This is a genomic window from Chlorogloeopsis fritschii PCC 6912 (assembly GCF_000317285.1).
Taxonomy (GTDB): Bacteria; Cyanobacteriota; Cyanobacteriia; order Cyanobacteriales; family Nostocaceae; genus Chlorogloeopsis; species Chlorogloeopsis fritschii.
The window spans coordinates 1-41998 of record NZ_AJLN01000113.1; the positions used below are offsets into that span (position 1 = coordinate 1).

A 41998-nucleotide genomic window follows, 5' to 3' on the forward strand; every position below is an offset into this window, starting at 1 on the left:
CGCGCTACTACAGCAAGTATTGCTAATCCCCCAAATAGGATATTTAGTTTCATAGGTTCTGCTCAATCCTTTGGTTCTGGTTATAGATTTCCCAGAAAGATTGCACAGCTTATAGCATTTAAATAAAGATTGTATAAATTGTATCAATTTCCTCCCAATGGAAGGTGGCAGCCCACAAACCCTCGTTACCAGGTTGAACCTAGTAACGAGAAATTTCCTTGTGCCTACTGCCCCACCGAACTTCAGAGCCTCCTTTGGAGGAGCTAAGTCGCAAAGCGACACGCTGCGCGGTAAGCGCAGCCATGTCTGCAGGGCTTTACGCTAACGCCGTGCGACGGTGAATCAGTCCTGAAGGCGGGTTTCCCACGCCCAGGGAACTGTGAACCCGGAGGGCGCTCTGAGTTCTCTGTGCCCTCTGCCATCTTACTAGCCTGCTTTCACCAAAACCGTATCACCTTCTAACTTTGCTGTGTAAGTCGGTAGAGGTTTATCCGCCGGGCCATTTACAACTTTGCCATCACTGTTAAACTTAGAACCATGACAAGGACAAACAAAAGAGCTTTGGTCTTGGTTCCATGACACCGTACAACCCCTGTGAGTGCAAGTAGGATTTAAGGCAGCCAATTTACTGGTGTCTTTTGGATCTCGGATTACCAATACCTTACCAGCAGCTAATTTTTCATTCAGAATTTGACCGTTTTTGTCTAACTCTGCTACTGTGCCAACTTCTTGAAAACCATCAGCACGGACAGGAGTTGTAGATTGCTGAGAATTAGTTTGTGAACAGGCAGTAATCATTCCAGGTAGAGAACTAGCTGCACTCCCCACACCTACCCAACTGATAAATTCACGACGATTCATAAGCTGCCTTGAAATAGATTTTACTTTTGGCGTAGTTACTTTATGATGGGGAGTTTCCCCCGCTTCTGTATCAATTTAACATAACTCTCCCAGTAAATTCCCTCTGTTCCATTTGTGATAGTTGTAAATTGCTTAGATTCCCGACTTCTTCAAGAAGTCGGGAATCTGCTAGCCAGCGATCGCTAAATCGGAGCGTGCTAAAACAACTTATTCTTTCTACTTAAAAATACATAAATATAAACATTTTGTGCTGAGACTCAACATTAGTATTAGAAAGCCTTAAAGTCCAAAGAGATTTTATCGCTGCTCAAAAGCTTTATAATTTAAAGTTATATTTTATACAGCGGTACCTGTCCGAAATTGCGATGACGAATCTTGTATGTATTGAGTATTGATGGATTAAATACCACTCCTTCGCAAAGGAGATTTTATGTCATTGCAATCTGGATTAGATGCCTTCAAAAAAGGAAACTATCAACAAGCCGTTGAATTGTTGGAGCAGTTCTGCCGCAATAGTGGCGATCGCAATTCCCCAGACTATCTTTCCGCACAGATGTGGCTGATGAAAGCCTATCAAGGCACTGGCGAAACCGAAAAAGCCAAGATTCTGTGTCAAAAGTTAATGATGAGCGAAAACTCAGAGGTTCGCAGTTGGGCAGAACAAGCCTATCAATCCTTTCGTCAACCTCCAGCAACCCAATCTAGTGCGATCCAAAAAGCCAGTCGTGCAGCCACTACTGGCGTGAAATTAGCAATGGGGGGTGTAGGTGGAAGTTTGGCATTGGCTTCTGGTGTCACCATGTCCTTGTTGTTTGGCATGGTATTAGTTTTAGGTTTGAGCTTAGTATTTATTTTTGGTAGTCAAGATCCACTTAGTGGGTTAGCGATCGCCATTAGTATCACCTTAATTTTCAATGTTGCAGCCTTTTTTCTGTCTCCATTCCTGATGGACTTAACCCAAAGCTGGCTTTACCAAACTCGCTGGGTGGATTTGACAGAAGTTGAAAATCTAAGTCCAGAGACAGCAAAAGTTATTCGACAAGTTTGTCAGCAGAAAAAATTAAAAACACCCCGTTTGGGAATCATTAACGACCAAAACCCTACAGCTTTCACTTATGGTTCATTGCCAAATAGTGCCCGGTTAGTAGTCAGTCAGGGACTTTTCACTTATTTAGATGATGATGAAGTTGCTACCGTCTACGCCCATGAATTAGGGCATATCGTCCATTGGGACTTTGCAGTCATGACAGTAGCTGCCACCTTAGTACAAATTTGCTACTTAGTTTACAGCACAGCCAGAAGGTTAGGGCGTGGCGGTGGCGACAGCAAAATCAAAGATGCAATGCAAACTGCTGCCTTAGTCGCCTACATTTTTTATATCGTTGGTACTTACTTGGTGTTGTATCTCTCCCGCACTAGAGAATACTTTGCCGATCACTTTGCCGCAGAAACTACAGGCAATCCCAATGGACTATCCCGCGCCTTAGTGAAGATTGCCTACGGAATTTTAGAAGAAGGTTCGCGGGCACAAGAACCTAGCCGTTTGATTGAAGGCACTCGCGCTTTGGGTATCTACGATCCAAAAGCTGCTGCTTCTACAGGAACCGCTTACCGCATCGCCTCTGATACACAAAAAATTGGTCGCGTCTTTTTGTGGGATATGTTTAACCCGTGGGGCTGGTGGATGGAATTAAATTCTACTCATCCCCTAACTGGAAAACGTGTCCGCGCCCTCAGCACCTATGCCGAACAGCTGGGCTTACCGAGTGAGTTTGATATGGGGCGAGTGATTGGCGAAGGCAAAAATCTGAATAAGAGTAAGCTTTATGGTAATTTCTTTTTAGATGTTGTGCTTTACGGTGCCGAAACGATTGGTTTCTTCGCTGGCTTAGTCATGGGCACGATTTTGTGGTCGAGTTCTCAAAATCCTGGTTTCGCGATCGGCGCACCATTAATTGGTGTAGGTTTAGGAATTCTGATCAAAGCCTTGGTGATGTTTCCCGACTACAAGCAAGCACCAGCAACTGACATTCTCACCTTGATGTCAGATCCCTATGCTAGTCCGTTGCGCGGACAACCTGCTAAATTGGAAGGTCAACTTATTGGTCGTGGTGATGCAGGTTACAAATTTGGTTCCGATCTCAAAATCCAAGATCGCAGTGGAATGCTTTATCTGCATTACGCCTCACGCTTTGGCCCTTTAGGCAATTTTCTGTTTGGCATGAAACGAGTGCAAAGCTTGATTGGTGAACAGGTTGGGGCTGTAGGTTGGTTCCGACGAGGCGTTGCCCCTTGGATGGATTTGATCCAACTCCAAAGTCAAAATGGCACTATTGTCAACAGCTATCATCGCTTCTGGTCATTTATCCTGGGTGGTGGATTAATTACCCTGGGACTTTTCATGACTATGTTTTTAGGCAGATAGCTACTAAAGTATTTCGGATTTAATGTCTAAGGAGGTGGTTGATAACTGCCTCCATTTTTATTTAGGCGAAAGTGTTAATGAGATTTTATTAAAAACTTATGTAAATCGATTCTAAAATTATATGAAAAAAACCACAAATAGCTGTATAGGAAGAAACATAATTATATAGATTTAAGCGAATCTTTTATAGCTTAAGGAGGGCCTGATGGTTACAGCAAGTAGACCAGAACAACAGGTAAAAATCGGTCCCACAAAGCTGCTGATCAATAATGAATGGGTGGAAAGTGTCAGCGGTAAAAGGTTTGAAACGATTAACCCTGCAACAGGCGAAGTAATTTGCGACGTAGCCGAAGCAGATGCCGCAGATGTAGATAAAGCAGTCGCAGCGGCTCGTCAAGCTTTCAATCGTGGCGAATGGCGTCAGATGTCGGCTAGTCGTCGGGGTGAGTTGCTCTACAAACTGGCGGATTTAATTGAGCACAATCTCGATGAATTAGCACGGTTGGAAACCCTAGATAACGGGAAACCACTGCATGATTCTCGTGGCGATATCGAGCTAGTTATTGCTTGCTACCGCTACTTTGCAGGTTGGGCTGACAAGGTGCACGGCAAGACAATTCCTATTAATGGCCCGTACTTCTGCTATACGCGCCATGAGCCAGTGGGTGTAGTCGGTCAAATTATTCCTTGGAACTTCCCGCTACTGATGCAAGCCTGGAAATTATCACCAGCACTGGCAACAGGCAATACAGTAGTGATGAAAACAGCCGAACAGACGCCATTATCAGCACTGCGGATTGGCGAGTTGATTATTGAGGCTGGATTTCCTCCCGGTGTAGTTAATATTCTTTCCGGTTATGGGCCGACTGCTGGAGCTGCGATCGCCCGCCACATGGATATTGACAAAGTTGCATTTACCGGTTCTACCGAGGTTGGGCATTTAATTATGGAAGCCGCCGCCAAGAGCAACCTCAAGCGCGTGACTCTCGAACTCGGTGGTAAGAGTCCCAATATCGTCTTTGCCGATGCCGATCTGGACAAAGCCATTGAAGGTGCCCATGATGCTCTGTTCTTCAACCAAGGACAGTGCTGTGTTGCTGGTTCACGGCTATTCGTCGAAGAAAGATGTTATGACGAGTTCGTCGCTAAGAGTGTAGAACGTGCCAAAAACCGCGTTGTCGGTGATCCTTTCGATCCTAAAACCGAACAAGGGCCGCAGGTAGATAAAGATCAGTTCGACAAGGTGATGGGCTACATCGAGGTAGGAATGCGCGAAGGTGCCCAAATGTTATGTGGTGGCAACCGAGTTGGCGATAAAGGTTTCTTTATTGAACCAACTGTATTTACCGATGTTCGCGACGACATGAAGATTGCCCAAGAGGAAATTTTCGGCCCCGTGATGAGCATCATTAAGTTCAAAGACGTTGACGAGGTGATTCAACGGGCAAATTCTACCATGTACGGTCTTGCCGCAGGTGTATGGACAAAGGATATTACCAAGGCACACGCGATCGCTAACAACGTTCGCGCCGGCACTGTCTGGGTAAATTGCTTCGATGTATTTGATGCTGCTGCACCCTTTGGTGGATTCAAGCAATCGGGAATAGGTCGTGAATTGGGCGAGTATGGCTTGCAGCAATATACAGAAGTCAAGACTGTCACAATTAAATTGTGATTGAGTTGGTAGTTAATAGTAACCGAGATTTTGCACCCTACGGGTACTCTATAAGAAGCCGCCCACCAGACTGACTCACCATTCTCATTAACAGTAAGGTGGAGAGAAGTCCTGCAGTGAGGCAGTGCGTTGCGGAGCCAGTGCGTTGCGGAGAGAAGTCTGAGCGGCGGCTTCCGCCGATGGTGCGAGCGGGGATAGCTGTGGTTGCTGTGCAACCACAGCGTCGGCTCTGCCCCCGCCGCACCTGCATGGCAATCAGAACTTCGGAGGGTTCCCCCCGTTGTAGCACCTGGCGTCGGGTTAAGAGCGTTGTAGCAACTGCCGAAAGGGTTTCCCACGCCCAGGGAACTTCGGAGCACTGTCCATAAAGTAAAGGGTTTGAGGAAAGTTAGGCAGTGCCCACCCTACAAAAATTGCTTAGATAGAGCTTCGGAAAGTTTGAGTCTTTGAGGCTGCGACGCATTCTTTTTGAAGGTATTGCTATCCAAAATTACGATTAGCTGTAGGATAAGTTAGAGAATCATCTGAGTATAACTAGGATGATCGTCTTTGTGCTGCTTACAAGTAAGCTTTTTCTAAAAGTTCAAGATGATGAAAAATGAGAAAAAGACTAAAAAGCAGCTGATTAGAGAATTAGCTGCTTTGCGTCAAAACTTTTCTAAGCTACAAAATTTATTTGTTCAGCAGCAGGCGATCGCATCGGCACTGCAACAGAAAATCCAACGGGAGCAACAATTTACAAATACCACTCAACAACAAAGTCAACTGTATGAAAAAACTCTAGCTCTCCTTCAAAAAGAGCAGGCTCTCAAGCAGGTAATTCAAAGTATCCGCAATTCTCTAGACTTAGAAACTATTTTTTCTACAGCAGTGCGTGAGATTGCTCGGCTTTTAGAAGCGGAACGAGCTCAGATTGTGCAGTATCTACCCAAACGACAACTGTGGTTAAATGTGATGGATTATTGCCAAACCCCCGAATTGCCAAGTGCTTTGGGGCTAGAAATTCCTGATGTTGGCAACGAGATTGCTGCCCGACTTAAGCGTTTGGAAGTTGTTCAAATAGAAGACTCTAGCTCTTGTGCAGATGAAATTAATCGCGGCTATGCCCAAACTTATCCTGGGGCGTGGTTGCTGGTACCATTGCACTTTAATTCTTCGGTTTGGGGTAGTCTCGGCTTAGTCAGAAACAAGCAATCATCTTCTTGGCAACCAGAGGAGGTGGAATTAACCTTGGCTGTCGCCGATCAAGTGGCGATCGCTATTCAGCAATCTACACTCTTGCTGCAATTACAAACCGAACTCACTGAACGCCAACAGATAGAAACAGTTCTGCAACAAAAGCAGCATTTTCTTCACAGAATTTTGGAAACCACGCCAGATATTATCTATGTTTATGATTTAGTAGAACAGCGCAATATTTATATAAATCGCCAAATCTGGGAGATTCTTGGCTACACTTCACATCAAATTCAATCAATGAGAGAAACTGTATTACAAAGTCTTATTCACCCGGATGATATGCCAAGAGTTACGGAACACTTCAAAGAGTTTCTCAGCCTCAAAGAGGGTGAAGTTATTGAAATAGAATACCGAATGAAACACGCTCATGGTGGGTGGCGTTGGTTAAATAGTCGAGAAACTGTATTTGTAAAAAATGCAGACGGTTTGCCAGTGCAAGTTTTAGGTGCAGCTAGTGATATTACTAAGCGCAAGCAGGCAGATGAAAAAATCCACGAACAAGCTGCTTTGCTTGATGTTGCTACAGATGCAATTATTGTTCAAGATTTGGAAACCAAAATTTTATTCTGGAACAAAAGTGCAGAGCGAATTTATGGTTGGAAAGCACAAGAAACTTTGGGCAAAAATGCTAATCAGCTATTGTACAAGCAAACATCACTGCAATTGAAAGAAGCTCTAGAGCAAGTTCACCTTGTAGGTGAATGGTATGGAGAATTATATCAACTAGACAAAGATGGCAAAGAAATAATCGTTGCCAGCCATTGGACGCTTGTGCGCGATCAACAAGGCACTCCAAAATCTATTCTTACTGTTAATACTAATATTACGCAAAAAAAACAGCTTGAAGCCCAGTTTCTTCGCACTCAAAGGTTGGATAGCTTAGGTACTCTCGCAAGTGGCATTGCTCACGACCTCAATAATATCCTGACTCCAATGCTAATGTCTGCTCAACTTTTGCAGATGAAAATATCTGATGAGCGACATCAACCACTACTGCAAACATTGACGAACAACACTCAGCGTGGTGCAGCCTTAGTTAAGCAAGTGTTATCTTTTGCTCGTGGCGTTGAAGGTAAGCGCACGATTTTACAAATTCAACATTTAATATTAGAAATTAAACAGTTTGCTCAACAAACTTTCCCCAAAAACATCGAATTTAAAGCAGAGATTGAACCAAATCTTTGGACTATTTTTGGAAATGCTACACAACTTCATCAGATGTTAATAAATCTGGTAATTAATGCTCGTGATGCTATGCCAAATGGAGGCCTTTTGAGTATTAAGGCTGAAAATTTCTATGTTGATGAAACCTATGCCCAAATGAATATTGATGCTTCTGTTGGGCCACATATTATTATTAATATTCAGGATACTGGCATTGGTATGTCTCCAGAAATACTGGATAGAATTTTTGAGCCTTTTTTTACAACTAAAGAAGTTGGACAAGGTACAGGATTGGGTCTTTCAACTGTGCTTGGAATTATTAAAAGTTATGGTGGTTTTATTAATGTTTCTAGCGCTGTTGGCAAAGGAACGCAATTTCAGGTTTTTTTAAAAGCAGTGCTGCAAAAACCAGTACAACCAACTGAAGATTTGGAATTACTTGCAGGCAATGGTGAATTAATTTTAGTGGTAGATGATGAAGCGGAAATTTTAGAGATTACTAAAACAACGCTCTTGAAATATAACTATAGGGTACTCACTGCTAGTAACGGAATTGAGGCGATAGAATTGTACGCTCAAAATCGAGGCGCAATTAGTGTAGTGTTGATGGATATGATGATGCCGATTATGGATGGTTTAACTACTATTCGTACTTTGCAAAAAATCAATCCACTTGTTAAAGTTATCCCTGCTAGCGGACTTTCAGAAAGCAAGCAGTTTTGCCAAGTATGCGGCTCGACAACATTTTTATCAAAACCATACACAATTCAGCAATTATTGCAAATCTTACATAATACTATTAATTAATAGTTTTTTATGATGCGATCGCTTTAATTGAAATGGATAATTTAAATCTTTAAATCTGAGTAAATATTTTACCTGTAAAATAATCTTTGGCTTATATAAAATTTAATAAATAGTGGAACCGAGCAACGAACAATATTTAATTATCAATGCCTTGGAATCTCTAGGTTTTCTTGAATATCAACTTTATGATAGAGATACAGGAAACTGGTATATAGAAACGTCAAGCGCTATTTTGCCCTCAGCAGTCATCATCCAGAGTGGTGAAATTTATCCTACAGAGTGGGTTCAAGACTATGACGAGAACTAATCATCTAAAACAACAGCAAGTGCGTCGGATGAGAGAACTAGCTAAAATATCACGACAGAGATACTTAGAAGCTGGAGGCGATCCGCATCGCTCGACAAATGGTAGTGAGTGGATGACTCCTGAGGAGAGACAAGAGTATCTGACTTTAGCACGTCAAGTTTATGATTCAGATGCTATTGCCAATTATCTCAATCAACATGGCAGTTGGCGCGATCGCATCAACACCACCAAATAAAAACTCCTGTTTACTCCTTCGGCTGCGGCACCCACAACCTTGAATGCTGGGGTTTCGCTACCAACTTTCGCCACAAACTCTCGTATCGCTTCACCATCTGTTCGACTGTAAAGTTACACTTTGCCACCTGTTGAGCGCGTTGCCCAAGGCGTAAGCGCAATTGTGGATCGTCTCGCAATCTCCGCAGTGCAGCAGCAAGCCCGTCAACATCATCCTTATTTACCAAGAAACCTGTTTCACCATCTGTTACTGCTTCCGCCACACTACCGACGCGAGTAGCAACCACAGGAAGCCCTGCAAGCATTGCTTCTACAATTGCTAGAGGAAAACCCTCGGAGCGAGAGGGCATTGCAAAGATGTCAAATTGTGGTAAATATGCACGGGGATTGTCTACCCAGCCAAGAAGAGAGAGGCGATCGCTTACTCCTAATTCAGTTGCTAATTGTTCCAACGCCCTACGTTCATCACCTTCACCCAAAATTACCACTCGTACTCCTTCTAGTTGTGCTACTGCTCGGATGAGTACATCATGCCCTTTCATTGCATCAAGTCTACCAACACTAGCAATAACTATTTCCTGCTCTTTGTTTGCAAACACCGGGGTTAGGGGAGCGAGGTTTTCTGTGTCTGGTACGCAATTGGGAATAGAAAGCACCGTACCTCTACCAAGAGCGTAAAAGTCTTCCATTCGCCTAGCACTTGCTTCGCCAACCGCGACATGAGCATCTACTCGTAATGATAGCATCCTCGTGCGCCACAGCTTGAGGGCATCGGTGGTGCGTAATGGTAGTTGATCCACTCGCACGATACGGGCATAAGGTAAAGTTAGGGCTGCAAAGGTGGCGATCGCACATTCCCAAGGAGTGCAAGTGTTGATGTGTACTACATCTGGATGCAAGCGATGCAGCACCTGAAGATGTGCCAATACTGTCCTAATTCCTGTTGCAGGTAATACCACTCGCTTTGCCTGGGTTCTCTGGTGTGCGATCGCATCTACTACCAATTGGCAAGTACCAACTACCGTCACATCAATCTCACTCGCCATATTTGTGACTAAGTGTGTAAGGCTAATTTCTGCGCCGCCAATCCCAGCAGAGTCAGTGTAGGCTACCACGTGCATAACTAGTCAAAAGTGAATAGAAAATAACTTCCACAAATCTATCTGAAGGTAAATTTGACCCTCAAGCGATCGTCAGTAAACTTTCAATGCAATGCCATTTTTTAGGCTCATAAATTCTTATGGTAGACATTTATATTATTGACTTATTTGTTCTTGGTTTGCTGTTATTATTTGTGACATTAGGATCGGGTTGGATTTCGCGTTTACCCCTTTCTTTTGCCATTATCTATCTAGTAGTTGGCATTATTTTAGGCCCTTATGGTTTTGGACTCATTCAATTACGCCGTGCTGGAGTATTCAATGCTGAAGTACTAGAACGTTTGACAGAATTTGTAGTAATAATTTCTGTTTTTAGTTGCGGCTTAAAAATTGTTCGCCCTCTGGGTTGGCGTTCTTGGAGCATTACAACGCGGCTAATAGTATTTTTGATGCCATTTTCCATTTTTGGTATAGCTGTTGTAGGCAAATTATTGTTAGGCATGAATTGGGGAGAGGCAATTTTATTGGGAGCGATTCTTGCTCCTACAGATCCAGTATTAGCTTCAGAAGTTCAACTAACTGATATAAATGATGAAGATGAGTTGCGTTTTGGTTTAACTTCAGAAGGTGGATTAAACGATGCTTTAGCGTTTCCCTTCGTTTATTTTGGGCTTTATGCTTTAAAAGATAATAACTGGAATAACTGGTTGAAAGATTGGGTAAGTATTGATTTAACTTGGGCTATTGTTGCTGGCATTGGCATGGGAATTATTGTAGCTAAAACAGTAGTATGGATTGAAAGAAAAATTCAAAAACGTCGTCGCCCTGATGAATTAATGGAAGATTTTATAGCCATTAGTACAATCTTATTAACTTACTCACTTACAGAAATGGTAAATGGCTATGGATTTCTTGCGGTATTTGTAGCTGGGTTAGTTGTGCAGAGAAGTTACAAAAATCCAGATCATACCTTGGCAAAATTGGAATTTATAGAGCGCATGGAAAAGCTACTAGAAATAGGGACAATTTTACTATTGGGTTCAATATTATTATTTCAGCCCATGTTTACTTATGCCTTCCAATCTTTATTAGTGATAGTGTTTTTGTTTATTATTATTCGACCTGTGGGAGCTTGGTTAAGTACAATTGGTAAACGTTCCCCATCTTCCCGCCGTCGTTATTTGCATCCATTTACCCGTGGATTGTTTGGTTGGTTTGGGATTCGTGGTGTAGGCTCTTTATATTATCTTGCCTATGCCTTTGGTAAAGGTTTAGATGGCAAAATTGCCGAAGAAATTTCTTGGATTACTTACACCACAGTTGTTGTTTCTGTAATTGTTCACGGTATTAGCTCCACTCCATTAATGAATTGGTATGAACGTTATATTGCCGAACGCAGAGATGCTCATCCACCTGCGACAATTAGTGAATTTGAGTAATTTTGCGCAATTGCATTAATAAGAGTTACACAGCAACCGGGTTTTGCAAAGTTTACGTAAAGTTTACGTTTGTATATAAACCCGGTTTTCTGACTACAAATGCGTCTACAAATGACTTACTTCCCTGTTACTTTATCAACCAATTCCCCTGCTTTTTCAATTAAATTTGGTTGAAGATTGTCTTCACTAGAAGCCTTCTCATACGCCTTTTGTGGGTTTTTAGAATCTTTAACTGCTTGTTCATAAGCCTGTTGTCTGTCTTCTTCTCGAATGCCAGCAGCTTCACTATAACCGTAAGCGCGTTCTATCTTTTCTTCTGGTGTTAATTGATTTACTTGAGATGTCACTGCAAAACTTTGCTGCTGAATGCTAAACAACAAAGCTAATATGCTAAAGCAAAGCATTAAAAATAAAATAATGACGCTCTGGATTAATGCTTTTCCGGATGTGATGAGAATTCGTTGCATAGAAATTTCTCCTTGCTGACTGGAGTAGAGATAGCTAACAATGCTAATTGCAACCCTCAGACGCATCCTACTTTTTCAGCTACAGTTATTCCTTCTATCAGAGGATACATTAAGTACGATATTAAATTCTTGAAATTGTGCGATCGCTCCCAAAACTAGAGAGCAATTGCCTGCCTAAACAGATAAATTTCCTGAAGGAGCGATATTGAGCTACAGGGCACCTAAACTTAGCAAATAAAGAAATAAGGGCATCTTTTTATAGATGCCCATTTTGCAGGAGAACACCCACAAGGGGTGAACCTACGCTTCCCAACTATCAGCAACAGTGACTAATTTGCGATTAGCCACACTCACAATCACAGACGTGATATAGTAATAATAATCACTAATAATTAGATTAACCACTGTATTAACACTTAAGGAAATCAGACTTGTCGAGGACAGTAAGTAAGTCAAAACGAATAACCTCCAAATACAGACTTCCAACTTTTCCAACAATTCAGAGGCCTTGCGAGGCAAAGAACTTAGCAAGTTTGCAATGGTTCATTACATTTGATCATCAGCGAGATTTAATACTTGTAGTAATTGATTACACCAGTGATTGCGCTTAAAAGTAGCCAAGAAATCGTATTTAACCGGAAATCGAAGAGAGTTACATCGGCTGTATTAAATAGTACCCATACTCCAAAGACTAGTAAATAGCTGAAAAAGATTAATTTATCTTCTTTTGCGAGATATTTTGAGCTTTGTAAAAGTTTAACTCCTCCCATAAAAATCCAGCCTAGCAAAGCACAAAATAAGAGAGTAGCTGGAATCCCAATCTCAGCACAAAGCATCAAAAACAGATTGTGGGGATGGCCTAACCAGACTTTTGTCTGAATTTCATAGAGTTGGGTAAAATTGCGTAAACCCCAACCAGTCCAAGGACGTTGCTGAGTCATAGATAAAGCAAACTGCCATTGGGTTTTGCGCAGTAGCCCTACAGGCCGATCCGGGTATAATTGGTCATTTAATCGCGCCCAAAAATAAGCAGGAACAATTTTGCGAAACCAAGCGGCAATAGATAAGGGAGCAAAAGCAGCTAAAAATACGCTTGTTACTAAACCAGTTACGCCAGCGACAACAATGTGCCAGCCTTGATAAAGCGCATAAGCTAGACAAGCAAAAAAAGCGATCGCCCATCCATTTCGAGAGTTAGTCAAAATCAAGGCTACGAAATTAGCAATCACCACGACGGTTAGGAAGAGCAAAGAAAGAGTAGGAGAAATTCTTCCCTGTGCCCTGTTCCCTATCTCCTGTCCCCTATTTTTCTTCCGTCTCCTAAATTGTTGATAAGCATCTAGCCACAACCCCAACCCCAGAACAAAAACTATTACCAAGTAAGCAGCTAGGATGTTTGCGTACATAAAAATGGAAGCCATTCGGTTGGGTGGGTTTCCTCCAGGTGCGATCGCCCATCCCAAAAAGCTTTCCCATTGCTGGGTAGTATACCAACTGCAAAATAATTGCCCCAAGCCAATTATTACTATTGGCACGGAGGTAATCACCAAAATCCAAGATAGTCGCCGTAGTTGTTCTGGTGTCTGGATTAAGGTACTAAAACCAGCAAAAAATAAAATGAAGGGTAAGAAATTAAATAAGCCAAGAATTGCTTCTTTTTTGTCAAAAGCAAAGACAGTAGAAATAATTAACAATACGCTGAAAAGCGCAAAACCTATATTTTGTGGGCGATAGATAATTGTACGATATTTTTGCAGCCATGTTAGTAGCATGGCTAAACCAAGAACCACGCCCCCAATCGATGGAGTGAATGGAAAGATGAGCAATCCTAACTGGGCACAATTCCAAGCAAATTGGAGCTTCGGATCGGGGTGTCGTAGAAAAGGTAATTTGTACTTTGTCATTTGTCCTTTGTCATTAGTCATTAGCCATTAGTGTTTTGTCTTTGCCTTTTGTAATGTTGTCAGTTTTTTTGTTTTACACTGACGACTGACGAACGACCAATGACTCATGACTAATTACCCATGACTCATGACTATATTTAGTTAAGCTGGTTCCCAACACTCAGCACGGGTAAGGCGAATTTGAGCGATGGCGAAGATAGTTGGTATGATCCGACCATAGTTGGTAGCGATCGCTCTCCAACCTAAATCAGCGAGAAACCAAGCCCACATCATCGGCCCTAAAAAGGTAAAAACACCGCGGACAAGTCCATAACGAGCTGCACTCACAGCCATACCCTGCCGCGCCATTTGCAAAGTGACATAGTTTTGAAACTGACTAACAGCTGCTACTCCTCCTTGGAGCGTAGCTTGTTTGGTAACTTGATAGGTTGCAAAGTGCATCGCAAATTGACGGGCAATTTGTTTAAGCAACAATGGCTGAATTATGGAGGTAACAGCAAGAGCGCTACCTCCTTTAACCAGCAATCCCAAAGGATCGCGCTGCAAAGACAGCGGCAGTGGTTCGCTCAATTGCGATTTCGCCAAGTGGCGCTGTACCTGTACAGTCAATTTTTGCTTTTCTTTTTCTGGTAATTTTTTCCAAACCCGCCCCAGCAGATGTAAAAATACTTCGGCTTCTAAATCAATCGTTGACAAATCGTGAGAATAGGTGATTTTTAAATACTTACACACTTGAATTAGCGCTTGTCGGTATGTAATTTGGTTTGTGCGCCCCCGCAATACAGTTACGCCATCGGCTGCTAAAAAGCGAAAACGCTGTTCTAAGGCGTCTAACCAGGCTTCGCGTCCTTGGCTCTGTATTTCTATAGGTTCAGGTGTTTGAACATAATCTAGGGGATTGAACTTACGGCTAAACAGAATTGCCGTTAAGTCCTGCAATTCATCTTCGGTTGCCAGTTCAAGTGCCGCCCTTAGTTCATCCAATTTTCCTTCCTCCCTTCCATCAGCTTTTTCTGTACCTTATTCTACTATTAGCTTTTAGTAGTCTTTTGTCTGCTATGTAGTTGTCGCTAGGTACTGGGAAGAAGAGGACAAGGGGAGAAGAGGTGAGTCGCTCACCTTATCCTCTTCCTTTGTGTCTTTCTTACCCTCATCGTTTCTAGTCTCTATTCCCCCTATTACATTTGCATTACAAACGGTATTACGCTTTTTGGATTACTGCTTTCGTTAAATATTTCTCATTAATAATTTTTATTACAATTAAGTCCTATTGTTATAAGTTGCAGAATTCTTTTCCAAGAAATTGTATTTATCTATACATATTTTCTAATTTCCAAAGTTCTACGGCTGCCCATTCAGCTTTTTCCCTATTGGTCTGGTATTTTTCTTATCATTTAAATAAGGTTTATTTTCATTGCTCAAAATTAAAAGAGATTTATTTTATTATTTTTTTAGATTTATAAATAATTGTATTATTGCTGACATTATTTACACAAGCTTATAATTAGATTTGTGTATTTTTCCGCCAAAATGTCAGGGAATTGAAATAATTAGCATTAGATACACAATAGACAGTTCTAACCAGTATGTATATGGTTGGTTTAAGTATTCGTTAGCTAACAGCTATGAAATTGTATTTAGAGAAGCTGATCCTAATTTATCACGTTTTCACTTGATATTAGAGTCAACTTTATAAAAAAGCAACGATTACTTAAATTATTTGCTAATTACTGGTTGTAATAAAAATTTGTCAATAACACCGTCGGAACGGTGACAAAAATTTGTTGGAGAACAAAGGAGTTAATAACTGATGAAAACAGTACTCAATTTAACGCAGCAATCAGTAATAGCAGAAATTGAAAGCGTTTTAGACACTTATCCTTATCATCCTTATCAACAAGCTTTTGCTATTGCTGAGTTACGCCAAGATCTGATTACTTACGTTTTTAGCCGTATTCCCTGTTTGTATAGTGCGATAGAGCCTGAACAAGCTTGCTGGTTGAACTACAAATTACCTCGCAGTCCTTTGGAACATCAAATACATCTACAGAATTTGATTCACCAAGGAATTTACTCAATCATGCAAGAGAAATCTGATTGGATTAGTCATTATCTTTGTGAAACAATTCAACCAGGTTGTGAACCATCTCACTGGTTTGGTTAACAGAATATCTGTGTTGAAAATAGGGGCACTTAGACTAGGGATTGTTTTCAAACTAGCCGTCACCCTATAGACGCGCAGCGGCTTTCCGTAAGGGTAGGGTGCGGTTACACAACAAAGCTTGAAAGCTCAAATGGAGCCAACGCGCGATCGCGTGTTGGCTGAGGAATAAAACTGCTCAATCACTGATTGAATTTCTTTATTCATAAATCTGTATTTATTTATCTATTTTTTCAAGAGCATCAGGCTTATGAGCAGCTTGTTTACCACTTTTGTCACTTTCTACTAGGTACTCAGGATGCTCCTGTGAGGCAGAAACGTGATGCCCTTTGATATCTGTAGGCGATGTTAGCTTCTTTTTGACTTCACCAGTTGTTTCACCTTGAGAAGTATGCCAACTAACGCGATCGCCTTTTTTGAATTCTTCAGTCATAGCTTGTGTGTCTTGAAAATTTGCTTTTTGTTAATTTTCTTGACAACAACATAGTAATTAATCAGTCTCTCGATAGAAAAATTTTTGACAATCCCTTTCAACCGCCTAGAGCACCTAGAGATTGATGAATGATTTAGCATCGTAAATCACCACATTATATTTAAGTCTTTAATCAACTCAGGAGATTCTTGTAAACCTTACCGTCTTTGACGATCGCAATGAAGTTCTTAGCTGGGTTTTCGATTAACTTGATGTTCTCCAGTGGATTGCCGTTCACCAGCAGCAAGTCAGCCAGCGCACCTTCTTCGACAACGCCCAACTTTCCGGGATAGGGATTGCGGGGGCCAGACAACGCTAGCAATTCAGCATTTGTACTCGTTGCCATCCTCAGCACCTCAGCAGGCGTATACCAGCGCACCATTTTCGCAAGCTGTGCTCCTTGGCGAACAGCTTTTTTAGCGCTGAACAACGTATCGGTGCCCCAAGCTGTTTTGAGATTATATTTCTTAGCCAGTTTATAGGCAGTGTCGGTACCCTGAGACACTTGCAGTTGTCTAGCGCGATTGGCCGAACCTTGCGGATATGGATTTGCATCCTCATCATCAAGGAACGGCTGGATACTTAACCAAATACCCTTGTCAGCCATTAACTTAGCGGTCTTCTCATCCATCAGTTGACCGTGTTCAATGCTTTTCACCCCAGCCCGAATCGCTGTCTGAATCGCAGTCGGCGTGTAGGCGTGAACGGCGACGTAGGTGTTCCAATTCGCGGCTGCATCGACGGCGGCTTTAAACTCCGCTTCAGTGTATTGACTAACATCTATCGGGTCGTAGCTTGATGCTACACCACCACCTGCCGCCAGCTTAATCTGGCTGGCCCCCCGCATCAGTTGCTCACGGGTTCTGCGGAGTACCTCATCCACTCCATCGGCGATCGCACCCACTCCATATTGTTCGGCCAGACTAAGCTTAGAAGTCGGCGTTCTGGGCAGTTCTTCAAGTTTACGAAAGTCTCCATGACCTCCAGTTTGTGAGATCATCGCCCCCGAAGGCCAAATTCTCGGCCCAACGACCTTATCAGTGTCAATTGCCTTCTTTAACTCAAACACTGGCCCCGCCATATCTCGCACACTGGTAAACCCACGCATGAGCATGGCCGTAGCATTTTTCTCCAATTGTCGAAACGCAAGCTCTGGCGAGCCACTGGCGGCCAGCGCCATTAGGTCATCAACCTCAGTCGTCTCCATAAACAGGTGGGTATGGGCATCGATCAGTCCAGGCATCAGCACACGCCCCTTGCCGTTAATTCGGGTCACGTTACCTTCTGCTGGTGTAGGAATCGAAGCGGTAGAAATCGTCTGAATCTTGTTGCCCACCACTAATACGTTAGAAGGAGCAGACAGTTTCTCGGAAGTGCCGTCAAATATCCGTACATTTTCAAACAAGATGCTAGTGGGTTGCTGTCTGGGAGTATTAGGAGGTGACTGACCTTGAGCCAATCCCATTTGTGCCATAAATCCAATCAGCACCAGTAGCAAAGTTGCTAAGACGATCTGGTAGCGAAATCGCATATGCACATCTCCAAAATAGCAATAAGTGTATTTGTTTAACGCTAAAATTCATCCTAGAAATCTAGCGCAAGAACTTTAAACTCCAGACACAAAATATCAGCAGGTCTTCCTACGCAGCGTAGCCACATTAGCTGGGCTATACTTCAACAGATTTATTAATGAGTAGCGCTATTAAAATAAATAAACACAAAAAATAAGAAATTTATAAGCAAAAAATAAAGGTGTTTTTAGAAAAATAAGATTATTTACCAAATAATTTTTTGTCTTCAGTTCAGGATAATGGCTAGCACCTTTGAGCAATCTAAATTAAAGCTGCTGAATCCCTAATAAACTGCTATGGATAATAAATTATCTGCTTTTTATCATTTTATTACTTTAATTCTCTATAATTTGCAGTACTAAATAATAGAAAAGCAGGCTAGAAAGTGTATAGCTGAGTTGAAAACAATGGAATTAATAAACAGCAAAAGCAATCAAAATAACCAAGCGAATCAGGCTCTTAATAATAACTCAAACAAGCTTTGCGAGCAGTTATTAAAGCAATTTTTTTTGTATTGCAGCAGTACGCTGTTAGTCGCGATCGCGCTTTTGGTTTCTCCTGTGCAAGCAGAAGATAGATTGGTTGTTATTCAAGATTCTGAAAGCATTACTCCTGAACTCGAAACCTTGTTATTCAATGCAGATCCCTCAGCCTCAAGAGTAAGTATTTCAGTTTTAAAAGCGATCATTCTCAACAATGAGCAACCTCACACGTCTACAAAAGACTCGCTCTCGTCCGTTGCTTCAACGAAAGATATTCATTCAACGCGATCGCTCAATCAGGCTGCTAATTTATTGCCTGAACCGTCTATTGCATCTATAGAGTCAGCTTCCTGGCTCAATCATATTGTTCAGGCTGATGTCCCCACTCCACAGCCTTCCGAACCATTCTCTCAGCCTGCATCAAGCAATGCTCCAAGGGAGCCGCTACGCGAACCTTGGCAAATCTCGGTGGAACCCTATTTTTTTATACCCTTGGATGTGCGTGCTGATGTAACGGCTGCCGGACGGAGTGCCTCCATTCGTGCAGGACTAGGAGAAATATTGAATCTTGATCGCGCCTTTGATGCTGGACTACGGTTGGAAGCACGAAAAAATCGATTTGGGTTAATAGTGGACGGTTTCTATCTCTCTGCTGGACAGAGCGGAAATCTTGGGGTGACTTTTCCTCAAGGAAGTCTGCAAAACTTTGGAATCAATACCGATGTCAGATTGAGTACGGATGGAAGTGTGTCTGTCCGTCAAGGCACTATTAATTTAGCAGCATTTTATCGTGTGCTTGACACGCCTTTAAACAACCCGGCAAAATCATCTAATCTCTACCCTAGATTGGTCGTCGATCCAATTTTAGGACTCCGAACCAACATTCGCAAACAAGAGATAGAAGTCGATAACATTCGCATCGGCAACACTACTGTTCCGGTTGATCGAGACTTTAGCTTCTCTAGAACTACTGTGGAACCATTGATTGGCGCACGGATCGAATTAGATTTGTCTGAGCATTGGACGATGGGCATCCGAGGGGACGTATCTGGTTTTAATATCAATGCTGATCGAGACATTACCTGGAATCTGTTGATCGGTACTCGGTATCACCTGTCTTCGAGTACATCACTTCAACTTGCTTATAGCTTTAGCGATTTTGACTTTGAGGATGGAGAAGGGCTAAGACGAGCCAGATTAAATTTACATCAGCAAGGAGCGTGGCTGAGTGTCATGTTTCAGTTCTGACGATTGCTTTGAGTCTTCACCGATAAATTTCCGCTCAATGCAGCTTAAGATTTTGTTTACAAATCAGCTTTTATTTTCAGTCTCCAATATTCAGATAAACGTAAGCATCATAAAAATTTTGAGAACCTTGCACCAGAGAGTTTAGGCTCCTGCATTTGGAGAGTCGAGCGTGTCATCCGGACTTCGCACAGTAACATATTTTGGGCTATTTTGATCCGCTTTTTCTTAACATTCAATATTTCTGGTTATGGGATAATCCATTTTGTCAGGAAATAACGATTTTTATCTGTGAAACCTGCCTGACGATATAAGTTTTGTGCTTTTTGATTTTCTCTTTCAACTTCTAGATGAACTGCTTGAATTCCTAAATCTTGACAGACATTTTCTATAAATTGAATTGTTTTTTTCCCTACTCCTTGTCCTCGATAAGTTTCCCTGATATAAAATTCATCAATCATTGCGTCACGACCACGGTATTCCAAACTGTAGCCAAAAGTCAGCACAATATATCCAACTGCTTGGTTATCTTGTTGAATCAGCCAAACTCTTCCTAAAGAGCCATCCTTCAAAATTCCTGCTAAGGCAGCACGAATGATGGTTTCATCATACTTAAGACCCTCATATTCGTAAAACTCTTGAATGAACTGAATGAGAGTTTCAGTATCAGAACTATCGGCAAATTTAAAATTTATTTCCATTAGTCTAAAAATTTTCGCGCCAGGGACTATTGTCCCCAGCGCTCTAACTACAACGCTATGTAGTTAAGAAAATACAATTACTATATTATGACTATTCAATGCAAAAATCAATAGAGTTTGCATAATTTTACATAATATAGAATAACTAAAATCAGCCAAATAAAAGAATTCAAAATCCAGAATTCAGTGGTCAGAATCAACTCAAATATCAACACAAGGAATGAGGTTTAAAAGCGGAAAAATTTATGTTTAATTTTGAGCACAAGGGGAGAGGTATTATACCTTTAGCCATAAGGAGTGCAGTATGCCATTCTGAATTCTGGCTCCTGGCTTCTGATTACTTGATTTTGCCTATATCTCGACCTATTTTTTCTATTTGGGCATAGTTTTCATTTTTAGTGGGAATGAATTTACTTGCTTGTAAGAGTTCAAGAATTTCCTTTTGTTCTGGCTCTTTTGGATCTAGTTTAAAGAAAGCATTCTGAACTTTTTTGGTAAAATCTTCCCCGTAGCGTTGCTTAACTTGCGGGTTTATTACCCAGTGGTAATCATAATAAGAAGGAGTACGCCATAGAACTTCAACTCTATTCAAATCGACTTCTTTGGCATCAACACGCTTCAACCAAACTTTTTCATTGACAGCGCCAGCATCATAGGTGCCTGCTTCTACCAGTTTGATAGTTTTATCATGGTCGCCAGAGAAGCCTGGTTGTCCTTTAAAATCTGTTAATTTAACACCAGCTTGTTCCAGGAAATATTGTGGCATTAAGCGCCCAGAGGTAGAAGACTCGCTGCCGAAGGTAAAAGTATATCCTTTGAGTTGTTTGAGGTCAGCAATATCTTTAAATGGTTTCAATTTAGTTTTTTTATTAACAATGAAGACACTGTGGAACTTTTCGTCTACATCACGTTGAGCGATCGCTTCTGCACCTGGTACTTGTAATCTTGCCTGTACGCCAGTCAATCCGCCAAACCAGACTAAATCTAAATCTCCCACCTTAAAGGCGGTGACTGCTGCGGTGTAATCGGTAACAGGCTTGTATTCTACGGGTACACCTAATTCCTTCTGTAAATAGGCGGCAAGTTTAGTATATTGGCGTTGTAACTTTTCGGGGTCTTGATCGGGAATCGCACCTGTTACCAAAGGTTTTACTTGGTTTGTATTAGCTGTCTCACCGGGATTATTTGAGCAAGCCGCTAAGGGGAGTAAGATTAGTAACAATCCTGATAGCAAAAATTTTTTCATCGCCTTTCACTACTTTATCTATCAAGATTAAAATTTTACATTCACATACCCGAAAATCCAACTATATACAGAATTGAAACATATCTTTATGGTACAGACGTAACATGGCGCATCTGTACATGATTTATTAATGTCAAATAGTGTCACTATATGCGGTTGCTAAAATAGCGACAATATAACCCACAACTAGGTATAACCTGATTTCCTTGCAGCGTTACCAGTCCCATACTGTGTAGCTTAAATGCTAAAAGCTGTTCTATTTCTATAGGTATTGATGACTTCAGCACCTGATTGTAGGTCATTGCTAATTGCGGATGTTCTTGTAAAATTCGTAAGTGCCGATGTAAGTGATTACTATAAATGCCTGCATCTGTGGGGGCTGTTTGCACAAGTTGATTCAAACTTATGTCGCGCTGTGCTAGATGATAGAGAGCTTGCTGTACTAAGTATGGATGTCCACTAACGAGTTCCATAAGAGCAGATAGTTCGCGCTCCAAGAGATTAAGCCCATAACGTTGAGCTAAATCAATGACTTGCTCTTGAGTAAATGTTTGTAATTCAATTGCCAAACCTACATTAAAGGGAGATTTATTAATATCTAAAGGAATATAAACTTCCGTAGAATGAACAATAATTAGTCGGAGATTTTGCCACAAAGAATTGCCACTATCTCCATAAGCTGCTTCTTCATACCAAGAGCGTAAGAGCGTAAAAAAATCATCAGCAATTTCTGGATGTAAAAATACCTCATCAACCTGATCTAAAGCTAATACCAAAACACCATTAACATCAGGTAACAAACAGTCTTCAAAATAAGCAGTGCAGTTACTCTTACTGCCAAAGGTTTCACTCCAGTAATCCTCTACTTGATGCGGCAGATGCAACTTCCGCGTGATTGAAGCGCAAAACCAGCGCAAAAATTTATCTAAGTCGTTAAAAACTGCTCGATCTGCTTGCTGAAGGTTGAGTGCTACAGTGTATGTTCTCGGTATATCTCCACTGTAAGGGTGATGTTGCTTGGTATGAGCTAACATCCTCACCATTAAAGACGTTTTACCCATTTGGCTGGGTGCTTTAATGCGAATCAACGCGCCTAGTCTGGTAATCTCTTCATAACAGCGAGACTCAATTGGAGGACGTTCTATATAAAAAGCAGAATCTAGAGGTATCAGTCCAACTGGCGGCTCTAAGTCAGAAGATATTTTTGTGGTGACATTATTTTGCTTTTCTTCGTTTTTTTCCTGCCTATTTTGTTGTGCTAGAATTGCCATTAAATTAGATTTACTAACTTTTTCTCCCAAACTTAATGAAAGAGTTTGCCACAATTTTGGCCCGACATCATGTTTAATATATTCAGGAGTATAACCACTGGCTGTGGCAATTTCGTCATATTTTTGACCTAGCCAAGCTCCTCGCAAAACAGCAATTTCTATGTTTTTTAAATGTCTAGATGTCTTAGCAAAAACAGCTGCATCTGCTACTTTTAAGGCTAATTCAAAAGATAGGGGTTGCTCTGGACTGGGGTTAGTCATTTTTCTGACTTAGGAATTAAGGAGTTGATTGGCAGTTATTCAAATTGGTGATAACGAACACTGTCTTGGAAAGCTTTGAAGTTCCCTCCGGGATGCTGCGCGTAGCCGCCTTCGGCGTCTACAAACTTTCCGCAGATGAACACAGATAAACACAGATAATTTATCGGTGTGCATTTCGTGGTTTATTTATAGTCGATTTCACAAACATGATTTTTGCTTGCCATTTCAATTCACATCAGACGTAAAGTTGTATTTTTATTTTTTACAGCAGTAATTTACTGAGTCACTCAACTATCTGCGTAAACTAAAGGAGATGGCTGCTCAGGCATAATTGCTTTGTCTGCAATCTGTTTAATTATTCTAGTCAATGGATGATGGGGATATTGTAAGGAAAATAAACCACAACTACCCATTTGCACTATATCTTCTGATAGTGGCAATATACCTGCAACTAAAATTTGGTATGTCTTTTCTAATTTCTGTTGCAGTGCCAAAAAATCCATCTTACTAGGAATTTTATTAATTATTAACATCATATTATTAACTTTTAACTGGCGAGCAACATCGACTGTGACTGCTGTCCCTTGAAAATCTTGACGGTCGGGACGCAAAATTATAAACAGTAGGTCTGAAATAGCAATTGAAAGTAAAGTTTCTCTACCTATACCAGGGTGAGTATCGATAAATAAATAGTCTAATTCTAGCTCTTTAATTAAACGTTGAAATCCGCTATTTAATAAGCTAACGTTGTATCCTTCATATTCTATTCGCGCAATTTCATCAGCGTTGACGCTAGAAGGAATGAGGAAGACTCTACCTGCACCCTCAATTCTCAAATGGGAAGTGACATCGCAAGCTGTATCACTAATAGAAACACGATTCCACAAATAATCATTTAAAGTCTTGGTTGATGCTACCTCATCAACGCTAAATAAAGCATGAATTCCGGGTGATTGCAGATCGGTGTCAACTACTGCGACTCGATATCCTTTAAGCGCGATCGCTACTGCTATATTTGCTGTTAAGTTAGATTTGCCGGTGCCGCCACGAAAAGAGTGAATCGCGATAATTTTAGCCATAAAACACCTCTAACTCTCACAAGCTACTTCTAATTTCCTTAGACTTTCCACCTCCATCAACAGTTGTTGAAAATAATCAGTTGCAGTCACTTCTGCTACTTGGTTTGCTACTTTATGCAAATCGATTTCAATTTGCATTTCTTTGACTTGCAGTCTCAATGCTTCTTCTTCTAGCTTGCGATCGGTAATGTCACACAACGCAGTGAGGATAGTTGGTTCATGATTAAAAGTCCATTTCCTCAGAGAAGCCGCTACCCACAAGGGAGTGCCGTCAGCTCTTCGAGCACGGATCTCATAATTCTGTACATAGCTAGTTTGTAAAACTCTATCGACTAACTGTTGACGCTCTGTTGGATTGTGACAAAAATCGGCGGCGCGACAACCAATTAATTTTGTAACTGGCACTTTTAATGTTAAGGTGGCTGCTGTATTGGCATAGAGAATCTCACCATCGGCAATCCGAGATATCAACACTGGTACTGGCATTGCTTCCGCTAGGATGTAAAATAGCTCTTCCTTCTGGCGCAGTACCTTTTTGACTTCATTTTGCAGTTTCGCCTTTTCCTGTGTCAGGGCTGCAATCTCTGCTCTTAATCTCGTTTCTGTTTTTTCATCTGTTGGCAATTGATTCCAAAGGTGGCTGGATGAAAAAGGCTTCAGTGTAGAATTTCCCATATCCATAGCATCAGTGAAACTGACAATACGAACCATTGTCGAGAACAGGGTTTTGATGTCAGTGCGATCGCTGTTTTGGGGCATGATTTACTCTATTCCCATCAATACCAGTGTTAGGAGTATGCTGACATCTTGCACCAGCTTTTCATCCCGCCAAGAAATCAATTTCTTGGCTTATAGCTTAAGTCAGATAAATCTGACTAGAACAGTCTTTGAGTCCGTTTGAACGGACTTGTGCTATAAGGTTTGATAATTGATTCTCTGGTGTGTTAGAGGGGTAGGTGCAAGATACCAACTAAAGAACTTTATCCTTAGTCTTTTCTTAGCTTTACTTTCTTATGCCCACTCAGGAAAGATCAGTTTGGAGCAAATTAAAGTTCAGAAAAACTGAGCTTGACAAAAAAATAATTATATGTGTCTTAAATATCTCTACTCATCAAAGCTAGGATTTGCTGGCGAATAGCTCCCAAATCGCCAACGCAAAAGGGTAGCATTTTGGGTTTCGATAATTTGCTCAATGTCAAACTCTACCAAACGTTGCGCCCCAGCAAAACTAGTCAATCTTTCTCGCTCCCAAATCACTTTTACTGTTCCGGTGAGTTGCAGAATATGTCCCTCAGTAAAATTGATGAATAACAAACCTGCCTGAGGATTGACCGCAAAATTACCCAAGGTTTGGAACATATTGTTACCAGCGTAATCGGGAAACACCAGTTTGTTACTGTTTAAGACTTGCACAAACCCTGGATATCCTCCTCGGTGGGAAGCATCTGCACCGGCTTTTTGAGCGTAACTACCGATAAAAAAGGTATCAGCTTGGGCAATCAAGTTTTGATGGGTTGTGCTCAAAGTCTGCGCGATCAATATTTGCAGTTCTGGCGATGATTCAGTAGTTTCTAGCTCTAAGTGACGGGCTTGAATGTATTTGGGACAGTTAAAAAATGCTTGCTCAATTGTAATGTTTATTTGTCTTTGGGGTTGAATTTCGGCTTGTCCATTGAGGCGCAAACGTTTGCGGTTTGTCAAATCAATTACCAATAAACCTATTTGATTATTGCCGTGCAGGTTGTGATGCAGTGGATCGCTTGGAACTGAGATAGCATCAACTTGTACTGTTTGCTGGTTCAATACTTTGACAAAACCAGGCTCCCCCGTGAGTAAGGATGCCCAAACTCTACCATTGGTGTCTACTGTACTGGCAATCGCTAATTGTTGGGTACTGAGGAAAATTTGAGCAGCTGGTTTAATCAAGTTACTAATGAGATGATGCAGAGTTTTTGCTTCTTCTCGCACTCCTGCTTGAGCTTGAACTGCGATTTCTCCAGCATGAAATTGCATTACTATTCTCCATCGTTTTATAACGATAATCTTACGAAGTATCTCAATTGCCCCAGATCAGTTTGATCTATATCCAATATTTGGTAAAACTGATCTTGGCATCCCGTGTCTATTATGGTATTGCAAAGAACATTGAATTTCTGCCAATATATTTTGTACCTAAGTCCCGATCGCAAAATGTGGCTACTCTTAAAGCTTCTCAACAAGGATTGGCAAAAATCAAGCAAGCTAGAATTGCTAAGGGATGGTCTATCGATGATTTTAGATGGATGGAGTTAGCGAGCGAACTGCTCGGAGTTTATTGGCAAGAAAATGGAGTTCTTGCGGTTGGCATATCCGAAGGTACTTGGAAGCGTTTTTTAGCAGGAAAGCACCCAATTAATGCGGAGGCATTTAAAGCCTATTGCCAAGTGCTGGAAATTGACTGGGAAGAAGTAATTGAAAAGCCAGACACAACTAACAAATCCCCATCTGTTTCCCCGCTCTCCACTTCCCAAGACTGGGGTGAGGCTCCTGATGTCTCCATTTTTTATGGTCGTGAGGCAGAATTAAATACTGTTAAAGGTTGGATAGTAGAGGACAAATGCCGCTTAGTTACATTGCTGGGGATGGGTGGAATTGGTAAAACCACTCTAGCAGTGAAGTTGGCACAGGAAATTATTCCGAGTTTTGAGTATGTGATTTGGCGGAGTTTGCGTAATCCTCCACCGATAGAAGATATTTTGGCAGAACTGATTCAATTTTTATCTGGGCAGCAAGAAACCAATTTACCCACTCATCTAGATGGTAGAATTTCGCGGTTGTTGAAGTGTTTGCGTGCTTCGCGCTGCTTGCTGATTTTAGACAACGTTGAGTCAATTTTACAGGCAGGCGATCGCACTGGTCGTTATCGTACAGGATATGAAGGTTACGGTCAATTATTGCAATGTATTGCTGATACTTCACACCAAAGCAGTCTCATCTTAACCTCGCGGGAGAAACCCCAAGGTATTGCTAAGTTTGAAGGGGAACTTTTACCTGTGCGTTATCTCCAACTTGCGGGTTTACCAGACACTCCAGGGCGCGAATTATTCAAGCTCAAAGGCACATTTACAGCGACAGAAGATGAATGGCAAACACTTATTAACCGTTACGGTGGCAATCCTCTAGCTTTGAAGATTGTAGCTTCTTCTATTCATGATATTTTTGACGGCGATATTTCCCAATTTCTCGCCATTTCTCAACAAGGTAATTTTATCTTTGATGATATCCGCGATTTGCTAAATCAACAGTTCCATCGCCTCACCAACTTGGAACAAGAAATTATGTACTGGCTGGCAATTAATCGGGAGCCAATTTCATTAGCACAATTGCAAGCAGATTTTGTTACTCACATACCACCGCGAGAAGTAATAGAATCACTCAGTTCTTTGCAGCGACGTTCTTTTATCGAAAAAAGTTCTTCTGGTTTTTCTCAGCAACCTGTGGTGATGGAATACGTCACTAATCAATTAATTGAGTGTGTTTGTCAAGAAATAGTTAGTCAAAAAATTTCTCTATTTAAAAGCCATGCCTTGATGAAAGCCCAAGCCAAAGATTATGTAAGAGAAACTCAAATTAGTTTAATTTTGCAACCAATAATTGATGAATTAATTGTCCAGCTTGGTAGTGCAGAAAAAATAGCAAATTATATCAGTGAAATCCTCACTCAACTGCGGATGCAATCAACTCAGACAACAGGTTATGCCGGGGGAAATGCTCTGAATTTGCTGCACCATGCCCAAGTTGATTTGAGTGGTTTTGATTTTTCTCAGTTAAATGTTTGGCAAGCTTACCTTCAGGGTGTGAATTTGCATAATCTGAATTTTGCAGGTTCAGATTTATCAAGTTGCGTTTTTACGGAAACTCTGGGCAATATTTTATCGGCTGCTTTTAGCCCAGATGGTGAACTTTTGGCAACCTGTGACACTGATTGTCACGTGCGTTTGTGGGAAGTGAAAACAGGTAAATTGCTATTTATTTGTCAGGGGCATAGCAATTGGGTACGTTGTGTAGTATTTAGTCCTGATGGAGAAATATTAGCGAGTTGTGGTGCTGACAAAACGGTGAAGCTGTGGAGTGTGGGAGATGGAGTTTGTATTAAAACTTTGATTGGGCATGAACACGAGACATTTGCCGTTGCTTTTAGTCCAGATAGTCAAATTTTAGCTAGTGCTAGTGGCGATCGCACGATTAAATTATGGGATGTTGAAGATGGTAAATGCTTGAACACTCTCAACGGACATCAAGATTGGGTGCGTTGTGTGGCTTTTAGTGCGGATGGGCAAACCTTGGCAAGTGGCAGTAGCGATCGCACAATTAAGTTATGGAATGTGAGTAAAGGTAAATGTTCAACTACCCTAACAGAACATCAAGGTTGGGTGCGTTCAGTAGCATTTAGTCCGGATGGAGAAATTTTAGCTAGTGGCAGTGGCGATCGCACGATCAAAATTTGGAACTATCGCACAGGTAATTGCTTAAAAACTTACACTGGACACACCAACGGAGTCTACTCAGTAGCATTTTCTCCCCAAGGTGAAATACTTGCCAGTGGTAGCGGCGATAATACGGTTAAACTTTGGGATACGCAAACTCATACTTGCATCAAAACCTTACACGGGCATACAAACGAAGTCTGCTTTGTCGCCTTCAGCCCCGATAGCCAAACATTGGTTTGTGTAAGTCTAGACCAAACCGTGAGATTATGGGATTCGCACACCGGGCAATGCTTAAAAACATGGTATGGCAATACAGATTGGGCGTTACCAGTAGCTTTTAGCCCAATCCCCCCCTTCATAAGCGGGGTTGGGGGGATCTTAGCCAGTGGCAGTAACGATAAAACAATCAAATTATGGAATTGGCAGACTGGCGAGTGCGTAAGAACATTACAGGGGCACATAGACTTTATTTATGGTATCGCCTTTAGTCCCGATGGACAAATCTTGGCAAGTGGTAGTACAGATTCCTCAGTCAGATTGTGGAATGTTGACACCGGTAGATGCTTTCAAATTCTTCACGGACATTCCGATTGGATAGATGCAGTCGCCTATCATCCCCAAGGTAAAATAATTGCTAGTGGTAGTGCCGACTGTACGGTTAAGCTGTGGGATGACAGTACAGGTCAATGCCTCAAAACCTTGACTGGACATACAGAAAAAATCCTGGGAATTGCCTTTAGTCCTGGTGGAGAAATTATCGCTAGTGCCAGCGCCGACCAAACTGTAAAATTATGGGATTCGCAAACAGGTAACTGCATCAAAACAATTCTCGCCCATAATGCTCGAATTTACGCTGCTGTTTTTAGTCCAGAGGGGAAAACCCTAGCCACCGCCAGCACAGATCAAACCATCAAACTGTGGGATATCTCCACTCTGAAATGTCTCAAAACCTTTACAGGGCATACCAATTGGGTATTTGCTATTGCTTTTAATCCCGATGGCAAAACCCTGGCTAGTGCTTCCCACGATCAAACGGTGAGAATTTGGGATGTGAAGACAGGCAAATGTCGCCATGTCTGCATTGGACATACACATTTAGTATCTGGCATTGCCTTTAGTCCAGATGGACAATACATTGCCAGTGGTTCTCAAGACCAAACTGTGAGAATTTGGGATGTGAGAACAGGCGAATGCATCAGATTATTGAGGACAAAAAGGCTATATGAGGGGATGAATATTGCTGGTGTGAAAGGGTTAACGGAAGCTACAGTTTTAACATTACAAGCTCTTGGTGCTGTGATTTAGTGTAGTTAAAAACACAGATCCCCGACTTTTGGTGAGAAGTCGGGAATCTTACAGCTTGAATTATAGAACCACAGTGATCTTGATCCGAAATTCATTAACTCCAACTTGAGTGAAAACATCTTTATGTTTGTATTCTTTATTAGTTTTAGGATCTCGATAACTTAAGCGACCAATATATAGCTTATTAGGATTAATAGTCGTCAGATGGGCATTTGATGTATCACCATTTTTGACATCATTTAATCGTGAGCGATCTGATGCATTTGATTTGTCTTCCATAACAGTAAACCTAATATTTGGTTTAACTGAATCATGCACACCTTCTATATTCCAACGAACTCGAATATCGGGATAGTTGAGGAAAAAGTTTTGAGAAACACGACTTTTTTGACCATTAGCAGCAGCTAAACTAACTGTGACATCTTCTGCTACAACTTCCCAGTCTGATGGAGTCGTAGAACGAGATTGATGTCCTTGAGTTTGGATGTATTGCTCTACACTCTCTCTCATCAGTTTTTGCTTTTGAGCAATTGCTGAATCTTCAGGAAAACGTTCCTTAGTAAATAATTCGTATAAGGGGTACAATTGCAATTTAGTAGGCACTGGATCTTGTCTGATAGTTTGTAACCAAGTATTAAGGTCTCTATTAGGAGTTCCACCTATCCACTGAATGTTTTCTCGCCCACGTTCTACGGTAGAGCGAAATATTTTGCTTTTCTGTGTTTCAGTTCCAGAGCCTACTTGACCTGTTACATTCTTAAAAGTACCTTCAGCTTCAACACTGACATTAATACCTTCTAAAACCATGCGACGATAATCTTCACGGCTCATTTTGATAAACTGATAAGCTCGTCCACCAAATGCCACATTAGTAGAAAAATGAGTACCAAACTTGTCAATAAATTGTCGATATGCCTGCTTATTAGCAACACTAGGAAGAGCTAAAACAGCTTGGTATAATTCTTCTCCTATCGGTAAGAAATCAGTTTGATGCAAAAGCAATCTAAGTTCATGATCGATAAACTCAACTTGCGTATAACTATATAAATTAGTACGAGTTCTGGTTTCTTGCTCTACTTTGTTGTATGTTGTGCTGTTACTAAAAGCAAATCCTTGTGGAATTCCCACACCTAATGACACATTTTGACTAAACTTTTGCTGGAAATCGTAAGTTGATAACAGCATCAATGTTTCTTGAGCGTAACTCCCACTGGAGCCTGATTTATACTCTGTACCTTTAGGTTGAGTGCGCTTTGATCGGGAATTGGTTCAAATTTTTCAGGAATGAATGTAACTGCTGAAAAATGTTTAGATGATTCTCCAATCCTCAAGGGATCTAGCTGTAAGATATCATAACAACGACCCAAAGCATCTATATTTTTCAAAGGCAAAATTTTGGCAGCAATAGTTGTCATAATTGACTCCTTAATCTAGTGATTTTTATTTATTAAAATTGAACTATTTTTGTTATAATTCAAGTATGATTGTCCTGTCGATGTAGAAAAAGTATGTATTTATCTGGGGAATCATCGACTGAAATATTCTAAAGTTAAGTGGCTAAAATACTTAACTTTTCTGTATCGACTATTGTTTGTCTGCAACCTATAAGTAAAAGAATCAATCACAGATATCCTCAGGTCAGGAGAACAAAGTCATGCAATTAACTTATCGAGCTGCTAATTACGAATTTAACTCTACAGTTGTGAAAGTAGCCAATAGCGATCGCATAGGTATGTATCGGGGTACAAAAATTAAATTTTCCAGTCCTGCTGTTACACGTAAATCCCATGCCCATACTTCTAGTCAACTGAAGTATCGTGGTATAAATTACACTATCTGGCATTAAACTAATTCGTAATTTGGGTAGGCAAAATTAAAGTTACAGATGAAGGCGGGAGGAAACAGATTTTGTTTCCTGTCCCGCCTATTTTCTACGAAGAAAGTGTGTAATTAGTTTTATTTTAGTATCAGGAAATGAATATTCAACAAGAGCCAGAAGCTCTAGTTATCGTTACCAGGTTGAATCTGGTAACGAGGGTTTGTCGGCTAACACCTCTAAGCTGTCGGGATTGGTGCAAGACATTCATGAGCAGAGTTCACAACAAAGAAATGAAAGTGAATCTTTCCCTTCTGCCTACCTACTTCTATCCGCTCCGCGTCTACTGCCTTCTGCCTTTCAAGACAGATGTGAATAAAAGAAGAATTCAGACGTCAAAATAAAATTCCCCGAATTGTATTCGAGGAATTGACTCAAAAGTTAAAAGTAAATCTTTGTTTACGAAGCTGCTTCGATTGGTGTTCTAGTAGTCGTTAAGATGTTGGTCATAAATCTGCTGAAATCAACATACTTATAACTGTCATTTGCCGGATCGTATCTCAATATTGCAGCAAGCAAATAACCTTGATAAGTAAATGCTTTCTTGCCTGCTGGCACAGTGAACTCCATAGTTTCAGTTGTACTTTCACTCCATTGTTCTGTAAAGGTGATGTTGAATCCGATCTTGAAGCCAGCTTTTACCACCTCTGCACTAGCCTCAAACGAGAGTTCTGTGCTGAAAGATTGGGATGCTGTGAAAGTAAAACCACTAGTTACACTTTTGCTATACTTTGTGTCAGCGTCGGAATTGCTGTTGTCTAAAGAGCCAATATTATCTAAATCAGGAGAGTATAAAACAATAACCTCCACAAAGTCCTCTTTTGAAATTTTTGGTAAGCTTTTGCTAAATGTATCCTTAATTGCTGGAGGTAAACTAGGAAATATTTCTACTGTGCTAGGTTTTGCGGGTATCTTGAAAAGGAACAGATTGTTTTTGAAATGGGACTGGACAAATTCAACATCTGCGTTGAGAGCATCAATGCTATCGTATAGCACTGAGCGAGACCAGATAGTTAGAGTAGTATCATGTTTAAGTGAATCCTTTTTCTTTTTGTAATCTTTAATGACCAAATGCCAGTTGATTGTTAACACACCGATCGCATCAGCTTCACGTGTTTCTGGATTGTAATTTTCTACCAAAAATATGACTCTACTATCTGAGACATCGTAGTCTTGGACATTCGCATCATTAATGGGAGCGATCGCATTACTCAATACAGATTCTATAGAGTCTTTGTCGAGTCCTTTAACGAGACTTGCTGAAGCAATAGTGCCGACATTTACGAATAAACTTTTAATTGAGTCTACAGATGTAAATTTCCCCGTGTACGTAGTTGGCTGATATTTTATGCCAGTAAAACTCGATCTGTTCTTGACAAGATAATCAAAGTGAGACGGGAATTGAATATATTCCAATTCAGTACTATATCCCAAAGCTGAAGAATCAGGTTCCCAGTTTGCCTCTGAGGCTTTTTCCAAACCATTGTAGGATAAACTGCCGACATCAAATTGACCATCAAACTCATTTGTATAGAATGCTTTGCCGTCTTCACTTTGTTTATATGATTTAATGCCGTAAGTTTGTATAACTCCGCTGGGAAGTTTACTCTTTACTTCACTGATAGATGCACTAAGGTTCTCTTTTTCTGTATAAATACAGGTCAACCCAATACTCGCTAGTTGTTTTTGTAATATCTCCGCTGTCAGTTTTGTTGGTTCAGTTTTATTCAGGCTAATTTTTACTTTTCTTTGAGGTATAGGCATTGTTATTCTCCTTTCGATTACCATTAATCGGTAGCTATGATTAATATTTTTAGTGATGTTATAGAGAATAGTCCATACAGAAAAATTAAGGATTTGATGGCTTAAATTTTAGCTAAAGTTGGGTTTTATTTAAGTAAAATTCTTGATTTTATATTTATGATTATTAAATATGCTCATCTAATTTTTGTAGACGCTAAATTCTTTATAGAAATACTCTTAAGTCACTCTTTCCTTGGTTTCTTAGCTTTTCTATTATTAGAGGTCTCATATTATATTTTTGAAATATACGTAGTGGTCTATGCCATTAATTGCGATCGGTTGTGAAAGTTTGTAGTCAGCGGTGGAGCCGCTGAAATTAATGAGCGATAAATCGCTAACTACAAACCCCTTAGAACTAATGACATGACACAGCTTTTACGCAAAGTTAAGTTTCTTCTCACTTCAAAATCCTTAACTTTTCTACATGGACAATTGACCGCTCAAGCCTTAAAAATAAGTTCAGTCAAGCTTTGATAAATGACGCAGGCAACCCGAATGCACGAACTGTTGTCACCCTACGAGTATCAAGTTGGCGGTCGTCTCCCCGTAGATGCACCTAGCTATGTCATACGCCAAGCGGATAAAGAACTCTACCAGGCTTTAAAATCAGGTGCATTTTGTTACGTCCTCAACTGTCGCCAAATGGGAAAATCTAGCCTGCGGGTACAGGTGGCAAAGCAACTACAAGAGGATGGCTTTGCCTGTGCAACGGTTGATCTATCTGGAATAGGAAACAGAAATATTACGCCAGACCAGTGGTACGCTGACATTATTATGCGTCTGGTGCGAAGTTTGCGGCTATCTGGGCAAATTAATGTCCGCAATTGGTTAATAGAAAGACAATATTTATCGCCTGTCGGTCGTTTGGGTGAGTTACTCCAAAACTTACTGCCAGAGTTGATTGCTCAACCAATCGTGATTTTTTTCGACGAAATCGACAGTACCCTCAGCTTACCATTTAATTCTGATGATTTTTTTGCGTTAATCCGAGCTTGCCACGAACGCAAACGTCTCACTTTTGCCTTATTAGGAGTAGCAACCCCCTCAGATTTGATTGTAGATAAAACCCGGACACCTTTTAATATTGGTCGGGCAATTGAGTTGAATGGGTTTCATGTGGATGAAGTTAAACCGCTAGAGGTAGGATTGGCTGATTTGGTAGACAATCCCAAGGCAGTACTGAAGGAAATACTTGCTTGGACGGGAGGACAGCCATTTCTCACTCAGAAGTTGTGTAATTTGATAGCACAGCAGGAGAAATGGGAGAGCGGGGTGCCAAGCCGCAGGGAAGAAAAATTTCCCACTCTTGAGTACCCGTTTTTGCAAAAACTGATGGGGGAGATATTAACGCAGCATGAAGAAATTGCCGATCGCGTGTCTGCAATTGTGCGATCGCATCTCATCGAAAATTGGGCAGCCCAAGACGAACCACCCCATCTCAGGACAATACGCGATCGCCTACTGAGCAACGAGCAACGTGCCAGCAGACTGCTAGGACTATATCAGCAAATTCTCCAAGATGGCAGTATTCTTGCTGATGATTCTCCAGAAAAAATAGAGTTACTCTTATCGGGATTGGTTGTCAAAAAACAGGGTTATTTGCGAGTTTACAACCGCATTTATCAGGAAGTTTTTAACTCTGAATGGGTGGAAAAGCAATTAAATAAATTACGACCTTACGCAGATTTACTGAATACTTGGGTAGCTTCTAATTATCAAAATGAAACCTATCTCCTGCGGGGAGAAGCGCTCAAAGCAGCTCAAGCTTGGTCGAAGGGAAAAAGCTTAAGTAATCAAGATTACCGATTTTTAGCTGCTAGTGAAGAACTGGATAAACGAGAGGTACAGATTGCACTCACTGCATCGGAGCAAGCAAATCAAATATTACTCAACGCTCAACAGCAAGCCAAGAAAACCATTCAGCGCGGACTAATGGGATTAACAGTACTTTCGGTAGCAGCTGCTACCTTAGTAGGATTATCGGGATTGTTGACATGGCAAACAACGCAACAAAAACGACAGGTAAATCTTGGCGAGATTAAAACACTGATTCTTTCATCAGAAGCTGCTTTTAAGTCTGATCAAAACTTAGATGCCTTGGCTGAAAGTATCAAAGCAAATATTAAATTGAACCAATTGGGATGGAATCATGCAAGTACAGACTTGAAAGTACAGTTAGAAAAGGCACTGCGACAGTCTATCTATTGGGTGCGCGAAAGCAATCGTTTAGTAGGGCATACAGATGTAGTTACGCGAGTGAAATTCAGTCCCGATGGGCAAAAGCTCGCCTCTGCTAGTTGGGACAAGACTGTGAAAATTTGGCGACGGGACGGAAAGCTACTTCATACCCTGCGGGGGCATACTGATGGTGTATGGAGTGTTAATTTTAGCCCTGATGGCAAGATGTTGGTTAGCGCCAGTCGGGATAAAACTGTTAAGGTTTGGCGGGTTGAGGATGGTCGAGAAATTCTGACTTTACCTCACAACGATTGGGTAGCGTGTGTAGGCTTCAGCCCCGATAGCAAGATGGTAGCAGGGATGGAGTGGAATAGCACAATGCGATTGTGGAATTTGGCAGGTAAAGAATTGCGATCGTTTCATACGCATAATGCACCTGCTGTAGCAATTAGTTTCAGTCCCAAGGGGAATGCGATCGCTACCGCCAGCCGTGATGGTACTGCAAAACTCTGGAACCTGAACGGTGAAGAACTAGTGACACTCAAGGGGCATCGCGATTGGGTAATGTACGTTAATTTCAGTCGGGATGGCAAAACAATTGCTACTGCCAGTAAGGACAATACCGCGAAACTTTGGGATTTAGAAGGAAAAGAATTAGTGACCTTGCGTGGACATACTGACACCCTTGGTAGTGTAGTCTTTAATCGCGACAGTCAAACTATTGCTACAGCTGGTTGGGATCAAACCATCCGACTGTGGAACCGTCAAGGAAAACAATTACAAGTTCTCCAAGGTCATACAGATGCAATTTGGGGTGTCAATTTTAGCAATGATGGTCGCTTTCTGGCTAGTAGTGGTGAGGATGGGATGGTAAGATTGTGGAATTTAGGCAATAAATCCCACTCTTTCATACTCAATCTTGGCGATGCTGCCGCTGCTAGTGTCAGTTTTAGTCCTGATGGTCAGACCTTGGGTACTGCTGGTAGATATACGATGGCTAAACTGTGGAATCGACAAGGACAAGAACTAGCTAGATTGAGCGGTCATGACGATACCTTGAGAAATTTGCAATTTAGCCCGAATGGTAAACTTATTGCTACTACCAGTCGAGACAAAACCATTAAGTTGTGGAACCGACAAGGAAAAGAACTGGCAACACTGCGAGGGCATCAAGCAGATGTCAGGAGTGTGAGTTTCAGTCCTGACAGTCAAACTCTTGCTAGTGCAAGTTGGGATACAACTGCCAAATTGTGGAATCTGGCAGGTCAAGAAATTGCTATCCTGCAAGGGCATGAGGCTGGTGTTAGAAGTGTAAATTTCAGCCTTGATGGTCAAATTATCGCTACCGCCAGCGAAGATGGTACAGCCAAACTCTGGAGCACTCAAGGAAAAGAATTGTTAACCCTGCGAGGACATCAAGCAGGAGTAAATTCAGTTAGTTTCAGTCCCGATCACGACATAATTGCAACTGCGAGTAAAGATAAAACAGCCAAGCTTTGGAACCGAAAGGGCGAAGAATTGCTGACTCTCCGGGGACATAAAGGTGAAGTAAATGTTGTCATTTTCAGTTCTAATGGACAGATGATCGTCACTGCCAGTGAAGATATGACAGTTAAGCTTTGGAACCGCAAGGGCGAAGTGTTGCAAACTCTTGGCGGACATAGCGCTGGGGTGAAAAGTCTGAGTTTTAGTGCTGATAGTCGGGTTTTAGCATCATCAGACTCAATTGGTAACGTCATTCTTTGGAATTTAGATATTGATTCCAGCCCAGAGAAATTATTGCTGGAAGGGTGCAATTGGATCGGGGATTATTTAAAAAATAGTGCGAATGTCAAAGCAGAAGACCGTCATTTGTGCGATCGCCTGCTGTGAGATTAGCTCAAATTACCTGTTAACTTAAATCCTGCCCAGTAGTAAGGATGATCGTAAATCTTTTTCTCTTTTGACATTTGACTAGTTCTGTGTAACTCCGCTGCTAAATGCGTTCTAATTCTTAATTCCTCACCAGGCAGTTGATTGATTACATCTTCGTACCATTTTGTCAATTGCCCGGCAGTTAATTCTCTCAGCCATGCTGTTGCTTCTAAAAAGGCAGTAGTTATCGATTGATTGAGCTTAATTCTTCGGTAAAATTCAATCATTACCAAAGCAGCGGCAGCTGAGTCTACAGTCCACAGGTTGTTAACTACATAAGGTACTCCCAGACTGAGAAAAGCGTGAGCTAAACTTACATACTCGGTGGTGGTGCTTTGGGGGTAAGACATAGCTGTTTCAGAAGCTGACAGCGTAATCAGTTTGTAATTTACTAAGGAATTTTTACAAATTTCTTCTAGAGTGAGTTTATCGTGTGCTAATAATAATGCTGATTGATGTGGATGAATCAAATTTTCAGTTAATTGCCCAATAAAATGAAGCAGATTGCGATCGCCACTCAGGGCATTTTCTATCTGCTGTTTGGTAGCCTGTGACTCTGGGATGCGTTGACAATTATCAAATAACTGACTAATCAACTCAGCTTCGATTTTGGCAAATTTCTGTCTGGAATAATCCGTGCTGTTCGGTTGTTCGACACTCAATAAACTCAGTTCGTCTGTCTGTCTTACAAATTTTGCTTTTAGAAATAATCCGATTTGAGCGGTTGGCAGGTAAGTAATTTTGAAATTTGCATTCAAATTTGACGATTCTTCCTGTGCAGCAAGATGGAAAAGGGCATGAAGAGGATAGGCGTGCAAATCGCGGTGGGGAATTAAAATCAGTTGGGTGATGTCTTCGAGTTCCTGTATGGTTGCAGAAATGTTGAGGATATTTTTGAGTTGTAAAAGCCTCCGTTCCATGTCTAAACGCCAGGAATGTTTGCTTTTGCTTTGTTCGTCTTCACCGACGCGGCGATATTCCTGATATTGTTGATTCCATTCCTGCACCCATTTTTCAAATTCAATTAAGCGTGCTACTGCTTCGGGTACAGGCAATTCATCAATAGAGTCAAAATTGAGTACGGGTGTAAAGATGGGGATGGGTTCTGGAGAATTGTATTTGATGACAAAGGTGCGTAGGGTGCAAGGGGTAATATGCCAGCACACGATCGCAGTTGTGGGATTGAGTAGTTGGTGAACGTCAGCGTAGGTGGGTGAGTAAATTTCATCAGTCCAACCATATAATAGCCAGTTCAAACAGGCATTTTTGCCTTGTTCTAAGATTTCCCAGCCAGGAGCTAAATCTCCATATAGGATGGCGATATCAACGGTTAACTGGGCTATGCCTGCAAATTTCAAAACGAGTTGCTTTTTACTTTCATCTGTGCGATCGCTTTCGTTTAATAAGCTTTGCAACAAATAAATAGCGCGTTGCTGGTATTCGTGTGCTGGTGCTTTTTCTCCCAAAACCACTAGCGTTTTGATTAGATTTTGCAGCACCTCTAAATGCAATAGAGTCAATCCTTCTGCTGTGAAAGCATAGAGCGCTTGTTCGTATGCAGTTGCAGCTTGCAGCCAATAATAGCGGGGTGGAGAATGTTGCTTACCTTGTTCGTAATGAGCATTACCGATCGCTAGAGAAAGTGTAGCCCAGCCTTCAGGGTGAGTTGTTGGGCTAATATATCTCAACCCTTCTTGATAACTTGCTAATCTGCCATCATAGCCGCGCTCATTCAAGGCAGGATTGATATGAGATTGTTGTTGTACAAGCCCTTCAAAATTAACTGCACCTCCAGCAGCATTACCTCGCCCCAGCCAAGCTTCCCAAAAATCTGGTTGCAGAAGTAGAGCTTGATCGTAAGAGGCGATCGCTTCTTCAAATCGCTTCAGGTGAGATTGAGCTACGCCTAAGTTGTACCAGATCAGATGAAAATCGGGTTTAAGTTCTATCGCTTTGTAGTAGGAGGCGATCGCTTCTTCCCGACGCCCCAAATTATCTGAGGCGACACCACGATTGAACCACGTTAAATAAAAATCGCTCTTGATCGCGATGGCTCGATCCCAAGAGGCGATCGCATCTTGCCACCTTCCCAAATTTGCTAGTGCTACTCCCCTGTCAACCCAAACGTCGTGGAAGTCAGGATTAATTTGTGTAGCGCGATCGTAAGCTTTAACTGCATCTTCCCAATTTGCTACTTTCTCCAGTTCGCTTCCCAGGGCATACCAAGCTTCGTGACAGTCGGGATTAATTTCTGTGGCTTGGTAGTAATTGGCGATCGCATCTTCCCAACAACCTAAATTAGATAGTGCTAATCCCCGATTGTACCAAGCTAAATCCAACTGGGGATCGGATTCTATTGCTCTGTCGTAGGAAGCGATCGCGTCATGATGTTGCCCATTCTCAGCGAATGCCACGCCTCGCCAATACCAACTTAGGGAGTCTTGAGGTTGCAGTAATAGTGCTTGATCTAAACCGAAAATTGCTTCCGGTAGATATCCTAGTTTCAACTGCATTAAACCCCATCCAGAGTAGGCTTGCTGATAGTCGGGTTTTAATTCTAATGCTCGGTGGAAGCAAGCAAGTGCATCGGCAAAATATCCTAGCTCGCTTAAGGCTGCACCTTTGTTGTACCAACCTTTGTAAAAATCCGGTTTAATCTCCAGTACTTTGTCGTAAGAGGCGATCGCTTCGGTAAAATTGCCTAAATAAAATAACGTCAAACCTCGATTAAACCAATATTCGCAGACATCAGGTTTCAGTTCTAGGGCTTTGTCGTAATGTGTCATCGCTGTTGCTAAATCGCCGTTCTTAGCTTGTTGCAGAGCTTGGTAAAAATATGCTTGTGCTTGAGTTGTAATGCGATCGCTTAGATCGCTTACTGCTCCAATAATTGGATCTGAGTTGGTTGATGGAACTTCTAGCTCAACAGCTAATTGTTGGGCAAAGTTATTACTCTGCTCCCAGCTTACTAACAAATCATCTGCTGTCAGAGTTTCTTGTATCCAAGCTCCTTCCTCCTCACCAAAATTAATCAAGTTTGGAGATATATTTGCAGTATCTTCTTTTACTGGTTGTAAAGCTGTTACAAAACTATTTTGTGTTATTTGTGATACATCTTCTTCGTCTTCCCATAATCTCTCGCCAAAATTGCGTATCAATTCTATACCAGGAGTACTGAAAGATTCTATACCAGGAGTACTGAAAGATGATGCTGCAGATGTTGTAATTTCGACATCTTGCTGTTGCGGTAATTCCGTATTTGGTGGTGGAACAGGGATAGGTATAGCCTGGGTGGTTTCTAAATCTTCCCAATATTCTTCGCCTAAGTTCCGTGTTAGTAACCGTATACCCAAGTCGTAGGCAAGATCTCCAACAGTCCCAATTCCCAACTCTCCTAGCTGCACCATTCTTTCTGCTAACTGATTGTTTGGAGCGGGTGAAGTTAGCAATTTTTCACCAAAGTCCAGCAACCATTCTATCCAACGGTCAACACTGATACGATGTTCCATCCGTTGCAGATACTTGATTGCCCAATACTTGCCTCGTGCCTGATACACACCTTCTAACAATTGGGTAAACAAATATTCTAAATCCGCATTAGTTAGTTCGGGCGGCTTTTTTACCACCTGAGGTGCAGTTACAGCCCTTGCAGAAGCATACCGCTTTTTTTTGGGAGACTGCCGAAACCTTTTAAGCCATCGCACCAGCCACTTGAGCATTTTGGGAACTCTTGGATGTTTTCCTGTAGATTTTAGCGATCGATGTCTAAAAAACTATTGACTACGTAAAAACCGATGTAATAAACAAGATAAATTTGACATATTGTTAAGCATATTTTGTACATTTATACAGCTTTTCTCTAAATGGATGGTCAATTTTATAACATACATTTTTGTCAATCAGGTTTTTAGCATCATAGATTGGTGTTAAGTTGAGCAATGTTGAGCTAGCATTTCAAACCATGATATTGGAAGTTGCGATTCTTGAGGTGAAACCTGATTTAACTGAAGAATTTGAAGCTGCCTTCAAAACAGCCTCAACTATTATTGCTTCTATGCCAGGCTATATCTCCCATGAGCTTCAACGATGTCTAGAAACTACAAATCGTTATATTCTGCTTGTACGTTGGCAGCAATTAGAAGACCATACTATTGGGTTTCGACAATCACCAAAATATCAAGAGTGGCGATCGCTACTCCACCACTTCTACGATCCATTTCCGGTTGTCGAGCATTATGAAAGCGTTTTATTTAACTCTTGATCTGAGTTTTGCCCATGATACTCCCTAAATTTTCATTAGATGGGAAACTTGAAAACAGCAGTGGCATAAATTCAGTTATAT

At 41.3% G+C, this 41998-nt stretch carries 31 protein-coding genes; 13 read left to right on the forward strand and 18 right to left on the reverse strand.

Annotated features, from left to right (window positions below; translation table 11 throughout):
• Positions 1-426: 426 nt before the first annotated feature.
• A complete protein-coding gene (locus UYC_RS0123700) occupies positions 427-861 on the reverse strand; it encodes a QcrA and Rieske domain-containing protein (protein ID WP_016874815.1) in 435 nt (144 codons plus the stop codon).
• Positions 862-1291: 430 nt separating this feature from the next.
• On the opposite strand from UYC_RS0123700, the gene UYC_RS0123705 reads away from it, so the two are divergent.
• From UYC_RS0123705 to UYC_RS0123725, 6 genes are all read left to right on the forward strand, one after another.
• On the forward strand, positions 1292-3286 hold the full coding sequence (locus UYC_RS0123705; protein ID WP_016874814.1) for a zinc metalloprotease HtpX: 1995 nt from the start codon (positions 1292-1294) through the stop codon (positions 3284-3286).
• Positions 3287-3491: 205 nt separating this feature from the next.
• A complete protein-coding gene (locus UYC_RS0123710) occupies positions 3492-4961 on the forward strand; it encodes an aldehyde dehydrogenase family protein (RefSeq protein ID WP_016874813.1) in 1470 nt (489 codons plus the stop codon).
• A gap of 116 nt (positions 4962-5077) precedes the next feature.
• A complete protein-coding gene (locus UYC_RS38085) occupies positions 5078-5329 on the forward strand; it encodes a hypothetical protein (RefSeq protein ID WP_127011418.1) in 252 nt (83 codons plus the stop codon).
• A 223-nt stretch (positions 5330-5552) separates the two neighbouring features.
• The gene (locus UYC_RS0123715) at positions 5553-8171 is read left to right on the forward strand and encodes a hybrid sensor histidine kinase/response regulator (protein WP_016874812.1); all 2619 of its coding nucleotides are present in this window, start codon (positions 5553-5555) and stop codon (positions 8169-8171) included.
• Positions 8172-8283: 112 nt separating this feature from the next.
• The gene (locus UYC_RS0123720; RefSeq protein ID WP_016874811.1) at positions 8284-8478 is read left to right on the forward strand and encodes a hypothetical protein; all 195 of its coding nucleotides are present in this window, start codon (positions 8284-8286) and stop codon (positions 8476-8478) included.
• Positions 8465-8713, forward strand: a complete 249-nt coding sequence (locus UYC_RS0123725; RefSeq protein ID WP_026087470.1) for a hypothetical protein — start codon at positions 8465-8467, stop codon at positions 8711-8713. Before UYC_RS0123720 ends, UYC_RS0123725 begins: the two co-directional genes overlap by 14 nt.
• A gap of 10 nt (positions 8714-8723) precedes the next feature.
• Here UYC_RS0123725 and UYC_RS0123730 read toward each other — a convergent pair whose 3' ends face one another.
• Positions 8724-9833, reverse strand: a complete 1110-nt coding sequence (locus tag UYC_RS0123730; RefSeq protein WP_016874809.1) for a glycosyltransferase — start codon at positions 9831-9833, stop codon at positions 8724-8726.
• A gap of 119 nt (positions 9834-9952) precedes the next feature.
• Between UYC_RS0123730 and UYC_RS0123735 the strand changes: the two genes are divergently transcribed.
• Entirely contained in the window at positions 9953-11251 is a 1299-nt protein-coding gene (locus UYC_RS0123735) for a cation:proton antiporter (RefSeq protein ID WP_016874808.1), read from the forward strand.
• A gap of 116 nt (positions 11252-11367) precedes the next feature.
• Here UYC_RS0123735 and UYC_RS0123740 read toward each other — a convergent pair whose 3' ends face one another.
• The 4 genes from UYC_RS0123740 to UYC_RS0123750 all read right to left on the reverse strand — a co-directional run bounded on the left by UYC_RS0123740 (position 11368) and on the right by UYC_RS0123750 (position 14606).
• Entirely contained in the window at positions 11368-11718 is a 351-nt protein-coding gene (locus UYC_RS0123740; RefSeq protein WP_235082950.1) for a hypothetical protein, read from the reverse strand.
• A gap of 300 nt (positions 11719-12018) precedes the next feature.
• Positions 12019-12174: a hypothetical protein gene (locus UYC_RS38090; RefSeq protein WP_157171272.1), complete on the reverse strand. Its 156-nt coding sequence runs from the start codon at positions 12172-12174 to the stop codon at positions 12019-12021.
• 113 nt (positions 12175-12287) lie between these two features.
• Positions 12288-13643 (reverse strand): O-antigen ligase family protein, encoded by a 1356-nt coding sequence (locus UYC_RS0123745; RefSeq protein ID WP_016874806.1) that lies wholly within the window; start codon positions 13641-13643, stop codon positions 12288-12290.
• Positions 13644-13763: 120 nt separating this feature from the next.
• On the reverse strand, positions 13764-14606 hold the full coding sequence (locus UYC_RS0123750) for a YaaW family protein (RefSeq protein ID WP_016874805.1): 843 nt from the start codon (positions 14604-14606) through the stop codon (positions 13764-13766).
• Between the two features lie 826 nt (positions 14607-15432).
• Between UYC_RS0123750 and UYC_RS0123755 the strand changes: the two genes are divergently transcribed.
• Positions 15433-15786 (forward strand): hypothetical protein, encoded by a 354-nt coding sequence (locus tag UYC_RS0123755; protein WP_016874804.1) that lies wholly within the window; start codon positions 15433-15435, stop codon positions 15784-15786.
• A gap of 214 nt (positions 15787-16000) precedes the next feature.
• Here UYC_RS0123755 and UYC_RS0123760 read toward each other — a convergent pair whose 3' ends face one another.
• Together UYC_RS0123760 and UYC_RS0123765 are read right to left on the reverse strand one after the other, a co-directional pair.
• Entirely contained in the window at positions 16001-16216 is a 216-nt protein-coding gene (locus UYC_RS0123760; RefSeq protein ID WP_016874803.1) for a hypervirulence associated TUDOR domain-containing protein, read from the reverse strand.
• Positions 16217-16388: 172 nt separating this feature from the next.
• Positions 16389-17786, reverse strand: a complete 1398-nt coding sequence (locus UYC_RS0123765; protein ID WP_016874802.1) for a metal-dependent hydrolase family protein — start codon at positions 17784-17786, stop codon at positions 16389-16391.
• Between the two features lie 447 nt (positions 17787-18233).
• On the opposite strand from UYC_RS0123765, the gene UYC_RS0123770 reads away from it, so the two are divergent.
• Positions 18234-19556, forward strand: coding sequence for a hypothetical protein (locus UYC_RS0123770; RefSeq protein WP_016874801.1), 1323 nt, complete (start codon positions 18234-18236; stop codon positions 19554-19556).
• Between the two features lie 245 nt (positions 19557-19801).
• On the opposite strand, the gene UYC_RS0123775 is transcribed toward UYC_RS0123770, so the two are convergent.
• The 6 genes from UYC_RS0123775 to UYC_RS0123800 form a co-directional block, all read right to left on the reverse strand.
• A complete protein-coding gene (locus tag UYC_RS0123775; RefSeq protein WP_016874800.1) occupies positions 19802-20254 on the reverse strand; it encodes a GNAT family N-acetyltransferase in 453 nt (150 codons plus the stop codon).
• Positions 20255-20591: 337 nt separating this feature from the next.
• Positions 20592-21500 (reverse strand): putative selenate ABC transporter substrate-binding protein, encoded by a 909-nt coding sequence (locus tag UYC_RS0123780; RefSeq protein ID WP_016874799.1) that lies wholly within the window; start codon positions 21498-21500, stop codon positions 20592-20594.
• Between the two features lie 146 nt (positions 21501-21646).
• Complete coding sequence (locus tag UYC_RS0123785; protein WP_016874798.1) at positions 21647-23032, reverse strand: AAA-like domain-containing protein; 1386 nt, start codon at positions 23030-23032, stop codon at positions 21647-21649.
• A 287-nt stretch (positions 23033-23319) separates the two neighbouring features.
• Positions 23320-24111 carry a MinD/ParA family ATP-binding protein gene (locus UYC_RS0123790; protein ID WP_016874797.1) on the reverse strand — a complete coding sequence of 264 codons (792 nt, stop codon included), beginning with the start codon at positions 24109-24111 and terminating at the stop codon, positions 23320-23322.
• A 9-nt stretch (positions 24112-24120) separates the two neighbouring features.
• Positions 24121-24870: a PAS domain-containing protein gene (locus UYC_RS0123795; RefSeq protein WP_016874796.1), complete on the reverse strand. Its 750-nt coding sequence runs from the start codon at positions 24868-24870 to the stop codon at positions 24121-24123.
• 345 nt (positions 24871-25215) lie between these two features.
• A complete protein-coding gene (locus UYC_RS0123800; RefSeq protein ID WP_016874795.1) occupies positions 25216-26124 on the reverse strand; it encodes a pyridoxamine 5'-phosphate oxidase family protein in 909 nt (302 codons plus the stop codon).
• Between the two features lie 179 nt (positions 26125-26303).
• On the opposite strand from UYC_RS0123800, the gene UYC_RS0123805 reads away from it, so the two are divergent.
• Entirely contained in the window at positions 26304-29885 is a 3582-nt protein-coding gene (locus UYC_RS0123805) for a WD40 domain-containing protein (protein ID WP_026087469.1), read from the forward strand.
• 60 nt (positions 29886-29945) lie between these two features.
• On the opposite strand, the gene UYC_RS0123810 is transcribed toward UYC_RS0123805, so the two are convergent.
• Together UYC_RS0123810 and UYC_RS0123815 are read right to left on the reverse strand one after the other, a co-directional pair.
• The gene (locus UYC_RS0123810) at positions 29946-31070 is read right to left on the reverse strand and encodes an MAC/perforin domain-containing protein (RefSeq protein ID WP_016874793.1); all 1125 of its coding nucleotides are present in this window, start codon (positions 31068-31070) and stop codon (positions 29946-29948) included.
• Positions 31070-31300 (reverse strand): hypothetical protein, encoded by a 231-nt coding sequence (locus tag UYC_RS0123815; RefSeq protein WP_016874792.1) that lies wholly within the window; start codon positions 31298-31300, stop codon positions 31070-31072. The genes UYC_RS0123810 and UYC_RS0123815 overlap by 1 nt, the downstream gene beginning before the upstream one ends.
• Before the next feature lie 239 nt (positions 31301-31539).
• Between UYC_RS0123815 and UYC_RS0123820 the strand changes: the two genes are divergently transcribed.
• On the forward strand, positions 31540-31731 hold the full coding sequence (locus UYC_RS0123820; protein WP_016874791.1) for a DUF4278 domain-containing protein: 192 nt from the start codon (positions 31540-31542) through the stop codon (positions 31729-31731).
• 429 nt (positions 31732-32160) lie between these two features.
• Here the strand turns inward: UYC_RS0123820 and UYC_RS0123825 are convergent, their stop codons facing one another.
• The gene (locus UYC_RS0123825) at positions 32161-33525 is read right to left on the reverse strand and encodes a hypothetical protein (RefSeq protein WP_016874790.1); all 1365 of its coding nucleotides are present in this window, start codon (positions 33523-33525) and stop codon (positions 32161-32163) included.
• A 516-nt stretch (positions 33526-34041) separates the two neighbouring features.
• On the opposite strand from UYC_RS0123825, the gene UYC_RS0123830 reads away from it, so the two are divergent.
• Entirely contained in the window at positions 34042-37614 is a 3573-nt protein-coding gene (locus UYC_RS0123830) for a WD40 domain-containing protein (RefSeq protein ID WP_392407140.1), read from the forward strand.
• Between the two features lie 2 nt (positions 37615-37616).
• On the opposite strand, the gene UYC_RS0123835 is transcribed toward UYC_RS0123830, so the two are convergent.
• Positions 37617-41375, reverse strand: coding sequence for a tetratricopeptide repeat protein (locus UYC_RS0123835; protein WP_016874788.1), 3759 nt, complete (start codon positions 41373-41375; stop codon positions 37617-37619).
• Between the two features lie 242 nt (positions 41376-41617).
• On the opposite strand from UYC_RS0123835, the gene UYC_RS0123840 reads away from it, so the two are divergent.
• Entirely contained in the window at positions 41618-41917 is a 300-nt protein-coding gene (locus tag UYC_RS0123840) for an antibiotic biosynthesis monooxygenase family protein (RefSeq protein WP_016874787.1), read from the forward strand.
• The last annotated feature ends 81 nt before the right edge of the window (positions 41918-41998 follow it).

What these genes read in the sequence shown, in the direction of transcription:
- UYC_RS0123810 (WP_016874793.1), bottom strand. Translation starts at nt 31,070, where the DNA reads ATGCTGTTATCAACTTACGATTTCCAGCAAAAGTTTAGTCAAAATGTG.
- UYC_RS0123745 (WP_016874806.1), bottom strand. Translation starts at nt 13,643, where the DNA reads ATGACTAATGACAAAGGACAAATGACAAAGTACAAATTACCTTTTCTA.
- UYC_RS0123740 (WP_235082950.1), bottom strand. Translation starts at nt 11,718, where the DNA reads ATGCAACGAATTCTCATCACATCCGGAAAAGCATTAATCCAGAGCGTC.
- UYC_RS0123770 (WP_016874801.1), top strand. Translation starts at nt 18,234, where the DNA reads ATGGAATTAATAAACAGCAAAAGCAATCAAAATAACCAAGCGAATCAG.
- UYC_RS0123710 (WP_016874813.1), top strand. Translation starts at nt 3,492, where the DNA reads ATGGTTACAGCAAGTAGACCAGAACAACAGGTAAAAATCGGTCCCACA.
- UYC_RS0123760 (WP_016874803.1), bottom strand. Translation starts at nt 16,216, where the DNA reads ATGACTGAAGAATTCAAAAAAGGCGATCGCGTTAGTTGGCATACTTCT.
- UYC_RS0123840 (WP_016874787.1), top strand. Translation starts at nt 41,618, where the DNA reads ATGATATTGGAAGTTGCGATTCTTGAGGTGAAACCTGATTTAACTGAA.
- UYC_RS0123780 (WP_016874799.1), bottom strand. Translation starts at nt 21,500, where the DNA reads ATGAAAAAATTTTTGCTATCAGGATTGTTACTAATCTTACTCCCCTTA.
- UYC_RS0123705 (WP_016874814.1), top strand. Translation starts at nt 1,292, where the DNA reads ATGTCATTGCAATCTGGATTAGATGCCTTCAAAAAAGGAAACTATCAA.
- UYC_RS0123815 (WP_016874792.1), bottom strand. Translation starts at nt 31,300, where the DNA reads ATGACAACTATTGCTGCCAAAATTTTGCCTTTGAAAAATATAGATGCT.
- UYC_RS0123790 (WP_016874797.1), bottom strand. Translation starts at nt 24,111, where the DNA reads ATGGCTAAAATTATCGCGATTCACTCTTTTCGTGGCGGCACCGGCAAA.
- UYC_RS0123735 (WP_016874808.1), top strand. Translation starts at nt 9,953, where the DNA reads ATGGTAGACATTTATATTATTGACTTATTTGTTCTTGGTTTGCTGTTA.
- UYC_RS0123795 (WP_016874796.1), bottom strand. Translation starts at nt 24,870, where the DNA reads ATGCCCCAAAACAGCGATCGCACTGACATCAAAACCCTGTTCTCGACA.
- UYC_RS0123785 (WP_016874798.1), bottom strand. Translation starts at nt 23,032, where the DNA reads ATGACTAACCCCAGTCCAGAGCAACCCCTATCTTTTGAATTAGCCTTA.
- UYC_RS0123830 (WP_392407140.1), top strand. Translation starts at nt 34,042, where the DNA reads ATGACGCAGGCAACCCGAATGCACGAACTGTTGTCACCCTACGAGTAT.
- UYC_RS0123800 (WP_016874795.1), bottom strand. Translation starts at nt 26,124, where the DNA reads ATGCAATTTCATGCTGGAGAAATCGCAGTTCAAGCTCAAGCAGGAGTG.
- UYC_RS0123825 (WP_016874790.1), bottom strand. Translation starts at nt 33,525, where the DNA reads ATGCCTATACCTCAAAGAAAAGTAAAAATTAGCCTGAATAAAACTGAA.
- UYC_RS0123835 (WP_016874788.1), bottom strand. Translation starts at nt 41,375, where the DNA reads ATGCTCAAGTGGCTGGTGCGATGGCTTAAAAGGTTTCGGCAGTCTCCC.
- UYC_RS0123820 (WP_016874791.1), top strand. Translation starts at nt 31,540, where the DNA reads ATGCAATTAACTTATCGAGCTGCTAATTACGAATTTAACTCTACAGTT.
- UYC_RS0123715 (WP_016874812.1), top strand. Translation starts at nt 5,553, where the DNA reads ATGAAAAATGAGAAAAAGACTAAAAAGCAGCTGATTAGAGAATTAGCT.
- UYC_RS0123730 (WP_016874809.1), bottom strand. Translation starts at nt 9,833, where the DNA reads ATGCACGTGGTAGCCTACACTGACTCTGCTGGGATTGGCGGCGCAGAA.
- UYC_RS0123700 (WP_016874815.1), bottom strand. Translation starts at nt 861, where the DNA reads ATGAATCGTCGTGAATTTATCAGTTGGGTAGGTGTGGGGAGTGCAGCT.
- UYC_RS0123765 (WP_016874802.1), bottom strand. Translation starts at nt 17,786, where the DNA reads ATGCGATTTCGCTACCAGATCGTCTTAGCAACTTTGCTACTGGTGCTG.
- UYC_RS0123775 (WP_016874800.1), bottom strand. Translation starts at nt 20,254, where the DNA reads ATGGAAATAAATTTTAAATTTGCCGATAGTTCTGATACTGAAACTCTC.
- UYC_RS0123755 (WP_016874804.1), top strand. Translation starts at nt 15,433, where the DNA reads ATGAAAACAGTACTCAATTTAACGCAGCAATCAGTAATAGCAGAAATT.
- UYC_RS0123725 (WP_026087470.1), top strand. Translation starts at nt 8,465, where the DNA reads ATGACGAGAACTAATCATCTAAAACAACAGCAAGTGCGTCGGATGAGA.